The following is a 57671-nucleotide window of genomic DNA, read 5'->3' as shown; positions in this document are numbered from 1 at the left end:
ATAAGGAAAAAGGGTATGAATTCGGGGTATACAATGAAGCGGATCATTTTCAACTAAATTTCCAGAAAGATCAACGTCTATAGTATCAAATAAATAAATTAAGAGCATGTTCTGATTTATCTTTCTTCAGGACATGCTTTTTTTGCTCGCTGCTATAAGCTTATTACTACCAATTTAACAAAGCAGCATTTACAAGTTACTTTATGGATACCTCATTTTAGAATAACTAACTTATAGAAAAAATTGAATAATTTTCATGTGTAAGGAGATTTTAAGAAGGATATAGAGGGGATATTTTCCTTTTGTTTTCTAGATAAATGATTACTTACAAAAAACATTTAGTGGAACGGTTTTTTAAAGCTATTCTGTCAAGAAATTACTAAAAATTGGGTTCAAAACATAAACCACTCGATAAATGGGGTAGTATGATGAAAAAACTTAGTAGAAAGCGTTTGAGAAAAGATATTCAGGAACTTGAGAGTGCAAGTATGCTGCTCCAAAATGATCAAGAGTGCGAACTCAAGCAGAGTGTATCTGCGAATGAAGAAGTTTTGAGAAAAGTTTTTGAAAATTGTTCCGATATTGTTTTTCGTCCAATAATCATAGAAAGTCAAAATAAAATTCTTTTTATTTATATAGATGGATTAACTGACACTAAAGTTGTGGAACAAGTTGTTTTGAAACCAATGATGTTCGAAGGTCTGCCTAGTGGAGTAAAGAGTGTGGATTCGGTAGGAGAAATTATACAAAATCAGCTAATTGCGGTTTCTCAAGTAAAGACAATCTCTAAAGTTCGTGAGGTTATAGAAGCAGTATTGAAAGCGAATATCGTCATTTTAACAGAAGGAGAGAGTCAAGCTCTAGTCGCTGATTTAAAAGGTTTTGAAAAACGAGGTATTGAAGAGCCTGCTGCGGAGATCTCTGTTCGTGGCCCTCGGGACGGGTTTACGGAAACGATAAGGGTCAATACGAGCCTGATTCGCCGAAGAATTCGAAGCCAAAAACTAAAAATGGAACCTTATTCGATTGGGGAATTGTCACAGACAGATGTGGTAATTGCCTATATTGAGGGAATTGCACCTGATTCGGTTTTGGATGAAGTTCGCCAAAGGGTAAAGCGAATTCAAATTGATGGAGTGTTGGAGTCAGCTTTCATTGAAGAGTTTATTGAGGACCAACCCTTTTCGCCCTTTCCACAAATTCAAAATACTGAGCGGCCAGATGCGGTTTGTGCAAGTTTATTAGAGGGGAAAGTCGCCATTTTAGTAGATAACACACCTTTCGTTTTGATTGTTCCTATGACATTTTGGACTGGTCTACAAGCAGCGGAGGATTATTATGAACGCTCCATCTACACAACTTTTGTTCGATGGATACGTTTAATATTAATTAATATTTCATTATTTCTTCCTTCTCTCTATGTTGCTATTACAACCTTTCATCCTAAATTAATTCCGACAAATTTGCTTATTAGTATTGCAGCTGCGCGAGAAGGCATTCCGTTCCCGGCTGTCATAGAAGCGCTAATGATGGAGTTTTTATTTGAAGGCTTGAGGGAAGCGGGGGTTCGGTTACCAAAACCTGTTGGATCAGCAGTTAGTATTGTCGGAGCACTTGTTATCGGGCAAGCTGCTGTGCAAGCAGGTATTATTTCCGCACCTTTGGTCATTGTTGTGGCGACGACGGGTATTGCGTCATTTGCGTTCCCGCGCTACAACTTAGGAACAGCTTACCGGATGTTACGCTTTCCGATGCTGTTATTGGCAGGGATGCTCGGGCTATACGGTGTTGCAATAAGTACCCTTACGATTTTGATTCATTTAACTAACATTCGTTCTTTTGGCATTCCGTATTTAAGTCCAGTTGCACCTCAGACTCCTCGTGATTTAAAGGATGTTTTTCTCCGAACACCTCGTTGGAATATGACCCACCGCCCAATAATGGTATCTGGTGAAGAGAAAGTCCGTTTTCCAGGTGGACAAAAGCCAGATGAGAAACGGGGAGGGGAAACAGAATGAGCCTGCACAAGGCACTCTGTATGATACTGGTCATTTCTTTATGCTTCTTGACGGGATGTTGGGATCGGACAGAATTAAATGATTTGGCAATAGAATTAGGATGGGGACTTGATCAAGCGAAGAATAATAAGATTGAAATTAGTGCTCAGTTTATTATTCCATCAAAAATGGGAATGGGACAGAGCGGAAGAAGTAATGCAGGAAAAGCGTTTTTTACAGAATCGGGAACGGGAAGGGATACACATGAAGCTATACAAATGATGCAAACAAAAATGTCGAGAGAAATTTTTCGAGGGCACCAGCGTGTAATATTGATTGGAGAAAAAATGGCTAAAAGTGGTCTTGCTCCAGTTTTAGATGCATATAGCCGCGATCCTGATATTCGATTACGAGCAGGTGTGTTTGTCATAAAAGGGAATACTGCAAAAGATTTTCTGAAAGCATCCATCCCTTTAGAGTCTATCCCGGCACTTGGGGCACTTAAAGAGCATATGCAAATAGAGGCAGCGGGAGATATGTCTTTATTAAATTTTCTCATTGCTGGTACGAGTGATGGAATCACCCCGATTTTGCCCGTTATTAAACTAAATGTGTCTCATGAAAAAGGTAAAACCGTGGTCAAAGGGTTTCAAATTGTAGGCGGTGCTATATTTAACAACGATTTCAAATTGGTAGGATACTTGAACATGCAGGAATGGTTAACTACTCTTTGGGTAGTGAATCGTTTAAGTAAACAGACAGTTACAGCAACGGCCTCTAAAGGAAATGGTAGTGCAAGTTTATATATGACAAAGATCAATAGAAAAATCATGCCTACTATACAAGGGGACACAATTAAGTGTGACATTGTTTTTTCTGGTGAAGGAACAATTCAGGAGAACAATACGAATTTAGATCTTTCGCAGCCAAAAAATCTTACTCTTTTAGAACAAGTATTGGAAAAACAGTCCGAAAAGGAAGCTCTCCAAACTATTAAAAAGGTTCAAAAACAATACGGAACCGATATCTTTGGATTTGGAGAAGCCATTCATCAAAAATATCCATCCGAATGGAAAGGGTTAAAAAAGAATTGGAGTAAACAATTTCGAAAAGTGGAGGTTTCTGTTCGTACAAAGCTTACTATTCGGCGAGTAGGACTGACTGGACCACCGTTGCAGTTGAAGAAAAATGAAATGAAAAAATAAGGAGGGATATAGAGTGTGAGAAATTCGATGAAAATCTCTGGGAGGCAAATCTTTTGGATGATGTTCACATTTGAAGTGGGACAATCCCTTCTTCTAGTTATTCCAGCGACGATTCGTACGGTCAAACAAGATGCGTGGATCTCGATTTTGATTGCAGGAGCGATAGGGGTTGCTCTTACTTTTTTGGCAACTACACTTGGTTCGCTTTATCCGAAACAAACTCTCATTGAATTTAGTCAAACTATTCTTGGTAAATGGCTAGGAAAGCTGCTGATGATTCCTTACTTCTTTGGGTGGTACATGATAATTTGGATAACCGTCCGTGAATTTGGTGAGTTCATTATTATCGCTTTGTTTCATAATACACCTTTGTGGGTCATTGTCTTTACTGCGATATTATTGCTCATTTTTATCATTTACCAAGGAGGGGTGGAAGGTGTTGGACGTTTAAGTGAAATCATAGGGCCAATTGTACTTTTAATGATAACGTTTGTAATCATTTTGAATGTTGGCAATATGAATTGGGATTATATGCAGCCTATTTATCACGATTCTGGTTGGCTTCCCATACTTAAAGGTTCCTATACTCCTGTAGCCGCATTTTTTGGAGAGGCTGTTATGATGATGATGTTCGTTTTCTTTATGGATAAACCAGAGCAAGCGTCATCAAGGGCGATGTTGGGGGTAGGATTAGCCGTTTTCATGGTAACGATCGGAACATTAGCGGTCATTTTAACATTCGGTCCGAATTTATCTTCAAGTTTTTTGTATCCGGTTTACGATTTGAGCCGATACATATCTGTCATGGAGTTCATTCAAAATGTGGATATTTTGATAGTTATTATTTGGTTTTTTAGTATTTTTGTGAAATTGGCGTTATACATGTTCATCGCTTGTTATGGAACAGCGCAAATATTTCATTTGAAGGATTGGCGAAAAGTAGCGTTAGTTCTTGCTCCTATTTCGTTCATCATAGCTGTGTCAGTTAAAAATATCCAAACATTTACCCATTATTACTACATATTTTTCGTAATTCCAATTGCATTTCCCGTTTATGAGCTAGGGATTCCTTTACTGTTATTGGTGGTTGGCAAAATTCGAAGGAAATATGCATAAACCCAATCGTTAATATGTTTGGAGGACAGGTATACTTTTAGTTTTTTGACTAATATAAAAAGAGAAAAATCCTACTTATAAGTGTAGGATTTTTTGTTTGTATATTACGTTACAAGAGTTTCCTTGTTTTCTCCGGAATGTCCTTTTTAGAAATGTATGCAACAGAGTCTTTATAGTAAGAGTATTTTGTTGGGGATAATTAAAAAACATATATCGCAATATAAAAATTCACTTTAATACTAAAGGATACCTGACAACGATCCCTATAAATTCTTCTCAATAATTGAAAATAAAATCAATCCGGATTATTATATTGTTATTGTAAATTTATTTTATTGAAGGAGGATACATAGATGAAAAGCTCAAAAGGCTCTATTGAATCAGAGATAAGCAAAGCAATTACTCACTGGGAAAAGGACTACCTAGGACGCGGGTCTATATCCGTTAAGACAGATATATTACGGGATATGATTATCGTAAATTTACAAGGTGTTTTAACACCGGCTGAATACAGTGTTTGCGAAACAAAAGACGGTATGCTAACGATAAAGAAAAATCGTTCGGAGCTAGTTGAATCTGGAATTGATGATCTGAAAGAGATTATACTAGAATTAACTGGAGAGGAAGTGAAAAGCTTTCATACGGATATAAGCTCCCGTACAGGCGAACGAGTAATGATTTTTAAATTGCTTCATAATCTTGAGGAGAAATTTTAAAAATACCTTAAGGTTAGTGGAAGGATTAAGAAACCTACAAGTTTTGCACTTTATTAACAGGCTAATAATTAAAAACTTGAAGTTATTTAGGTATAATAAATCTTAATTCTAATAACTCTTAAAAAACGGATAAAGAAATTGACAAACTGCTTAATATGGTTTATCTTATAATTGTTTTAAAAAATTGATAGATGCTCATTTTAACAGTTTGCTATAATTAAGGCTTTAGCATTTTTTTAATATGTAATATTGACTAAATGAAAAAGTTTCTTAATTAAAAGATAGCGTATAACATAAATTGATATATTGATTGCATAATCTAGGAGATCAGAAATATACATTTCTTTTTAATAGGAGTAATACATACATTACTATCCTCTATAAAATGGGAGCTCTTCAAAAAACTTTATTGAAGTTAGTTGAAGTGAAACCGACAATCTCCATAATTCAATGATGATATAAAATCATTGAATTATGGAAGTTGTCGGTTTTTTTTATGGGAAAAAACGATGTACTAAAAAGAGTGAATGAAAATTGAAATTAAAAAAACTATCGTAATGAAAAGGAATTTTTATAGGCTATTTTCGCTTAGAAGGGAGTATTTAACATGTTAATTTCGCTGAGTTCATCAACACTGTTAACATTATTTTTTATGGCGCTTAGTGCTTCTTGGCTAAGTGGATTATTGTTTTTACATGCAAGGATGCCTTTACGTTTTGTTCATATCCATATTGGTATCGCTGCTTTGCCTTCATTGATTTCTTTACTCGCACTTGTTAATAACAATGGAGATAGAGTTGTGGGGCCTTGGCATCTAGATACTTTAGCTTGGTTAATGGCTTTCTTTGTTCTTACAATTGGTTTAATCATTCAGCGTTTCTCTGTACGTTATTTAATGGGGGATCACTCATATCGAAAATACTTTGCACTTTTTACATGTACTACAGGTGTATCTTCGGTTGCATGGTTAAGTGATGATCTTCGCTTAATGCTCATTTGTTGGGGAGCAACGCTTATAGGATTGGTTCTACTTATAGGGCTAAATAAAGGGTGGAAAGTAGTTAGTGAAGCAACTAAAATCTCTGGCTACCTATTTACAATAAGTTGGATTGCCTTACTATCAGCTATCATTTGGCTTTTTCAAGTAACAGGACAGTGGCAGTTAACATCAGTTTTAACGAATGAAAATGTAGCTCAATTTGGAACATTGGAGAAAACAGGAATTAACTTATTGATTATAGTAGCTGTGATGATTCCAGCAGCACAATGGCCTTTTCACAGATGGTTAATTGAATCAGCTGTTGCTCCAACTCCTGTTTCTGCTATTATGCATGCGGGTTTAGTAAATGCTGGAGGTATCATATTAACTAGATTTTCGCCACTTTTTCATGATGATATTGCACAAATCATTTTACTAATTTTCTCTAGTATTTCTGTCTTAATCGGAACAGGAATTAGTTTAGTTCAAGTTGATTATAAACGTCAGCTAGTAGGTTCAACTATTGCACAAATGGGATTTATGCTTATTCAATGTGCATTAGGCGCCTATTTAGCAGCTATTATTCATTTAATTTTACATGGTTTGTTTAAAGCTACACTATTTTTACAAGCTGGTTCTTCCGTGCAACGTTTTGGGGTAGTGAATCAGTCTAATGAAAAGATGTCTAATTTATGGATGATAGTTGGGCGTGTTTTAGGATTATTTATAGCAATTACTTTCTGGTTTATGACTTCTGGAGAGGGGTATCAACTAGTTAGTGCGTTAATCTTAGGCTGGTCACTATACTTTTCATGGAAACAGCTTGTTGTTTTTGGAGAGGGAAGAATGGGACGAATTGCTGGCGTAATTGTTTTGATTGGATTTTCTCTCATTTACTTTACCGTTCATAATTCTCTTTATAAATGGTTGCATACTGATATTTATCAAAGTGTTCAACCTTCAGCTCCAGCCGTTATCTTTGTTATATGTATTTTACTATTTAGTAGTGTTACTAGTACTTTCGTTACTCGTCATCAATCTTCTACTTTATTCGCTGTACTTTATCTTTGGTTAGTTCGAGTAGGTGAGGCGAGAAGAAAATCAGTAGAAAGTCACCCAAGCTATCTGAAACATTATGTATCAAAGGGAGGTAATTCGTGATGAGCATATCGTCAATATTAAAGAAAGATACAAACATTGATATGCAAGAAAATAATATAAATGATTTAGTTGCATCTGCTAGCCGAGTTATTGCACCACTTTGGCCTATCTCTACGTTTGCAGCTCACCACCCTTGGATGGGACTTGAAAAGCAATCATTTGAACAAGTCGCAAATTGGCTAAAAGAAGCTCGTAATGTGGATATGTATCCTAGTACTTCCATGATTCATTCGGCAAAAGCGAAAGGTGAGATTGAGGAATCATTTTTACAAAGTAGTTTGTCTCGTTGGCTGGATTCACAATCTTTTCATATTCCGCGAGAGAAAGTAGAGGGATTTTGCCAAGCGGCTTTAAAGTTAGAAAAATTACCTTCTAGTCTATTATCATCGCCAGAATTAAATAAACTGGCAGACGAAATGAGTTATATAAATACAGGGAGTATGAAAGCCTCTGTTATGCAGCCAATAAGTTCGCTTATAGAGAATCAAAATAGTGAAAACCTATCTGATATTCTTAATTATCATATCATTAAATGGTGTAAATTATATCTTGATGACTCCGGATCAAGTTGGACGATGCCAAATCGAGAGAAAGGTTTTTATCGTGCATGGCAACACCTTATTACATTTGATCCAGCGCTCAGTAAAAATGAGCGTAAAGTTTTAAAAGATTGGCCACAAGATGCCGAAGTAGCTTTAGCGAGAGCGTTATTTGAACTAGGAATTTCTGAATCTAACATACAAGCTTATCTTGAAGGGCACTTACTTTCTTTACCTGGGTGGGCAGGAATGATACGATGGCGCTCACAACAATCAATTCAGGAACAGGGGCTTTTAATAGAATATTTAGCAGTTCGAATTTCTATGGAGCTGGCTATTGCAAAACCTTATTTACCTTTAAAAAATCAAAAGGTTGAGAAAAAAGTTTCGATCGTCCCACTTATAGCTTCTTGGATCTATTGGGGGAATATTTCAACACGGGAATGGTCACAAATGTCTGCAGCTGAACAAAGCGAATTGTTAGCATTTGCATATCGTTTTGATGAAAATATTCGCAGGAAACTTTGGCTGGAAGCTTGGGAACAAACGCATGCAGAGCAATTAAGAGAGAAGATTGCTTCTAAACAATGTGCAACCAATGATAAAAAGCGTGTATTAGCTCAATTAGCATTTTGTATTGATGTACGTTCAGAACCGTTTCGTCGCCACTTAGAAAAACTAGGTCCGTTTGAAACGTTTGGAATAGCTGGTTTCTTTGGGTTACCAATTGCGACTAGTGAACTAGGTAGTAATGACAGCCATCCTTCTTTGCCAGTTATACTGAAACCGAAGCATCAAATAAAAGAGCTTACAGATGAAAATGAATTTAAATCTTATGAGCAACGTAAGAGGGTAGGCAGTTCGGTGCGTTATACATTTAAAACGATGAAACAGAACGTACTGACAAGTATGGCGCTACCTGAGTTAAGTGGTCCTTTACTTGGTCTACAGATGGTGACAAGAAGCTTTGTCCCAAGAGGAGTTGGTGGTTTCATTCGTAAACTTCGTAAAACTATGTTACAAAAACCTGATACAACATTCTCGCTTAATTATGTTCATGACACAAAAGGTGAGATACCTATCGGTTTTACGAAAGAAGAAAAAGTGAACTATGTGCGTCAAACTTTAAAAATGGTGGGACTGACAGAAAAATTTGCTCCTTTAGTTGTAATGTGTGGACATAGTAGTCAAAGTACGAACAATCCTTATGCGGCAGCACTTGAGTGTGGTGCTTGTGGAGGCGCAGCAGGGGGATTCAATGCAAGAGTTTTCGCTACTTTATGTAATCTTCCAGAAGTAAGAGAGGCGTTGTCTGCTGAAGGCATTAACATTCCTGAGGATACCATTTTTGCAGCAGCTGAACATAAAACAACAGTGGACGAATTGGAATGGATTTACGTCCCAGAACTTTCGAAAACTGCGCAAGAAGCGTTTGATTGTATCGAGACGATTATGCCAAATGTGAGCCAACATGCAAATAGAGAACGTTTAACGCAATTACCTAATTTTAAAACGAAAATAAAAAATCCGAGTAAAGAGGCGCATCGATTTGCAGAAGATTGGAGTGAAATACGTCCAGAATGGGGATTAGCGCGTAATGCATCTTTTATTATCGGAAAGCGTGAATTAACTCAAGATTGTGACTTAGAAGGTAGGGCTTTCCTTCATAATTATGATTGGAAACAGGATGAAAGTGGAGATATATTAGCTAATATTATTGCAGGACCAGGAACAGTTGCGCAGTGGATAAATCTACAATATTACGCATCAACTGTAGCTCCTCACTATTATGGTAGTGGAAATAAAACAACCCAAACCGTAACGGCGGGTCTCGGTGTTATGCAAGGGAATGCTAGTGACCTGTTGCCAGGCTTACCTTGGCAATCCGTTATGCAGTCAGATAGTGAGACGTATCATTCACCACTTCGTTTACTAATTGTCATTCAAGCACCTATTGAATATATAGAACGTTTGTTAAATAATGATTTCACATTTCGAGAAAAAGTTCAAAATGGATGGGTTAGACTTGCAAGTGTTGATCCAGAGGGAAGCTGGAAAAACTGGTAACAATTATTATTGTTACTAGCTTAAAAGTTTCATAAATACAATAATGAAGAAAGGGTGCTCCATATGAATTCAAAGAATAAAAAAGTTTTATTATTAACAGACATTGAACACGGAATAGAGCCTAGTATCCAACAAGTAACTAACATTCAACAAGAAAACATGTTGACTATACACAGCTATGATTCTGTAATTGTACATCCTTATGGAGATATAATGAGATCTATTATTATTGCTATTTATCAAGAAAATGTTAAAGAAATTTTTGTTGTCGGAATAGAGGATAAAAAAACTTCTTCAGTTAATCTACAAACTCAACGTGATTTCATAAAAGATAATATAGAATTAGACTATCTCTTTAAAAATTGCATGCCTGAATTTTCAAGTGGTAGCCTTAATCAATGGCTGAGTGGACAAAAAAATGTTAGTGAAAATATTGAAAAGAGTATAGATATGATCCGTCATCATCCATTAGTACCTTCTGATATTGAAGTTCATGGTTTCATAATTGATAGAACGGGTGAAAAAGAAACGGTTGTTAAAGTTTCTGCTAATAAAGTACTGAAACAAATGGATTTTTATGTGTAAGTTATCGATAGATAAGCAACTTTTATTTGGACTTGTGTCCTTTACAAAGAGCAAAAGAAATCTTCTATAAATGGGGATCTTTTGCTCTTTTTGTTTGAATTTTTAATGTGTTTTATAGGAGATACCTAATATGTACATAATAAAAATATATAACTTTTTGCATAAAATTTTAAGGACGGATTAGCAGGCGGAAAATAAAAATTTATGTTGTGATTTATTTCAAGATTATTACTAAAAAGAATGGAGATTCTTTAATTATGAGAATAAAACAGTTAAAACCTAAAGTGATATGGAAAAAAAGAATGTTGCTAACTCTTTTTATTGTTTTCGGATTGATTATTGCGGGGGTTGTTTTTTGGAATGTTTCACCTATTCCGAAAGCGTTTCTCATAAAAAAAGCATTTGAAGGTGGAATGTTTGTTCAATCTAATAATTATAAAAACGCTCTAAAAGAGACACGAATTGTTAAAGATATCAATTATAATTCTAAATTTCCTGATGGTACATTAGACATTATTTATCCCAAAAATTTTATAGGGAAAACACCTGTTATTTTTTGGGTGCACGGGGGTGGATTTGTAGGTGGAGATAAATCAGACATTACTGGTTATGCAGTAGAATTAGCTGCTCGTGGTTATACAGTGATAAATATAAATTACGCTCTTGCTCCTAAAAGAAAGTATCCTACACCAGTACTACAACTTGGTGAGGCTTATGAATATATAAAAGCAAATGCAAAGAAATATAATGTAAAACTAGATGACCTATATTTTGCAGGAGATTCTGCGGGAGCGCAAATATCTGGACAATTTGTTACTATTCAAACATCTCCAGATTATGCGAAATTAACCGGGATTGACGCTGTTGTTGCTCCTTCTACAATTAAAGGTATATTGCTATTTTGCGGCCCGTATAATATGCCTGCATTAGCTAAAATGGAAACATCCAAAGAAGTGCAAGACTTTATGCGTACTACTGGCTGGGCTTACTTTGGGAAAAAGAAATTTGAAACATTACCTGAAATGGAAATCGCCTCTATTTATAAACACGTTACAAAAGATTACCCACCAACGTTCATCACAGATGGAAATACTGCATCATTTGAAGAGCAAGGTAAAGCATTAGCTTCTACTTTACAAAATAAAGGAGTATCTGTAGATACACTTTTCTTTGATAAAAATATCTCTGGCGAGTTAGCACATGAATTTCAATTTAAAATGAACACTCCAGCAGGTGAAGAAGCTTTTAACCAAGTTCTTAAATTTCTAAATGAAAATAAATAATATATATACTATTAACTTTTTATAAGCTTAGTTTAATACCATATATGGGTGAACAAAATATTGCATTAATAATCTAATGGTAGCAAAAATAAATTTGATAAGAAGTATATAGTAAGAATGATTTGGAGATACAGATGGGGATATAACTATTTTATTTAGGACGGTGCACTTTAAATGGATTTACAGAAAGGGAAATTATATTGGAACACAACTTTTTCTAATACACCTTCTTATCCTCGGTTGGAAGAAGATATAAAATGTGACGTACTAATAATAGGAGCAGGAAGTTCAGGTGCTCAATCAGCATACTATTTGAGTGAATCAGATTTAAATATTGTTGTCGTTGATAAAAGAAAGGTAGGACACGGGAGTAACCTTACAAATACAGCACTTATTCAATATTTAGGTGACAAGATGTTTTTTGAACTTGTAAATACATTTGGAGAAGAGTATGCAGTTAAGCATATGAAATTATGTGAACAAGCTATTAATGATATTGAATATGCTGATCAAAACTTGCCTTATGGCTCTGATTTTAAACGACGTGACAGTTTATATTATGCAAGTTATGAAGAGGATATAAAGAAATTAGAAAAAGAACTGTATTATTTACATAAGCATGATTTTAAAGCGACTTGGCTATCAGAGGAACAAATTGGACAGAGATATCCATTTAAAAAACGTGCAGCTATTTATACGTATAATGATGGTGAAATAAATCCTTATAAATTTACACATAGTTTATTAGAACAAGCTTCTAATAAAGGAGTTCAAATTTATGAAGATACAGAGATTGTTGGCAAAAAGTTAGAGAAAGAATGTGCTATCTTTTATACAAAGGGGGGCAATTCTATTACTGCCAATAAAGTAATTGTGGCTGCAGGATATGAAGGGTTAGAATTTAAAAAGGAAAAGAACGCTACACTGATTAGCTCATATGCAGTTGTTACTAATCCTATAGAAGATTTATCTTCTTGGTATAAACGTACTCTCATTTGGGAAACTGCGAGACCATATATTTATATGAGAACTACTGCAGATAACAGGATTATTATAGGTGGGTTAGATGAAGATACAAACATTGCTCAAGAAAGAGATTCAAAATTAATCCATAAAAAAGAGAAATTAGTAAATGAATTTAATAAGCTCTTTCCCAATATAACAGTTGAACCTGAATTTTATTTAAGTGCTTTTTATGGTGGTACTCATGATGGTTTACCTATAATTGGAATGTATGAAGAGTTTCCAAATTGTCACTTTATCTATGCGTATGGAGATAATGGATTAGTATATAGTATGGTGTTTTCTAAAATTGTTCGAGATATAATTATTAACGGTTCAAGTCCGGATTTGAATTTATATTTACAAACTAGACCAAAACTAAATGAGTAAGCTACATGTATGCAAAATCAAGGTAGTATAAAAAAGTAATAGTTTTTACGGTTTTAATTACTTTATATAGGAAGCAATTCTACAATTATAATCTCTCCAATATATTTGGGGGGATTTATTTTTTTTTTAATGATTTATTGAAAAATAGTCTAATTAGACTATAATGAGTATATAGTTTAATTAGACTATTTATTTTGTTGAGTGTGAAAAAAGGAGGAAAGAGGTATGGTTGCAAAAGAGAGCAACTTACGCTTAGTGATAGCTGGGTTAATGCTAGGTATTTTAATGGCTGCAATGGATAATACAATTGTTGCCACTTCAATTGGTACAATTGTCTCAGATTTGGGTGGATTGGATAAATTCATCTGGGTTACTTCTGCTTATATGGTTGCAGTTATGGCGGGTATGCCTATTTTCGGGAAATTATCTGATATGTATGGTAGAAAGAGGTTTTATATTTTTGGTTTATTAATCTTCTTAATTGGTTCTGCATTATGTGGTACTGCGCAAAGTATTGTTCAGCTAAGTATTTATCGTGCAATTCAAGGTATAGGTGGGGGGGCACTGATGCCAATCGCCTTTACCATTGTATTTGATATTTTTCCTATTGAAAAAAGAGGGAAAATGACTGGGTTATTAGGGGCCGTATTTGGTTCTTCAAGTGTATTAGGGCCTTTATTAGGTGCGTATATAACAGAAAATATAAGTTGGCATTGGATTTTTTACGTCAATATTCCAATTGGTCTAATGTCATTAATTTTTATTTTAAAAGCTTATAAAGAAAATAATCCACCTACTAAGCAAAATATTGATTGGTGGGGGGCGATAACACTCGTCATAGCAGTAATTAGCTTAATGTTCGCTTTAGAATTGGGAGGAAAAGAATTTAAGTGGGATTCGATACAAATCATTGGGTTATTTGCATCGTTTATTGTATTTTTTGTTGGCTTCCTATTGGTAGAAAGAAAAGTGAAAGATCCGATAATATCATTTTGGATGTTTAAGCGTAAGGAGTTTGCAATATCACAAATTATTACGTTTTTCTATGGAGCAACATTTGTTATTTTAACAGTATTTATTCCTATTTTTGTTCAGGCTGTATATGGTGGAACAGCAACTAATGCTGGATTAATTTTAACCCCAATGATGTTAGGTTCTGTAGTAGGTAGTGCAATTGGTGGAATATTTCAAACGAAAATTAGTTACCGCAACTTGATGTTATTATCTATAATATCCTTTGGGATAGGTATGTATTTGTTAGGAACGATGGATCCACAAACAAGCCGTGTACTTTTAACGATATACATGATTATAACGGGGTTTGGAGTTGGATTTTCGTTCTCTTTGCTTCCCACAGTTTCTATTCATAATATGGAACCGAGATTCCGTGGTTCAGCTACTTCAACAAATTCATTCTTTCGTTCACTAGGTATGACAATTGGAGTAACGATTTTTGGCTCCATTCAAAATAGTACCTTTACAGCTAACTTAAAGGATGCTTTTAAGGGAATAGAACATGGTTCCAGCATGTTAAATAATCTAGGTGATCCGAGTGCAATATTTCGCTCAGATGTAAGGTCCAGTATACCTACTTTTATTCTTGAAAAGGTTATAGCTGCTATGTCATCTTCCATTACTACTGTTTTTCTATTAGCTTTAATTCCAATTATCGTTTCGTTTATGGCAATATTATTTATGGGGAATGTCAAAGCTGGTACAAAGGATAATAAAGTGAATTTGAAGTTATAAATTTTATAAAACAAAAAGATTCTTTACTTATTTTTAGCTTATACTATTGGTATAGGTTATTAAGGAGTGGAGAGTTATGAATACAAAGCTTTTTATGCTGGGTCTTCTTATGGAGAAAAATAGGCATCCGTATGAAGTCCAGCAACTTTTAAAAAATAGTGAAATGAAATATTATATAAAAATTACTAAAGGCTCTTTATATTATACATTTGAGCAACTTGAAAAGAAGGGTTTTATAGAGGTTGTTGATATTATTCGTAATGAACAACGTCCTGAACGGACTATTTACGGTATTACTAAAAGTGGTAAACAAGAATTTGAACATTTATTATTAGAGCAAATGATAAAGAAAGAGGATATGCATCGTCCTATATATGAAGCGCTACTTTTTGCACAATATGGGGAAGAAGAATTAATTCTAGAACAGCTAAAAACTAAAATTTCTCAACTGACGTTATATCTTACTACCCTTCAAAAAGTATATGAAGAGAAGTGTGGAAAAGAGAGTGTAGCTAAGTTATATATATTATCTAGTGTCATTTTACATTTAAGAACAGAGTTAAAAGTTTTACAGAGTTTATATAACACTATAAAAAATGAAAAGATAGATAATATTGGAAATGATGTACTTAGAGAGATAGAAAATCAATGTTTATAGTGACAGATATTATAAAATAAAGAAAAGTATAATATTTTAATTCATAAATTAAAAACGTTAATTTGGACAGGTCTAATAGTATAGGGAACTGTCCATTTTTAATATGTAAATTCTCCATTCAATGTTAAGAAATCTTAATATTTTTGTAGGGTGAAAATTAAGATTTTTTCAGTAGATTGATTGTATGTTCTAAATTAACATTGGAGAGGAATTTATGAATGTTATTTGTTTTATGTAAGAGTATGTGAAGCGGCCTCGGATCGTAGGGGGCTATTTTACCCAGTTCAAATCAACTTGCAAAACAGATGGTTTCTTCAATATGTTTAAAAAAGCAAAGTGTATTATCACGCATTAACGGGTAGTAAGACCCACATCTCAAAATTAAGTGGAAGCAAAGAAGTTAGGTGGGGGGCGGGATTCCCGTAAAAGACCGATTGGTGAGGGCTGATTAAAGTTTCACTTTATACGTGTAAGGTAAAACTAAATGTATAATACTACAGCATAGAACGAGATGTCAGAGAGGAAGAAAATATGATGCAGAAAGAAAAAATTTTGATTGTAGATGATGATATAGAGATAAGAAAAATCGTATCCATTTATTTAAAAAATGAAGGGTATGAAATTATAGATGCATCGGATGCTATAGAAGCTTTAGAAACTTTAAGAAATACAACAATTGATTTAATCATTTTAGATATTATGTTACCGAAAATGGATGGCATAGAGGCTTGTTTAAAAATAAGAGAACAGTATCAAATGCCTATAATTTTTTTGTCAGCTAAAGATGAGGATATAGATAAGATCCAGGGATTAATGAGTGGGGCAGAAGACTACATTACCAAACCGTTTAATCCACTTGAATTAATGGCAAGAATTAAATCTCAATTACGAAGATATCGTGTTTATCAAACAGAAGAAGTAAAACAATTTATTCATGAAATAGGCCATCTTAAGGTAGACGAGGAGACAAGACAAGTTTTCATTAGAAATGAAGAAGTAAGGTTAACTCCAAAGGAATTTGACATACTTTCTTTATTAGTGAGAAATAAAGGAAAGGTTTTTAGTGTAGAAAAAATATACGAGATGGTCTGGGAAGATTCATTTTATAAATCAGATAATACAGTCATGGTTCATATTACTAAAATACGGGAAAAAATTGAAGAAAACCCTCGTCAGCCTGTTTATTTAAAAACAGTATGGGGAGTTGGCTATAGAGTATGATCGATCGTACGAAATTAAGGGATAATATATTCTTTTCTACACGCTTAAATATAAAGCTTATTTTAATTTTTTTGCTCTGTTTCATCGTTGCGGTTGTTACTTTTTTTCTCATAGCAATGAAAAGTGCAAATCTACTTTCTTATAATCAACAGATTGAAAAAGAAGCCGAAATAAGGGAAATAGCGATAGGGATAACTAATGATATACAAAAGCGTAATTTGGAATCTGGGCATATAGAACAAGTTATACCGATGATTCAATCTATCCAAAAGAAGAATGAAAATTTAAGGTTTTTAGTATTAGATTATAAAGGCCATATTATCTATCGTTCACATAATTTTCAATTGCAGGATAATCTCCCACAGGAATTATTACAGGAGAAATTAAATGTTACACCAAACGTCAGAAATCCTTTGTTTGAGAAGTTCATATTGTTTGTTTCACCAGTTTCATTTCAAGATGGAATTGGATATGTAATGGTACAATCTCCAAATTCGAATAAAACAATCTCACCAACTCAATATAATCAAAATTTATTACTTGCTTTGGTGAGCAGTATATTAATTTTCATCCTTTTATTTTTGCTGTTTATGATCCCTATTACAAGATACATTAAAGAAATTGAACGAGGTATTCAAAAGATTGTAAAAAAAGATTGGAAACATTCCATACGTGTTAAAGGAAAAGATGAATTATCTTCTTTAGCTTATAATATTAATTGGATGGCTAGTCAATTAAGGGAGCGTTTTGAGAAAGAGAGAGCAATTGAGAAAGGTAAAAGTGAATTTATTACCAATATTTCTCATGATTTGCGTACCCCTTTAACGTCTATTATTGGATATTTAGCATTAGTAAATGAAAAACAATATCGAAATAAAGAAGAATTAGAAATGTATATTCAAAATACGTATAATTTAACATTAAAATTAAAAACTCTCATTAATGAATTGTTTGAATACACAAAATTATCTTTACCTGATGTTAAGTTGAGAAAAGAAAAAGTAGAATTGGGCAATTTGTTAGGTCAGCTAGTAGGAGAGTATATCCCGATTTTTGAAAAACAGCAATTAATTGTTAAACTAAATATCATTAATAAGGATATTTGGGTATGGGCAGATATAGAAAAACTGGTGCGTGTATTTGATAATTTACTATCTAATACTGAAAAATATAGTTTTTCAAATTCAACAGTAATAGTGGAACTAAAAAAAGAAGAAGATAAGGCATTTATTTGTATTACAAATAAAACAGATCATCTTGAAGCACAAGAATTAAGCAAGATGTTTGAGAAGTTTTATCGAGTTGATAAATCACGGTCGAGTCAAATACATGGATCCGGAATTGGTTTAGCAATTGTAAAGCGCACAATTGAATTGCATGAGGGTAAAGTATGGGCTGAAAGTCATGGAAATAGTCTTACGATACATGTAGAATTACAACTTTTAAAAAATGTTTAAAAACTATTTAAGAATTTTCATTATGTAACTAATATAAATGCTTAAATAAAGCATTTATAAATAATAGTAGGCTTCTTTTGGTAACCATTGCATGAATGCCATGCCCAAATGGGGAAATCTATAGTAAAGTCAATACCTTTCTGTTTCATGTGTCTTACAATGTATTTATATGCTTTGCAATCTTCTTTACTAACAAAAATAGGATTGGCTATAAGCTTACCTTCATTCAAAAGTGTATTTATAGCATTTTGGTTTTGAAAAGTCCATAGGATTGTTGAATCAATAAATGTATTTAAGTTTGATTGTTTATCAAATTGTTTTTTCATCTTTCGCTCCATTTTCTTTTTTATTTTGCAGAATTAAGAATAAATATGACTAATCGGACAATAAGAAATACCTATGCTAGATACAATTGTAAATGCTTATTTAAAGTAACAGCAAGGAATAACCTTTGTATATAGAGTGTACAATACATGCAAAACAGGATTAAAGAAGATTTTAAATATAATATGAAATAGTACAAAATAAGAATTTGATATATCTTTTATATATAAACTATTAATTGAAGTTTGTAATTACACATTATAGTTAGTATACTAACTATATAATTAGTGTGCTAACTATATTGGGGGTTATATGAATAATTTAGGCTATTTATTACACAAGGTAAGTATAATGACGAAAACAGAATTATCAAATCAATTAAAAGAATATAAAATAACAGCTCAGCAATGGTCTGTGTTAAAGGATATATCTCTTTATCCAAATGGAACCACCCCAGCTATGATTGCTGAAAGGCTCTTAGCAGACCGTCCAACAGTAACCGGGATTATACAAAGATTATTGCAAAAAGAATGGATTCTTATAAAACATAATCCTAAAGATAAACGGTCACATTTAATATTTTTAACAGATGAAGCTAAGACATTAATACAGGAGATAGAAAATGTAAGCGATGAAGTTATAAAAAATGCTACAGCTAGTATTCCTAAAGAGGAAGTAGAAAATACAGTTCGAGTTTTGCAAAGTATGATTCAAAATTTACAAAAAAATAAAGGGTGATTAAAATGATTTTAGTAACAGGTGCTACAGGGAATGTAGGAAAAGAGGTTGTAAAATGCCTAATAAAAAGAAATGCTACTTTCAAAGTCACAACGCGCAGTAGAGAAACTGAAGGAGTGTATTTTGATTTTGAAAATCCTTCATCTGTAAAGGCGGCTTTAACAGGTGTTACTAAAATCTTTCTAATAAGACCACCACATCTAGCTGATGCAAAAAAGTATTTCCAGCCTGTTGTAGATGCCGCAAAAGAAATAGGTATAAAACACATTGTATTTTTATCTTTATTAGGTGTAGAAAAAAATCCGATAGTACCTCATGCTAAAATTGAAGCTATGATAAAGGCTTCTGGGATCCCTTACACATTCCTAAGACCGAGTTTTTTTATGCAAAATTTATTATCACAACATGGTGATGAATTAAGAAATAAAAAAATAATTGAAGTACCTGCTGGTAAAGGGGAAACAAGTTTTATAGATGTACGGGATATTGGAGAAGTTGCAGCTAAAATATTAACCGAAGAGGGACATGAATTTAAAGCTTATTCTTTAACGGGAAATGAGGCATTAACATATTATGAAGTTGCTGCTATTATTTCAAAAATAATAAATAAAGATATTACTTATACAAATCCAAGTATATTTAAATTTAGAAAAAGAATGATTCAAAAGGGACTTAACAGTGACTTTATTTGGGTTATGATTGGAATATATACAACTGCAAAATTAGGGTTAGCTAAAAAAGTCACATCAGATTTATCGAATTTACTAGATAGAAGTCCAATAACTATGGAAACGTTTGTTTACGATTACAAAGAATTATTAATATAATAATGCAAAAGTAAAAAAGAGGATTATTCACATAAAGAATCTATTATGTTTTAAGAGTAAGAGGGGATAGCCATGCAAAACAAAATTATCGTTATGTTTCAAAAAGATTTTCGTTTATATGATAACCCAGCTCTATTTGAGGCTGTTCAGTCCGGGGAGGTTCTTCCGGTATATGTACAAGATGAAACTTTTTCAATAGGAAGTGCGGCAAAGTGGTGGTTACGCCATGCTATAATGGATGTCCAAAAGCAACTTAAGGCATTGGGCTCTACTTTAATAATCCGCAAAGGAAATACACAGGAAGAAATACTTTCTCTCATAAAACAATTAGATATAACGGCTGTATATTGGAATAGTTGTTATGATCCAGACAGGTTAAAATCTAATCAAAAAATGAAAATGATATTAGAAGATAAAGGTATTATTTGTAAGGAATTTAATTCGCATTTATTATTAGAACCGTGGATTATAAAAAAGAAGGATAACACTGAATATAAGGTGTTTACGCCTTTTTACAATGCATTTCAAAAGCAGGTAATACCTAAACCTATTAGCAGAGTGCAGAGTATAAAGTGGGGAAACTCTTTACCAGCAAGCTTATCTGTTTCAGAATTACACTTGTTGCCGACTATACCGTGGACATCTCATATGGAAGCAATATGGGATCCGACAGAAGAAGGGGCATATAAAACATTCAAGAAATTTTTCTCTAGCAAATTAGCCTCTTATAGTGAAGGAAGAGATTTTCCAGATCAAAATGTCCATTCGATGTTGGCACCGTATCTTTCATTTGGTCAAATATCAGTAAAGCTAATGTTTCATTACTTAATAAATAAAAGTACCGAAAGACAATGTAGTCTTTTTGAAAAACAAGTTAATAGCTTTATACGTCAATTAATTTGGCGAGAGTTTTCTTATTATTTACTATATCATTATCCATTTACAGTATCTAAACCTCTTAATAAGAGCTTTGAAAATTTCCCGTGGGATAAGGAAGAGGAGTTATTAAGCGTATGGCAGAAGGGTGAAACTGGTTATCCGTTTATTGATGCGGGAATGCGGGAGCTTTGGCAAACAGGTTTTATGCATAATCGGGCAAGAATGGCTGTAGCCTCTTTTCTTGTAAAGCATTTGTTAATTCCATGGCAAGAAGGAGCAAAAATTGCCAATGCGCTGTACTTAATATTTTTTAAAGCTTGAACAGATAGCTCTGAGAATGCGTTATTTTTATCAATATAGTTTAAAAGCTTAAATGTTTGGTACAGTGCGAAGTAATAAGGTATTGCTGTTGCGTATAAATTGATAAATACAAGATATTTAATATATGCAATATCTGGATATAATTCTGCGGCGAAATTTCCTATTTTAGGGACTAAAAAAATGCACATAGCAAGAACGGGGATTCCGATCAGAATTACAACGGTCTTTAAAAAGAGTGTGGATCCTTGTTTCATAAAAAGCACCTCATTTATTTAATATCTTATTAATTTAACATGAAATTTATTGTTTAACAATAAATTTTTATTTCTTTTAATCGAGGATTTATTGTTAAACAAGTAATTAATGAAAAGGATGTTAAATCTTTTTTATAAGATAAATGATACATATCGATATTTAATTAAAGAAAGAGAAAGTAACTATTGTTAGCTTTATGAGAATTGGGAACTAATAAAACATATGTAGGTTTTGGTATGGAAAAGGAAATAAGGTGTATTGAAATGAATGCAAAGTTTATGGAGGAACAATCATGTTGAATTATGGTGTGAAGATGAAAAAGTTACTATTAGTGGGAGCTATAATAGTAAGCGTATTAAGTACGGAAAGTATGATGAATTATCATTCGGCCAAAGCTAAGGTGAAAAAAGTAGAACACCAGCCTAAAAATATAATTATGATGGTTATGGACGGAACGAGTTCAACGGCGACAACATTGGCTCGCTGGTATAAAGGGGCACCGCTTACGTTAGATCAAATTGTAACAGGAGGTGTTCGTACGTTTTCGGCGGAATCAGCTATTACAGACTCAGCGCCAGCAGCAACAGCTTTAGCAACTGGAAATAAATCGAATTCAGGATATGTAGGTATATTACCTTCTATTGTAAGTTCGCCTAGCTTACAGCCAATAAAAGAAGAAGAAAAGTTACGGCCGGTCGCAAACGTATTAGAAGGCGCAAAATGTACTGGTCGTGCAACTGGCATTGTTGCTACATCTGAAATTCAGCATGCTACTCCGGCCGGATTCTCCGCTCACCATGTCAATCGCAAACATTTTGACGTAATTGCGAAGCAGCAAGTATATCAAAATATAGATGTCGTATTAGGCGGGGGAAAAGCGGCGCTGTTACCTATGAAAAGTAATGGAATCCGAAAAGATGGTGAAAATTTAGTAAAGGTGATTCAAGACAAAGGATACGATTTCGTTGAAACGAAAGATGCGTTATTGAACTCCAAATCTAATAAAATTTGGGGCTCTTTCTCACATCATGCTCTTGCGTTTGATATGGATCGTATAGCAACAAATCCAGAACAACCAACACTTTCTCAAATGACAGAAAAAGCAATTCAAACATTATCAAAAGATAAAGATGGCTTCTTTTTATTCGTAGAAGGTAGTAAGCCTGATTGGGCAGCCCATGCTAATGATCCAATTGGGATGATTAGTGATGTATTGGCATTTGATGAAGCGGTAGCAAAGGCGTTACAATTTGCGAAGAAAGATGGGGATACGATGCTCATCGCTTTAACTGATCATGGTAACAGCGGCATCTCTATAGGGAATAGGAATACGACAAAAGGATACAATACTACACCGGTTTCTGCATACATTGATCCATTGAAAAAGGCGAAAATGACACTTGAAGGAACTATAAATAAACTGAAATCTGATTTATCAAATGTAGAAGATGTAGCTAAACTATACGGTTTGGATAATCTAACTCATGATGAAAAAGAAAAATTAAAAGTGGCAAAAAAGAAAATGGATGTAGGACGAATTCTTACTACATTATTGGCTAATCGTGCAAATATCGGCTTTACGACAGGAGGACATACAGGTGAGGATGTATTCTTACATTCTTATGGACCTCAAAAACCAGAAGGCTTAATCCAAAATACAGACATTGCGAAGACGATGGCGAAAGCGATGGGCTTTAACTTAGAAGAAGTAACGAATAAAATATTTTTAGAGAGTGAACAAGCCTTTAAGAAAATCGGTGCAACTGTAACAGCCAACAAAACCGAAGGAGCAAACCCGTTACTCGTAGTAAAACATAATAAAGTAGAAGCACAATTATTTGGTAACAAAAATATAATTCGTATCAATGGTAAAGGGTATGAATTAAGAAGTATTATTGTAGAGAGTAATGGAAAGTGCTATGTATCAGAAGAAGCAATTCAACTATTTGTAAAGCATTCTCGTTAAAAAATTGCCAACCAGTTAAGCTAACTGGTGGCAATTTTTTGTGTTTATTCTAAATATAAGTGTTCGAATTGTTTTGTAAAGTTTTCCATATGAGACTTGTATAAATGTTAAAGGGAAATTATATTTTTTCTTACATTAAAAAATTTCATTTTGTAGAATAAGAAGTTATACATATAGAAAGTCTAATGTGTTATCAATTAATATTTACGAAAAATATATTAATACTTTAGAATTTCTTTAATGTTCATTATTTTTTATTTAAGGTTATCCGTTATATTTATAATATGTTTATTTCAATTTATTGTATTGAAGCTCAGTTTTATATAATTATAAAGCAATCATCAAAATAAAATCTCCACTAGAGTAAATTTATTGTTTTTTTGCGGAAATTATTATGCAGCTAAGAAAACTGTAGTTTATTGAATTAGAAATATATTAGAATTTACTTGAAGAAAGAGAGAGGGAATAAAATGAATATAGTGCACTTACGTCCTAAACAGCGGTCTAAGTATCGCATTATGCTAGGGAAGTGGTATTACTCTACAAAGAGGTACATTCAGTGGTTGGCAGACGGAAAAACATATGCAAAAAGGTTCCAACAAGAAAAGCTACCTTGTACAGCAATTCAGCACCGAACGATATTACTTCGTAAGCTAAAAGATGTAGATATGTGGTATCAACAGAATAAGGTTGTTAATTTGAAAATTGCTGTTAAAAAACTAAATGGTATCGTCATTAGACCGGGAGAAACATTTTCTTACTGGCGTTTAATAGGTAAGCCAACGAGGAAAAAAGGGTATGTAGAAGGTATGGTATTACATTACGGATCTTTTCAAACAGGTATTGGAGGAGGTCTTTGTCACCTTTCGAATTTAATATATTGGATGACTTTACATACACCACTGACAGTAACAGAACGATATCGTCATAGCTTTGATGTCTTTCCTGACTCTAGGCGCACTCAACCGTTTGGGAGTGGGGCGACTTGTTCCTATAACTATTTGGATTTACAAATTAAAAATGAAACGGACCAACTGTATCAACTTCACCTTTATATGACAGATGAACATTTAGTTGGTGAATGGAGAACAGTCTATCCGCAACTTTATCAATATGAAGTGTATGAGAAAGAACACTCAATTCAACCTGCATACTGGGGCGGTTATATACGACATAATGTGATTCAACGTAAAGTATATAATCAACAGAAACAGTTAATAGAAGATCAATATGTAACAGAGAATCACGCTATAATGATGTACGAACCACTATTAGCTTGTAATAATGAGAATAGTGAGTAATATGGTAATCCATAGATTAAATAGTATAGAAAATATTTAATTCTTATTTTTATTAAAAAAGTATGAATCCCAGATTTACTGGATTTTGATTGTAACTAAGAACATATAAAAGTTCACTGTTATTTATAGAAGAGTCTGTTTGTTTTTATATCTTATGTATTTCACCCTGCATAAAAAATATTTCTCAACATTTTATTTGTTGAAAAAGATTGAATATTCGTATTATAACGAATATTATGTTGTTATCGGCAAAAAACGATAATTTGCAGACACTGGGGAGGAAATACATTGAAAAAGAAAAAGAAAAAGAAATTAAAACCATTAGCGGTATTAACAACAGCAGCAGTACTAAGTAGTACGTTTGCTTTTGGAGGTCACGCAGCGTATGCTGAGACACCAACATCATCTCTACCAATAGATGAGCACTTAATACCGGAGGAGCGTTTGGCTGAAGCGCTAAAACAACGGGGGGTAATTGATCAATCTGCATCACAAGCTGAGACTTCAAAGGCTGTCGAAAAATATGTTGAGAAAAAGAAAGGGGAAAACCCTGGGAAAGAAATCTTAACAGGAGATAGTCTTACGCAAGAAGCCTCTGACTTTATGAAAAAAGTAAAAGATGCAAAAATGAGGGAAAATGAACAGGCGCAGCAGCCTGAAGTAGGCCCAGTAGCTGGACAAGGTGCAGCATTGAACCCTGGGAAATTAAATGGAAAAGTACCTACTACATCAGCGAAGCAAGAAGAATACAATGGAGCTGTTCGAAAAGATAAAGTACTTGTTTTACTTGTAGAATTTAGCGATTTTAAGCATAACAATATTGATCAAGAGCCAGGATACATGTATTCTAAGGACTTTAATCGTGAACATTATCAAAAAATGTTATTTGGTGATGAACCATTTACTTTATTTGATGGATCGAAAATTAACACATTTAAGCAATATTATGAAGAACAATCTGGTGGTAGCTATACAGTTGATGGGACTGTAACAGAATGGCTTACTGTTCCAGGAAAAGCATCAGATTATGGTGCTGATGCGGGTACTGGGCATGATAACAAGGGGCCTTTAGGACCAAAAGATTTTGTGAAAGAAGCATTAAAAGCAGCGGTAGCAAAAGGAATCAATTTAGCAGACTATGACCAATTTGATCAATACGATCAAGATGGTGATGGAAATAAAAATGAGCCAGATGGCATTATTGATCATTTAATGGTTGTACATGCTGGCGTTGGTCAAGAAGCTGGCGGCGGTAAATTGAAAGATGATGCGATTTGGTCACATCGTTCAAAACTAGGTTCAAAACCATATGCAATTGATGGCACGAAATCTTCTGTTTCGAACTGGGGCGGAAAGATGGCTGCATATGATTATACAATCGAGCCTGAAGACGGAGCAGTTGGTGTGTTTGCACATGAGTATGGCCATGATTTAGGCTTACCAGATGAATATGATACAAAGTACTCAGGACAAGGTGAACCTGTTGAGTCATGGTCTATTATGAGTGGTGGTAGCTGGGCTGGAAAAATTGCAGGAACAGAGCCAACGAGTTTCTCGCCACAAAATAAAGAGTTTTTCCAAAAGAATATGAAGGGGAACTGGGCGAATATTCTTGAAGTAGATTATGACAAACTTAGCAAAGGAATCGGTGTTGCAACATATGTAGATCAAAGTACTACAAAATCTAAACGACCTGGAATTGTTCGTGTTAACTTGCCGGACAAAGATATAAAAAATATCGAATCAGCGTTTGGTAAGAAGTTCTATTACAGTACAAAAGGAAATGACATTCATACAACACTTGAGACACCAGTATTTGACTTAACAAATGCAAAGGATGCTAAGTTCGATTATAAGGCATTTTACGAACTTGAAGCGAAGTATGATTTCCTTGACGTATATGCGATTGCAGAAGATGGAACGAAGACACGCATTGATAGAATGGGCGAAAAAGATATAAAAGGCGGCGCGGATACAACTGATGGTAAGTGGGTTGATAAATCATACGATTTAAGCCAATTCAAAGGAAAAAAAGTAAAACTGCAATTTGAGTACTTAACAGATATTGCAGTAGCTTATAAAGGATTTGCGTTAGATAATGCAGCCTTAACTGTAGATGGAAAAGTTGTTTTCTCTGATGATGCAGAAGGTCAGCCTGCAATGACGTTAAAAGGCTTTACTGTGTCTAACGGATTTGAACAGAAAAAACATAATTACTATGTAGAGTGGAGAAATTACGCTGGTTCTGACACTGCGTTACAATATGCACGTGGCCCAGTATTTAATACAGGAATGGTTGTATGGTATGCGGATCAAAGCTTTACAGATAACTGGGTAGGCGTTCATCCAGGTGAAGGGTTCTTAGGAGTAGTAGATTCTCATCCAGAGGCAATTGTAGGGACATTAAACGGACAACCTACTGTGAAGAGCAGTACGCGTTATCAAATTGCCGATGCGGCATTCTCATTTGATCAAACACCAGCATGGAAAGTAAATTCACCAACACGCGGTATCTTTGATTATAAAGGATTACCAGGAGTGGCAAAATTTGATGATTCTAAGCAATACATCAACAGCGTTATTCCTGATGCAGGACGTAAGTTACCGAAGCTAGGACTGAAGTTTGAAGTGGTAGGCCAAGCTGAAGACAAGTCTGCAGGTGCAGTTTGGCTTCATCGATAAAATAAGGTAAAAAGAAGAGAAGCTGCGATAAGTCGGTGAAACTGACTGATTGCAGCTTTTTTCTTCTTGTGAAAAAACTCGCTGTTTTTTATGTACTTATTGGAAAAATATGAAGTTTCTTTGATACATAAAATGCTCCGTCTGTCCAATTATAGAAGCTATTTTGGACGTAAGAAATTTGTAAGTAATGAGTAAGAAAAAAGAGATTTTCATAGTATAAAATATTTATTATAGCTACTTTTAACACCTGATACTAATAGTGTGCTATAATATGAATTAGCAACAAAAAGGAAAGGAATTAGAACAATGACCTTAGAAAATACTAAAAATTTAAAAAAACAAGTTGCTCCTTTTGAAAAATCAACGATTAAAAAAAGTGTTTGGCAACTGATCAACACAATCGTGCCATTTATTATTTTATGGTACCTTGCTTATAAAAGTTTGTCAGTTTCTTATTGGTTAACATTAGTTCCAGCACTGTTAGCCGCTGGATTTATGACAAGGATTTTCATTATTTTTCATGATTGTACCCATTATTCATTCTTTAAAAGTCGACGTGCAAATAGAATAGTTGGAACGTGTATGGGTGTTTTAACATTATTCCCATTTGATCAGTGGGGGCATGAGCATTCTATTCACCACGCTACGAGTGGTAATTTGGATAAGAGGGGTACAGGGGATATTTGGACGCTTACAGTAGATGAATATGTAGCAGCACCATTTAGACTCCGTTTAGCATATCGTTTATATCGCAATCCATTCGTTATGTTTGGGTTAGGCCCGATTTATGTTTTCTTGCTTAAAAATAGATTTAACCGAAAAGGTGCTAGAAAAAAAGAACGTATGAACACTTATTTAACAAATATTTTAATCGTTGCTATTGTAGGAATGCTTTGCTGGGCAATTGGATGGCAATCGTTTCTTTTAGTACATGGTTCTATATTTTTAATAGCAGGTTCAATAGGGATTTGGCTGTTTTACGTACAGCACACATTCGAGGATTCTTATTTTGAAGAAGATAAAGAATGGGAATATGTGAAAGCGGCAGTGGAGGGAAGTTCTTTTTATAAACTTCCAAAAATTTTGCAATTTCTAACGGGTAATATTGGATTTCATCATGTTCACCATTTAAGTCCAAGAGTACCTAACTATAAACTAGAAGAGGCACACAACAATACCCTTCCTTTAAAAAATGTACCAACAATTACGCTTGCTACAAGCTTGCGTTCACTCCGTTTCCGTCTTTGGGATGAGAAAAGTAACAATTTTGTTAGCTTTAAAGATGTCAAAAATATAATTAAAAATAATGTTTCTGTTCGGGTGAAATCTGAACTATAATTGCATCGTATATAAAATTCCCCTTAATCATTTTCGATTTAAGGGGAGTTTTTGTTTAAAGATTAGATGCCAGATAAGAAGAAAAATTAAATGTTTCAAATTGTAATGGAAGCAGATTAGGAATTGCTAGTACGTAAGTACAAATACAAGGTGACGATAAATGCATTATGTTAACAATTGGAGTTATCATGAATTTTCCATTACGATAACTGTTCATAAATCCGACGAAAATTAATAGCAAAAGGGGGATCGTACAACAGTATATCTAAAAAATTAGAAAAGACTTGAACGGAAATTTCATTCATTTTTCTTGGTGTTCCGCATTCCATACACTTAAATAGGATGCATATTCTAATTCATCTGGATTGTCATGTAACATAGAAATGAATTCTAATTTATTTCTATCACAATCTAGAAAGTATACACTTGCAGCGGGCATCCACCTTTGGACAATTGGCTCTTGATTTCCTTTTCCTTGACTTCCTATCACTTCTATTCCACGCTCCTCTAACCACGCTTTAGAAGTCATTAAAAACTCTAAATTTACACCAAAAGCAAAATGTCTCAGCTCAAAGTCTTCGATATAATTTACTTCCCATAGTCCAAGCATTTGTTTTTTATTTTCTCCGACCCAAAAGAAAGCCACTCTTCTTTTGGAGAGTTTTCTTGCTAAGGTTAATCCTAGCTTGTTTTGATAGAAATTTATCGCTTTTTCTAAATTTCTTACATGTAAATGAGTTTCGTATATGTTCTGTATCATTATGATCATTCCTTTCTTTCTTGATAACTACCAGTTGAGTAATGAATGTAGTTCTAATAATGTACAGCTATATCTGATATACCTATTTATTATTATATCGAAATTGAAATACGATAAATCCAACTGAGGTAGCAAGTTCAAATGAAAATTTTACTACTTTTGTAGGAGAAGAGAAAAATCCATTAAATTCAGGTGAACTCATATTTAAATAATAAAAAAAGACAACACATGAAGTGAAACGCCACGTGTTGTCTTTTTTGTATCGTACAATATTACGAAGTTTCGCTAATTTTAGTTTCACTTTGAGTGTTAGTTGCAATTCTTTTCTTAACTTTAAAGTGATAGTAAGTATAGCAAAAGATGATAAATGGTACAGTACAATAAATGCCTAGTCTTTGATCTGGGATAAAGATAAGACTTACTAATATAATGCCATACAATCCAAAACCAAGAATTGGTACAAGGGGATAGAGTGGAGTTCTGAACTTCAAGTCGTCTAATTTTCCACCTTCAGCTAAATAGTGTTTGCGGAAAAAGAATTGAGAAACACAAATTGACATCCAAACAATAATTGTTATGACTCCAGAAATGGAAATTAACCATAAGTAAACCGTTTCAGCAGCTACGACGCTTGTTAAAAGAGAAAAAGCAGAAATAGCTATTGTCATGATTAAAGCGTTGAGAGGAATCCCACGTGATGATAATTTCTTTAAAAATGCTGGAGCCATTTCGTTTTTTGATAAAGACCAAAGCATGCGAGTAGCAGCGTATAGTCCTGAGTTTGCAACAGAAAGAACAGCAGTAAGAATAACAAAGTTCATAATATCAGCTGCATATGGAATACCGATATTATCAAAAACAGCAACGAATGGGCTCTTTGTGAGTCCTGCTTCTTCCCAAGGAATTAAAGCAACAAGAACAAAGATTGCTAAGACGAAGAAAAACATTGTGCGCCATATAATATTTCTAATAGAACGAGGTAAAGTTTTTGCTGGATCTTCGCTTTCACCTGCTGCGATTCCGACAAGCTCTGTACCTTGGAAGGAATAATTGACTGTAACCATTGTTAATAGAATAGCTGCAAGTCCATTCGGAAATAAACCACCATGATTTACGAAATTTGAAAGAAGTGGAGCTGGTTCGTCGCCTTTTAAATCAATAAAGCCGAACATAGCGGCGCCACCAAGAATTATAAAAGCTATAATGGCAGATACTTTTATACTTGAAAACCAAAATTCTGTTTCTGCATAACTACGAGCAGATAATGCGTTAATAGTAAAGATTGTAACGCCAAATATTAAACACCAAACCCAAACAGGAATATCAGGAAACCAGCGCTGCATTGTAATACCGGCAGTTGTAAATTCAAGACCGGTCGTATTCGCCCAGCTTAACCAATACAACCATCCGATTGTAAAGCCAGTTGCAGGATTGATGAATTTAGTGGCATATTCCTGGAAAGAACCCGAAACAGGCATGGCTACAGCGAGTTCACCAAGACATAGCATAACGAAATACATTAATAATCCACCGGCCATAAAGGCAAGTACGGATCCACCAGGTCCAGCTTGACTTATAATAAAGCCAGATCCGTTAAATAACCCCGTTCCAATCACACCACCGAGTGCAATCATGAATAAGTGTCTACTTTTCATCGTACGTTTTAATTCATTGTTTGTATTGTTTACGTGCGCCATTGTTTTCCTCACTTTCGTAGTTGATAGAATAAAGTTTGATGTTTTTCCGTATTATGGAATGTATTCCGTGATGTGAAATCTTGTTATAATTTTCAGATAATTAAAAAGAAAAGTCAATATTTTTTTGTTTGCGTTTTCAATTCGTTGTTAGTGATATGTTTTTATTGTTAGAAAATTAAATAAATAGATTGATTTCATTTCGAATGTTTGCTAAATTGATAGTTAATTAAGCGTACTAACATATTACGAGTAAAGTTGAGGCGAGTTATGGTACAGTCCATTGATCGAGCGATAAGTATTATTAAATTATTGAATTCTACAAATGAAAAAGAGTATTGGGCTATTTCTGATATAGCTGATGGAACACATCTCCCGGTTAGTACAGTACATAGATTACTTAACTCTCTAATGGAGCATGGGTTAGTTACACAAATTTCAGAGACAAAACAGTACAAAATTGGACCAATGTGGATGGAAATAGGGTTGCGTCAATTGGAGAAGGTAGACTATAGATCTGTTGCAAGAGAAGTGATGAAACGTTTGGCTGCTGAAGTGGAAGAAAGTGTCTATTTGAATATTCCAAACGGAACACATTCTATTATCATTGAAAGAATTGATAGTCCTTTAAAAATTCGAGTTATTGATAATCTAGGAGAACAAATTCCACTTTCAATTGGTGCTGCAAATAAAACGATGCTTGCCAATATGAAAACGAATGAAATGGAACATATTGTAGAGTATTTACTTCCTTCATTACCAGAACAAAAGCAAATTCTTCTTAATCAAATAAAGCAAATAAAAAATGAAGGATATGCTGTCAGTTATGGTGAAAAAACAGAAGGGACAGCTTCAGTAGCTGCACCTATTATCGGATTTAATCATAAAGTAGTAGGAGCATTAAGTGTTGGGTTAATTAGTCATCGTATTAATGATGATCGACTATCTTTTCTTATTAGCAAGGTAAAACAAGCAGCTCATGAAATATCAATAAAAATCGGCAGTACATCAGAACTATAATTTTGATAGCTGTCGTCATTTTTTATTCATATATTGGAATTCGTTTTCATAATGCGGAAAAATAGGGGGATTTATATGTCAAAGTGGCAATCAAAAGAACAATTGATTCAATTATTAAGCAGTCTTGTTGAAATTCCTAGTATTACAGGTACAGAGGCTGAAGTGATATTGCCAGACTTTGTTGTGGAGCAATTATCTGATTTACAGTACTTCAAAGAAAACCCGCACCATGTGCAAAAAAATCCGACAGGGGACGGACGATATTTTGTTACAGCACTAGTAAAGAAAAAAGATAGTACAAAAAATACTGTAATTCTAGTAAGTCACTTTGATGTTGTAGATGTACAAGATTACGGAGTGTGGAAAGAAGATGCATTTAATCCTAAAAAGTTAACATCTATGTTTTATTCTCATAAAGATGAACTTCCAGACCATGTGCGTGAAGATATAGAACATGGGGAATGGCTGTTTGGTAGAGGAACAATGGATATGAAATGCGGTCTAGCATTACAAATGGCAATGATTGAACAAGCATGTGAAGGAAGATTCGATGGGAATGTTCTTTTATTGGCTGTACCAGATGAAGAAGTGAATTCTGTAGGGATGAGGGCCGCTGTTCCGAGACTGTTAGATTTAGCTAGAGAGCATAATTTAGATTATAAAACGGTCTTAAACTCAGAGCCTATGTTTTCAAGACATCCTGGTGACCAAAATAAGTATATTTACACTGGCTCTATTGGTAAAGTGTTACCTGGTTTTCTTTGCTATGGAAAAGAGACACATGTAGGTGAACCTTTTGCAGGCTTAAATGGGAGTTATATGGCTTCATTAATAACAGCAGAATTAGAGTTAAACACAGACCTTTGTGATATTGTAGAAGGGGAAGCGAGTCCTCCGCCAACTAACTTACTTCAAAGGGACTTAAAGGAGGATTATTCTGTACAAATTCCGCATCGTGCAGTTACATTATTTAATTTGTTTTTATTAGAAAAATCAATGACAGATGTAGTTTTATTGTTACGTCAAAAAGTAACGAAAGTAGCAGAGAAAATAGAAGAGTCGTATGAAAAACATGCATATCGTTTTTCTAAATATAATCCATTTATACCACCTAATCTCAAAGTAAATGTATTAACTTATGAAGAGCTTATCACATATGCAATTGAGCAACATGGACGAGAAAAAATAGATCATATTCAATCTAATATTATAAAAAATAGAGGAGATAAAGATGATCGTGCGGTAACGATTGATTTAGTAGATAAATTAGCGATTTTATGTAAAGAAAAGGCACCGATGATTGTACTTTTCTTCGCTCCGCCGTACTATCCAGCTGTGAGTTCACGCAACAATCCTTTAATAAAAGAGGTAGTTGTAGAAATGGAAAAGTATGCACACTACAATCATAAAATTACATTTGAAAACCAAAATTATTTTGGGGGGATTTCAGATTTAAGTTATGTAGGCTTGCAGTATCCACTGGATTCAATGAGTTCGCTTGTAGACAATATGCCATTATGGGATAAAGGTTATTCAATTCCGCTTCAGCAATTAGAAGAGTTTGATGTTCCAGTATTAAATATGGGGCCGGTAGGAAAAGATGCACATCAATGGACAGAACGTCTAGATGTAAACTACGCATTTGAAACGCTATTAGATATGTTACCGAAATGCATTGAAAAATTATTAGTTTCTAATAAAATTACACAATCATAGTAGGGAATAGGTAAGGGATAAAACAGAACCTGTAAAGAAGATTTGAATTAAATTATTTTAATATAATTAAAACTGAAACGGCCAAACTCAAGTATATATGAGTTTGGCCGTTTATCATGTAGTGAATTTCTAATTAAATTCATATGAATTCATAGCTAACGCGATCTCTTTTACAGTTTTACTTTTTAGTTTGACCAGATAGTTCAACAGACTTTTGCGTACAACGCTGCATAGCTGAAATAATCGCTGTTCTCAGTCCTTTTTCCTCTAATGTTGCTACAGCTTCTATTGTCGTTCCGCCAGGAGAACAAACCATATCTTTCAATTCACCTGGATGTATTCCTGTTTCTAGTACCATTTTTGCAGAGCCTAACACAGCTTGAGCAGCGAATTTATATGCTTGATTTCTTGGCATACCATCTAGTACAGCAGCATCTGCCATCGCTTCTATAATCATATATACATAAGCTGGTGAAGAACCACTTACAGATGTTACAACATCCATTAATTTTTCACTTACGATCTCTGTTTGACCAAAACTATTGAAAATGTTTAGTACATCTTCTAAATCTTTTTCTGTCACCATTTCATTAGGGCATAATGCAGACATTCCCTCTCCAACAAGAGCAGGAGTATTAGGCATTACTCTTACAACCTTTACTTTTTTATTAAAGGCATTTTCAGTACTTTCAATACTTTTCCCAGCAGCGATCGTTACGATGATAGCATCGTTTTTGATTACTTCTTTTATTTCATTAATTATTGACGCGTATAGGTCTGGTTTGATTGATAAAATTAAAATATCAGCATTTTTAGCTACTTCATTGTTGTCGGTAGTTGTAGTTAGTCCATATTTTTCACTAGCATTTTTTAAATTAGCAGTGTTTAAATCTGAACAAATAATTTGATTTGAAGACACTATATTTTTGTTTATCATTCCGCCAATCATAGCCATTCCCATATTTCCGCAACCGATGAATCCAATTTGTTTATCCATAATAACTCAATTTTGCTCCTTTTATAATCAATTATATCGGTTTGATATTATTTTCTTAGAATAAGAATAACATCCCTGTGCAATATAAAGAAACATTCTAAGAGAATATATTCCTTTTTGCAACACTAAAAGATAAAAATTAATTATATTCGACATTATGTAAATATATACACTATAATGTAAGGTTTTATGTTTATGAATATGAGTTAAACTTATATCATTTTGTATTTTCATTCAGTAGGGAGATAATTTCATACAAATAACTTGCGGCTCTATTTATTTTTAAAAATACCTCTTGACACCGAATCGAACTATATCGCATAATATAAAAAAATTAGATTGAAAATCGTTGAAGGGAACTAGTACATATGTCTTCTTGCGAAAGAGAGTGGAATTCACCGGCTGAAAGATTCCTCGTATAGAATATATCGAACCTATCCCTGAGTCTTAAATGAAAGTTTAGGCGTTCGCCTGCGTTATAGGCACCAAGTGGATATCTATGTATATCAATTAAGGTGGTACCGCGGAACAATGACCGTTTCGTCCTTTTTATTTTATTAAGGGCGAAGCGGTCATTTTTATTTTGCTCTTAAATACTTCATTGCAGCATTGATGAGAATAGATATAGTTACAAAGTGAATGAAGTGTAATTTATAAAAAACTTTGATTTTAGACTTGGGGGATAAAAAAGTGAAAAAACAACGAGTTGTTGTAAAGATTGGGAGTAGTTCCTTGGCAGATAGTCACGGAGGCATCTCTACAGAACAGCTTTCAGATCACGTTGCCGCATTGGCTCGGTTGAAAGAAGATGGGCACGAGGTTGTGTTAATTACATCTGGAGCCGTCGCTGCAGGTTTTTCAGCGCTAGGATATCCTAGCAGACCTGTAACGATTAAAGGGAAACAGGCTGCAGCAGCTGTCGGACAAAGTTTGTTAATGCAGGCGTACACCGAGGAATTCCGTAAATATGGCATCGTTACTGCGCAACTTTTGCTGACGAGAAGTGATTTTTCTAGAAAAGAACAATATAGTAATGCTTACGCTACGTTAGGAGAATTATTAAACCGCTCCGCTCTTCCAATTATTAATGAAAATGATTCCATCTCCTTAGAGGAGCTGACGTTCGGTGATAATGATATGCTGTCAGCTTTAGTAAGCGGGCTTGTTTCGGCGGATATGCTCATGATCTTTACGGATGTGAACGGGTTATATGACAAAAATCCTCAGAAAAATGCGGATGCAAAAAAATATTATTTTCTTCCTGAAGTTACGGAAGAAATTTCTTCTCTTGCAGGAGATGCTGGCTCAAAACTTGGGACTGGCGGTATGAAATCAAAAATCGATGCTGCAAAGACAGCGCTCTCTCTTGGTGTGAGTGTATTTATCGGAACAGGACGTGGACAGGAAAAGCTTGTAGATGTTTTGAAGGGTAAGGGTGATGGAACGTATGTTGGTAATGCTCCTCAAAAAGAAATGAAGATGAACAAGCAATGGATTGCCTTACATTCGCTTGTTAGCGGACAAATTGAAGTAGATGCTGGGGCAGCTACTGCCATCATTCAGCATGGTAAGAGTTTACTTCCAGCTGGTGTTACGAATGTATCAGGATTTTTCCAAGTGGGTGAAGTTGTAGAGGTTGTAACGCAACAAGGGCGCGTAATAGGAAAAGGACAATGCACATATAGTGCAGAGGAACTAAGAGATGTAAAAGGTATGCAAAGCCAAGATATTCAAGTAAGAGGCGAGAGACATAGTTATGAAGTCATCCATAGGGATCATTGGGTTTCACTTTAAAAAGGAGGAAATAAAAATGAATGAAGTGTTGGCAAAGGGGATAAAAGCAAAAGAGGTTGCTAGAGAGCTTGTGCTTAAATCTACAGAGCAAAAAAACGAAGCACTTTCCGCAATAGCTGATCAGTTAATATTAGAAACAGCTTATATTTTAGAAGAAAACAAGAGGGATATTGAAGAAGGTAAGGCAAAAGGATTTTCTGATTCACTCCTTGATCGTCTTCTGCTAACTGAAAATCGTATTATTGATATGACAGAGGGGATTAAGCAGCTAATTGAATTACGTGATCCTGTAGGAGAATGTGTAAGTGCATGGGAAAGGCCAAATGGACTATCTATTCAGGAGATGCGCGTACCACTTGGTGTTGTTGGGATGATTTATGAGGCAAGACCGAATGTAACAGTGGATGCTGCTACAATTTGTTTGAAAACAGGAAACGCAGTCATATTACGTGGTAGTTCTTCTGCTATTCATTCTAATAAAGCGATCGTTGCCGTTATTCACAGGGCGCTCAAACAAACAAGCTTACCTCAAGAAAGCGTCCAGCTTATAGAAGATACAACGCGAGATAGCGCAAAGCAGTTGTTTACAATGAAGGATTATCTAGACGTTCTTATTCCAAGAGGTGGCAAACAATTAATCGATACTGTTGTGAGAGAAGCGTCTGTTCCAGTACTTGAAACAGGTGCGGGAAATTGTCATATTTTCATTGATGAAACAGCGGATAAACAAATGGCATTGGATATTATTATAAATGCAAAAACGCAGCGTCCATCTGTATGTAATGCGATTGAAACGATTGTTCTTCATGAGAAGTGGGCAGAGAAATATGGTAGCGAGTTGTTTTCTTCTTTGAAGGATAGAGGCGTGGAGCTACGTGGTGATCAAAAAGCATTTGCAATGGATTCTTCAATTGTACTTGCTTCAGAAGAAGACTGGGGGACAGAATTTTTATCTCTTACACTAGCAGTGAAAGTGGTTTCCACTGTTGAAGAAGCGATTCATCATATAAATACGTATGGATCTATGCATTCTGAAGCAATTATTACTGAAAACGAGGAAAACGTCAGCAAGTTTTTTACTTCTGTAGATGCCGCGGCACTTTATCATAATGCATCGACTCGTTTTACAGATGGATCCGAATTTGGATTCGGAGCGGAAATTGGTATCAGTACACAAAAGTTACACGTAAGAGGCCCAATGGGGCTTCCAGCATTAACTTCTACAAAATATGTGATTCGTGGAAATGGGCAAATTCGAAAATAATAATAAAAGACACTCAATTGGCTTGGGTGTCTTTTATTATAAAAATTAATTACCATACAAATAGCCCAACGAGCATAGCACTTAATAAAGAAACAGCCATCCCGCTAACAAGAAGCTTCCAAACATTTTTACCGATGACTGATGATTTTTCTCCACCAAATAATGAATTGTAAGTTCCGTAAATCATACCTACTGTACTAAAGTTAGCAAAAGAAGCTAGAAATGTCGTTGCAACCGCAACCGTATGCGGTTGTAGCGACTTTAAGTTTGATTTTAAATCCATCATTGCAACAAATTCATTCGTCGTTATTTTGATCCCCATTAATTCAGCTACATACATAGCATCACTGCCTGATAAACCGAGTAAAAATGCAAAAGGACTAAAGATAATGGAGAAGATTTTTTGAATTGTTAACCCCGTTACAAAAAATCCTAAAATCCCATTTAAACATGCTGTTAAAGCTACATAACCAATTACCATAGCTAAAATAACGATAACCATATTCATCCCAACTAACATACTGTTTGAAATAGTAGAAAAGAAATCCTTTTTTTCATGTTTTGAAGGTGTGTAAACAACGTCTTCTTCTTTCGAAACTTCCACAGGATTTAATACATTGGCTAAAATTAATGCGTTAATACAGTTTAATGGGATTGCGCTGAAAATATATGTTGCTGGAACCATTGATAAATAAGCACCAAGAATGGATCCGCTAACGCTACTCATACTCATAATTCCAAAAGTTAATAATCGATTTTCTTTTAAAACAGATAATTGATCCCGAACAACCGCAAGTGCTTCGGTGTTTCCTAAAAACATCATTTGAATCGAAAAGAAACTTTCTAACTTTGGTAAATGAGAAATCTTTGAAATAACTGCACCTACTTTATCAATAATCCAAGTTAAGATTCCGAAATAAGAAAGAATATCGAAAAAAGTAATAACAAAAATGATAGGAAGTAACGCACTAAAGAAGAAATCAATGTGCTGACTTTCCATAGCTGAAGGAAATGCAAATCGAATACCTTCATTCGCACATGCTAGTAGCCAACTGAAAAATGACGCAATTTTATTAATGATAATACTGCCGAGCTTTGTGCCTAACATAAACCACGTAATAAAAAGCTCCAATAGGATGAGAATTACAATTGGTCTCCATTTTATATGTTTTTTATTAGGCGAACATAAGAAAATGATTAATATGACAACGAAAATCCCTAACATATTCAATATGAAATACATGTCAACAACTCCTTGAGAGTTATTATTTGTATATAAAAAAGCATCTATTCTTCCAAATTTGGATTATGATTAGAAGTTATGAAGCATGTAAGTTATGTTAGGAATCAATGTATTTTAATTTGCTTTATTTTGAGCAATCGTAGTAATTATCGAACAATTAGCTGTTTTCAATTGTTTTGTTGGATATTAAACGTATGCGATTTTAAACATCGTTTATTCCGGATTAACGGGCAGTAAGATTTTTACCTCAAAATTCAAGGAAAGCAAAGAAGTGAGGTGGGGGTGGGCTGCCCGCAAAATCCCGATTGGTAAGAGCTGATTAAAATTTCACTTTATAAATAAGAACGGTGAGTTGGCCATGAACCTTGAAGTTTCCGAAGCTGTATAATTTGTCCTGTATGATAAGCATCATGCAAAAGGATATTCATATATTGTTGCCAAACTGGTAGAGAAGGACTTAGTTGATCTAGTTCTGCTTCTTGAAGGGCGGTTAATGAAGATTGTAAGGCATCATGTACTTGAAGCGTTCGCTTTACGGTTTGCTGCCAAGCGGCATCATCATTAGGTCCACCTTGGATAAATGTCTCATCATTATTTTGTGGAGCAACAAATGTGTCGTCTTCATGTAAGCGGGAAAGTAGGCGTTCTTTAAAGATTAATAAATGGTTCACATTTTCCCAAATCGTATTACTGGCAGCACCTTCTGGTTGCCAACATGCTTGTTCAACCGTAAGATTCTTTAACGCTTCTGATATTGGTGGGTACCATTCTTCTTCGTAAAAAACTTGTTGGACTCCATTTTGCAACATTTCTTTTCTTCCCATTCGTATAGCCTCCTGTTCATTTTTCTTAATAAAACCAATTCTCTTTTCTCTTCAATAAACCTTTTCTATAGTTGCACAAGAGGGTGAAAGACAACTTATAACAGAGCCATTAAAAAACTTCTTTTTAATATGATACTTAATAATCAAGGCTTTAATTAAGTCAGAATGAAAAAGAGTATAAACCTTTCTCTATTTGCTCATTGATTAGAGTTTTTTTGAAGTCGCAAAATAATTCTAAAAATATAGAAGGTTAAATTCGATAAAAATAGAATTAAATATATAGCAAACAAGGAGGGGATAAAAATGGAGGTCTATCACATAACGAGTAGAAAGAGGGAAACTTATAACGTTCAAGTGAAATATTCGATACTTTTCGAATGTGCGCTTGGCATTGCAGCAATTACTCATAAGCGGTTAATTGATACTCTTGAAAAGAGTCAAAATGAATGGGAAGAAATTAAGAAATCATTAACAGAAGAAATGAGAGAGCACTTACAATTTGTCGAAGAACATAATACGTGGAAAGCATTACTTCAGGTGTTGTATGAAGAAGACATGCAGGATGTATCGCAGTTTCATGCTAAAATCGATTCACTTTCAGAAGAAGATTTGAAGTATACATGTTTACCGTTTTTAGGGGAGAAATATGAGAAAAAAAGACGTTTAGCCGCAAGTAGAGATGTAACTGCAATACATGAATTAAAGGAATTAACACATGATCATCAGTTTTTCTCTACGTACATTCGCTTTATATGTGATGTAGATGTACAAGTGCTGAAATCTCATTTAATCGCTGTAATGACAGGGTGGTATGAGAGTGTAATTAAGAGTGAGGAAGAAGAAATACTTTCTATATTAAAACGAGATTATGAAGCAAAAAATGAAATGAATAAAAAGATGAAGCCGGAAGAGTTTGTCGAGTGGGCGACTGGCGGAGTGAACTATATGCCAGAGCCAAGTGTTCATCACGTACTTCTTATTCCGCAAATGACGTACAGACCGTGGAATATTGAAGCAGATATTGATGATACGAAAGTATTTCATTATCCAGTTGCGAATGAAAGTATTCATCCTGAAGATCCGTATGAACCGAATTATTTTTTAGTTCAAAAACATAAGGCTCTTGGAGATGAAGCGAGATTGCGAATTGTAAAAATGTTGTTTGAAAAAGAACGTACATTACAGGAAATAACGGAAAGATTGCAACTCGGTAAATCGACTGTACACCATCATTTGAAATTGTTACGTGCAGCGAAGTTAGTTGATATACATGGCGGAAAATATGTATTAAGAAAGAAAGCAGTACAGTCTTTAGCGAAAGAATTAGATATGTTTTTGAATAGATAATTAACAACGAGAATGTACATAAAGGGAGGAATATAAAAGAAAAGTTGGTGTGTGAAATTGAAAAATATATTGAAAAATCGTTCGTTCTTTTTTATGTGGATTGGTAGTGCAATCTCAGAATTAGGAGGGGCTTTCGGAACGTTATGTAATTCAATTCTAGTATATGAGTTAACAGGATCAGAAATGGCTTTAAGTAGTATGTGGTTATTATATTTCATCCCATCACTCATACTGCAATTAATCAGCGGCCCATTTATTGATAAATGGAGCCGGAAGTGGATTATGATTTTTTCACAATGGATACGAGCGTCCGTATTTTTATTACCTTTAGTGATGCTAGTTTCAGGTAGTATAGAAGTTTGGCACATTTATGTTGTTCAAATTGTAGTGGGACTTATTACACCACTTTATACACCTGCAAGTCAAGCCATTACACCGAGCATTGTAAGGAAAGAACAACTTCAAGATGCGAATGCGTACATTGATGGAATGACTCGCCTTATGATGTTTCTTGCGCCAGTATTAGGTGGAGTAGTCATTCATTTCATTGGAACAGAACTTACATTATCTTTCGTATGCATTTGTTTATTTGTTAGTGGTGCTTTCTTACTTTATATAAAAGAAAATAGAACGTCGCAACCTATTCGGAAAACGTGGCTTGGACAGTTTCTTCACGGTTTTACATATTTTTTTACAAAACCAATCATCGTTTGGCTCGGTATATTTCTTACTTTCGTGCAATTTGGAGTTGGGGTAACGATGGTTACAAATCTTCCTTATATAAAAGACGAGCTGTCAGCGGGATATGCGGAATTTGGTTATTTTATGGCCGGATTCCCACTTGGCTATGTAGTTGGATCTATACTAGTCGGAAAAGTAACATATAAAAGCAGGCGTATACTTATGCTTGGAGGATTGTTTATCGGGGGACTCACATACATTTCGCTAGGTTTTAACCACAGTATTGTAATGGCGGTAATAATTGAAATAGTTGCAGGTGTTTGTATTGCATTTTTCAATGTTTATAACACAACGATATGCCAACAATCAGTTCCGAACAATATGATAGGACAAATATTTTCGGTGCGATTATTTTTCATACGATCCGCTATGCCGTTAGGTGTGTTAGTAGGGGGCATATTGAGTGAAATGTGGGGAGTAAGAGCACTATACTTTATTATCGGTTCAATTATATGTGTCACTTCTTTAATCGGAATCTTACTCCCATATTTCAAATTTTTAGATGAGGCGATAGAAGAGAAAACAGCATAATTCGAAAAATTTAAACTTTATAATTGAAAATAATTATCATAATCAACTATAATAGTAGTATTCGTATTACAATGAAGGAGTGGGATATATGTTTATCGAAACGAAAACATTTACAGTAAAAGAAGGTACATCAAATATAGTTGTAGAACGTTTTACTGGAGAAGGTATTATTGAAAAATTTGAAGGCTTTATTGACTTAAGTGTTCTTGTGAAAAAAGTAAGACGCGGCGACGAAGAAGTAGTCGTTATGATTCGCTGGGAATCTGAAGAAGCATGGAAAAACTGGGAAACAAGTGAAGAACACTTAGCTGGACATAGAGCGGGCCGTGGTAAACCAAAACCAGATCATATCATTAATGTGGATCACGCAGTTTATTATGTGAAATCATCAAAAGCGGCTTATCAGCAGTCGTAATATACAAGCAGAGGATACATGTTGTAGAAGCAATCATGTATCCTCTTTTTTATTACTGGGGGGATGGGAATGATAGAAAAACTTGCATTCATTACATATGAACAACATAAAAAATTAGTGCAAACAATAGTAGCGGAAGTCTTATCTATGGAAAAGGTAAATGGATTCATGCTAATTGGATCTGTTGCAAGAGGCGATGCATATCCTGAATCTGATTTAGACTTCTATATTCTTTTAGAAGACGGACAAAAGAAGAAATTTCATTCTGAAATGAGAGAAGATATTTTAGTTGAATATAAGGGTGCAGATTTTAATCAAATTCAAGTAAACTTTAAAAACAATCCGATGGAACTATACTCATTTCTAGAAGGGAAAATTTTGTTTGATAAAAGCGGTGAGTTAAAAAAGTTAAAGGAAATAGCTACATATGAATTTGAAAACTATCGTGTTTCAAGTGACAAAATGAAGGGCATTTCTCATTGGTTGCATAGTTCGCTTATTAAAATTCAATCTGCTTTAAAAGCAAATGATGAGTTAAAAGCTTCATACTTAGTTCATACGTCAACTTGGACATTGTTAGAAGGGATATGGGCTATTAATAATAAGCCAGTACCGCCAGCGGGATCTGCTTTAAGGTATATTCAAACGTTGCCGAATAAGCCAATTCATTTAGATGAGTTACTTAATAAGCTATTTTTAGGTGATACAACAGAGCGCATCCCTTCAGCAATTTTCCTGGTTGAGTGGGTTCTACACAATCTGGAAAATAAATAATGAGACTATTTTATATAGGTACATTAATATTTCACGTCGAACGGTTTATATAATTGCAGTCATAAAAAACGTTCTAGGCTATGGAGAAAAGTATTAGACTTATAAAGCATAGTCTTAGACGGAACGCTTGAATATCTTACCTTGCATATTTAAGTGTTATGAAAATGAGTCTACATACCCTCTTCTTAAAAGGAGATGAGTGAATGAAGTTAAATCATTTGAATTTATGTGTTGATGATTTATCAGAAGCGAGACATTTCTTTGAAACATTTTTTGATTTTCAATTTTTGGAGCAAAAGGGAAAGGCACTAGTAGTGATGAGTGATGAAAGTGGATTTATACTTGTGCTGAGCGATCCAAAAGCATTTAAGGGAAATAAGGAAGTTATGTATCCTGAAGCTTTTCATATTGGTTTTTTAGTGGATACTTCAAATGAAGTTGATCAAGCGTATAATCGTTTAGTAGCCGGCGGCATTGAAATAGACAAGGAACCTTATTTGATGCGAGGTAGTAGTTATGGTTTTTATTTTACAGTATTTAATGGCTTATTAATTGAAGTGTCTTGTCTTGATTATAGAGAAGGTAAGAAAGTTTCAAAGCTTAATAGTAATCATCTAGAGTAATCATTTGAAGGTGTATAGAATTTAAGTATGTATCATATTAGAAGACGGATTAAGAAAGTTTCACTGTAAAGTAAAAAAGACAGACTAATAAATAGTCTGTCTTTTCACATTAATTCTTCACATCATCATAAAGTTCAAGTGCCTCTTTCACATTCAATCCATTTTTCACAATGCCATGTATCGCTTGAATCATCGCAGCTGGGTGCTCGGATTGCCATATGTTTCGGCCCATGTCTACTCCAATTGCGCCTTCTTGCAGCGCATTGTACGTAATGTTTAATGCGTCTTCAATTGAATCTAGTTTTGGGCCACCTGCGATGACGACTGGGGCAGGGCATGTGCTCGTTATTTTTTCGAATCCTTCGCAGTAATACGTTTTAATAATATCAGCACCCATTTCAACACATACGCGGGAAGCAAGTGCTAGAAAGCGAGCTTCACGTTTTTGTAATTCTTTTGCGACTGCGGTAATGCCGAGTACAGGTAGGCCGTAATCGTGAGCTTCAGAGACTACATTTGCGAGATTCGAAACAGTTTGTGTTTCATAGTCTGATCCGACAAAAACAGAAACGCCAACGCCAATTGCGTTTTGCTTCACTGCTTCTTTTACAGGTGTAACAATTGTTTCATTCGCTAAATCTTTACCGACGACAGTAGCGCCGCCAGATACACGCATAACCATCGGTGTGCTGCAGTTTTCAGGAATACAGGAGCTAAGTACACCACGCGTTAAAAAGAGGGAGTCTGTATAAGGAAGTAAGTTTTTTACTGTTTCAAGTGGTTGTTCTAGTCCGTGAATTGGTCCTAAGAAATAACCGTGATCTATTGCTAACATAACCGCTCTACCATCAGGTAAAATTGTATTTAATCGATTTTTAAATCCCCAAGTCATTCCAAATCACTCCTTCGTTAATGTTGGATTTTCCGTTTGTACAGTATCTTTATTTGGTAAATGTGGTGACTTAATAAAAACAGCTTTAAAAGGTTTGTCAGAATGGTTAATAAGATAGTGAGATTCATGAGGACGAACTTGCAGGACATCACCTTGTTTAATTGGAACTCTTTCATTATTCACATAGAAATCTATTTCACCTTCTAATGCATAAAAGACCTCTTCGCACGTCGTATGATAATGGTTTTGAAACTCCTGGCCCGGTTGAATGACAACAAGGCCAAGATCAATATTTGGACCTTGTATTAAATATTTCGGCCCGTTATCACCGAAGCGATAGGAGAAGTCATTTTCATTCGCTTTTAACATACAGTTCACTCCTTTATGTAATGTGTTACAGTGCACCAGGCGCAATCCACATATGTGAGGTGAGCCCTTTATCAGCTAAAGCGAGCTGACTGTCATATACAGTTTTCCATGTTTCATAGAACTCTTTATATAGTTCGTGATTTTCAGTAACTGGTTCGAATGTTTGCTCCCACTGTACAAACTCTTCGGCAGTTTCTTCCATAGATGAATATATGCCAGCACCAACTCCAGCAGCAATCGCAGTTCCTAAAGCAGCTGCTTCTTTCACAACAGGTACTTTTACAGGAATACCGAGTACGTCTGATAGAATTTGTGGCCATAGTTTTCCTTTAGCGGCACCGCCAGCAAAAATAACTTCAGAAGGGAATGTGCCAGTTAGATTTTTTATTAATTTTAAGTTTCCAAGTGTAATGAAGGCTGCATTTTCTTCAATAGCACGGAACATTTCCTTTTTTCCGCATTTGTCAGCGTCTAAACTTAAATTTAAGAATGAAGGTGCGGCATGACGCCAAGAAATGTAGTTCATAACGTTTGAAAAAGTAGGGATAATACCATATGAACCGACAGGTACGTCTTTCGCTTGTTCTTCTAATAATTCATAAGCGTCTACACCGAGTTTTTCAGCGAGCTTTTTTTCTTCTTGGCAAAAAGCGTCTCGAAACCAACGCATAACGAGGCCAGGGAAAAAGGCAATCGTTTCATATTGCCATAGGTTCGGAACGACGTGACAATTTACTCGAATCGCAGCATGTGGATCTGTTATTGGCTCAGTAACATTCACTTCTTGTTGCCAAAAGCTACCCCCGCATATTAACGTTTGATTCGGTTTCACGATTCCTGTTCCGAGCGATGCCATTTGAGCATCTCCACCCCCGGCGACGACAGGAATCCCTTCACGTAATCCAGTTAATGCTGCACACTCTTTTGTAACGTTGCCAATTACTGTACCAGCTTCATTTACTGTTGGTGAAAATGGCAAAGATAGGCCGCACTCCTTAGCGACATCGTTATCCCACACTCTATTTTGTAAGTCAAAAATACCTGACGTGCATCCGTTTGAGGGATCGATTTGTAGTACGCCGCTTAGTTTATATAAAATCCAATCGTTTAACATTGTAAAAGAGTGAATATTATTATAGACGTCGGGTTCATGTTTTTTTATCCAGAGTAGGCGTGGTAAAGCACCTAATGAAAAAGTTTGACCAGACTTTGTATATAAATCTTTTTCAAGATGTGACCGAATTTCTTTTAATTCACTAACTTCGACGGATGCGCGCCCATCAACATTTGCACACGCCCATATTTCTTGCCCATCTTGATCATATAAAACAAATCCTTCTCGCATACTTGTAGCGCTAATAGCAAGAATAGAAGAGGCAGGAGTGTTGCTTTTTTGAAGCACCTCTTTCGTACATTCTTGTACTAGCTTCCAATTTTCTACTACATCAAAGTTCATAGAGCCTGGATAACGAAGGTCAGATTTGTGAATCCATTCTTTTTGACTTACTGCAATTTGATTACCATGTAAATCAAAAAGAACTGCTCGAATGCTCCCTGTACCAGCATCGAAAGCTAATAAATGGGACATTAACAATCACCATCCTTTCGTAATAAGGAGAGGGCAGTTTCCTCATCGGTAATTAATGAATGAATAAACTTTCCTTTTAAGGCACCATAAATTGCATCTATCTTTTCAGTACCTCCAGCAACACCGACGACATGCTTCATATTGCGCAAAATAGAGAGGGGCGTGCCAATTAGACGATTGTGATGCGAGAGCTCTAATAAATCGCCATTTGTATTATAAAACTGTCCTAAAATATCGCCAGCACCGTTTTGACTACGAATATATGTCATCTCACGTAGTGTTAATTTTTCTTCTTTTACAATCGTAGCGTCTTGAGATAATCCCCCAATACCGACAACAGCCGTATGAGCAAGTGAAGCGACTTGAAGCATATCTTTTACACTCGGTTCTGATAGAATACTTTGTGCCATTTCGGTTGTAGACGCTAGAAACGGCGTAGGGATAATGTGAAGCTCGCCTTGCATGTAGTGTAAATAGTTTTGTTTTCTCGGGAGATAGTGATTTACCCCGCCTGTGAGCGTTACGATTGAAAGGTTGATAGAACTTTCAAAATGAATGTTTTCTAGCATTTTGCTAATTGTTTCTCCCCAGCCAATACCGAGTAAATCGCCTTGCTGGAGATGAGTTTCTAAATATTGTGCAGCAGCTTTTCCGAGAGAAGCGTGATAATTGTTTACTGGGGTAGGGATAATAAAAGCATCTTTTAAGTGGAATTTTTTCATTAGGTCACGCTCAATACTTAAACAGTGCAAACCAGTCCCTTTTACGTGAAATGTAACGATACCTTCACTCCGCGCTTTATCTAATAACCGGACGACTTTATTTCTTGAAATATGAAGAAGTGACGCGATCTCCTGTTGTGTTAATTGGTCTTTATAATAGTACCAAGCTACTTTAGTTAATAAATTTTCTTCAAAGTTCAGCTGAGTCATACTCTTCATCCCTTTCAACAATTGACCACAGCTTAAACATATGTACCATATATTTTGTTTATTCCAGTTGAAACGATTAATAGTACGTAGAAAAAAGTGTTCTAGATATAAAAAAAGGAATATACAATGCTACAAAACAAGTAGAACAAATAATCATTTTCTCAAAAAATGTTCTGGATAAAGGCAGGTGACATCATGTGGAGAACGTACCTTTATTACAAGTAAAGAAAATGAGTAAGGCGTTTTTAAATCAACTTGTATTAAAAGAAGTGAACTTACAAGTAGAGCGCGGAGATATATACGCTTTAGTGGGGGGAAATGGCGCCGGGAAATCAACATTAATGAAAATATTAACGGGGTTATATTCGTATGATGATGGAGAGATGTATGTAAAAGGAATGAAGCAACAGTTTTCAAATCCATCAGAAGCACACCGAAAAGGTATTTATTTAATACCGCAAGAACCACTCATTTTTCCGCATATGACTATTGAAGAAAATATGTGTATCGGGTTAAAAGAAAAGAAAAAGAAACTAAAAGTACAGATTCAGCAATTGATTAGCAGCTTAGGATGGGATATTGACCTTAATAAACTAGGAGGAACATTATCGATTGCGCAACAACAGTTAGTAGAAATCGTTAGAGGATTAATAAGAGAAGCTGAGATTCTTATTCTAGATGAGCCAACATCGACATTAACAACACACGAAATTAAGAGTCTTTTTGTGTTGATGAAAAGTTTACAAGAAAAAGGAATCGGGATGATTTATATTACACATCGTTTTCCAGAAATCTTTGAAATTGCCAACAAAGTAGCAATACTACGTGATGGAATGGTTGTAAGCCAAGGTGATGTATGTGACTATACATATGACATGCTGATGGAGGGACTATTGCCAAAAGGATATAAACAGAAAGAGAAAATAGAAGTAGTTCAAGAGACAGTAAAGACGAAAAAAATATTAGAAGTGGTTGATATAAATGGTCACGCATTCGAAAATATATCATTCACTGTACATGCCGGTGAGGTTGTAGGTGTTGCTGGCATTATAGGATCTGGCAGAACGGAATTAGCAGAAGCGATATTTGGATTGAAAACTATAAAATCAGGGTCTATCTTATTGGGTGGAAAATCAATTGATACGTGTTCTTTGCATAAAAGGCTAGACGAAGGACTAGTTTATGTGCCAGAGGATAGAGCGAGGAATGGAATTTTCTCAATTGCTTCTGTTAAAGAAAATATTGCAGCAGCAAGTTTATATCAAAATAATCGCTTTTTTATAAATCAAGAAAAAGAAAGCGCTTTAGTTAATTCGTTTATAGAACAGTTCCGAATTGTTGTACAGAATATGAATAAAGAACTGGCATCTTTATCAGGAGGTAATCAGCAGAAGGTCGTGCTTGCGAAGTATCTTGCATGTAATCCTAAAATTATTATTCTTGATGAGCCGACTCGCGGAATTGATGCGAAAGCAAGGCTTGAAGTGTATGAGACGATAAAAAAAATGAAAAGGGAAGGACTCGCAATTTTATTAATCTCTTCAGATGTTGAAGAAATTGTCCAATTAGTAAACCGTGTATATGTAATGAGAAATGGGCGATTTGTTTCTCATATGGAAAAAGAACAACTGAGTGTGAATGAAGTTACACGCCTTGCATACGGAGGTGTAGCGGAATGAAACGTATGTTAAAAATGCATGAAACGTCTATCATACTGTTACTACTAATTTATATAGCTATTGTAGGAATGATAAACCCTAGTTTTATTCAATTTAACTCGTTATCTTTACTGATGAAATCAAGCGTTATTTTAGTCGTGCTAGCAATCGGTCAATCGTTCGTCTTATTTACGAAAAATATAGATGTATCAGTTGGTTCAAGCATGGGGTTAAGTGCAGCAGTTTGCGGAATGATGTTAACGAATGGGTATAGTGCATTCTTGTCGATATTTGTAGCTATTATACTTGGGGCCATTATTGGTTTCGTAAATGGTATTGGAGTTGCGAAGTTTCGGGTACCAGCCATTATTATGACATTAGGCATGTTAGGAATTATTAGAGGTACAATGTTAATTTTCACAGGCGGGAAGTGGATTGAAGATATTCCAAACGATTTTAAGCAGCTGCCATCTATCATCATTCTTGGTTTACCTATAACTGTATGGTTCGTTCTTATTATTTTACTACTACTATACTTCTTTTTAAGAAAAGTGCCATTGGGAAGATACTTTTATGCGGTAGGTGATAATGAAGATGGCGCGAGGCTTATTGGTATACCTGTTAATAAAGTGAAGATATATGCGTTTATGATTTCAGGCATAAGCGCTGCGATCGCTGGTTGCATATTTGTTATGAATATCGGTTTCGTGCCAAATCAAACGGGTACAGGATTAGAATTACAAGTAATCGCAGCCGCTGTACTAGGAGGAATTCACTTAAAAGGAGGAACAGGATCTTTATTTGGAGCTGCATTAGGAGCGTTATTTTTAGAAACAATAAGTAGCTCACTCGTCTTTTTAAAAATACCAGCATTTTGGAATAATGCTATTTCAGGTTTTTTATTATTACTTATCATCATATTAGATAGTGTTATGAAAAAGTGGAAGGCAGAAAGGAGGATGAATCTATGAAGTATGTATATAGATGGGAAGGGGTTCTAATTGTATTACTTCTTGTAGAATTCATCCTTTTTAGTTTAATAAATAGTGATTTCTTAAATATTAGTAATCTCCTTTTTAGTACAAATGATTTCTTATTTATCGCAATTGCGGCGATACCAATGACTTTTGTTATAGTAACAGGAGGAATTGATGTATCGATCGGCTCAATAATGGGGCTCACTTCGATCTTAATCGGTGTACTTTGGATGAACGGAATACCTATTTTGTTTGCTGTTATAATCGCCCTAATAATTAGTTGTTTAGCAGGCGCTTTAAACGGACTCATTATAAAAATGACGGATGTAGAACCACTCGTCGTTACACTCGGAACGATGTTTTTATACGGGGGAATTGCCCTCGTCATTTCAGGAGGGGCAGGTGCTTCTGGGTATGAAGGAATAAGCGGTTTACCAGACGTATTTGTACAACTGGCAAATGGTAGTTTTATAGGAATACCGAATTTATTATGGCTACTGATCGTATTAACAGTTTTATGTACTGTATTATTTCATCGAACTATATACGGGCGCCATGTAAAATTAACAGGTGCGAACGAAAATGCAGCAAAATACACTGGGATTAAAACGAAAAAAGTAGTCATTATTGCTTACATACTTTCAGGGTTAGGAGGTGGATTAGGAGGCGCTTTCTTAACTGCCTACTTCGGTTCCGCACGTGCTGATATGGGAAGTGAAACAATTTTACCAATCATTACAGCAGTCGTCTTAGGCGGTACACTTATTACAGGCGGAAAAGGAAGCATTATTGGTACTGTACTGGCGAGTATTTTCATTGGGCTCATGCAGTATGGCTTGCAAATGACGGGTTTAACAAATGAACAATCCAATGTAGTAATAGGTATTATCCTTATTCTTTCAGTTATTATGAGACATTTCAAATTACATCAATTCTTAGCGGAGAAAAGAAAGAATTTGCATAAGGGGGAAATGTCATGAAGAGAAAACTGGGGATTGTATTGATTGTATGTATTTGTTTAATCGGTTTAATTGCGTGTTCTAGTCAAACGGCAGATAAGAAAAAGGTTGATGATGTGAAATTTGCATTTATTCCGAAATTAACAGGGGTTGGTTTCTTCACATCGGGTGGTGAAGGGGCAAAAGAGATGGGAGATAAGTTAGGCGTGCAAGTGAAGTATGATGGACCGTCTGAAGCGAGTGTTTCAGGGCAAGTTAAATATATAAACAATTTCATTAATCAAAACTATGATGCGATTATGGTTTCATCTACGTCAGTGGATGGGTTATCGCAATCACTGCAACGTGCTAAGAAAAAAGGGATGACGGTGTTAACATGGGATTCTGATGTGAATCCGAAAGATCGTTCTTTTTATATAAGCCAAGGAACACCAGACCAACTTGCTAATTTATTAATAGAAATGACTTCAAAGCAAATTGGAGATAAAGGAAAAGTAGCCTTCTTTTATTCTAGCCCGACAGTAACGGATCAAAACCAATGGGTAACGAAAGCGAAAGAAATTATTAAAAAGAAATATCCGAACTGGGAAATTGTAACGACGCAGTACGGTGAAAATAATGCGCAAAAGTCTTTGTCAGTAGGAGAGAATATTTTAAAAACGTATCCTGATATTAACGCAGTCATTTGTCCAGATGCAACGGCACTTCCGGCAATGGCACAAGCAGCTGAAAATTTAAAAATGGATAAAAAGGTTGTCGTAACTGGCTTCTCTACACCAAACGTTATGCGTGATTACGTAAAACGAGGAACAGTAGCACAATTTGGTTTATGGGATGTAAAACAACAAGGTGCTCTCGCAACGTATGTAGCAAATGAAATTGTTGTAAAAGGGAAGAAGTTAAAAGTAGGGGATAGCTTCGAAGTAAAAGGAATTGGAAAAGTGAAGGTAGAGCCAAACTCCATTCAAGGATATGATTATGAGGCAGAAGGGAATGGAATTATCGTATTACCAGAACGAGTTGTATTTACGAAAGATAATATTGATAAGTATAATTTTTAGTAGACAAAAAAACGTCCGAATATATCGGACGTTTTTTTATTTCTTCATTAATTATGAACAGTTTCTTTTTCGTTTAATCCAAGTGTACGACCAGTAGAAGTGTGAAGATCTTGGAACAATCTTGGATTTTCAGTTAGTGAAATGCCATATGAAGGAATCATTTCTTTTATTTTTTCTTCCCATTCTACCATGCGGCTTGGGAAACATTTTTCTAATACTTCAAGCATGACGTGAACAGCAGTAGAAGCACCTGGTGATGCGCCTAGTAATGCGGCGATTGAGCCGTCAGCTGCACTTACTACTTCTGTACCAAATTGAAGTGTTCCTTTACCGCCAGCATCAGTATCTTTAATTACTTGTACACGTTGTCCAGCAACTACAATATCCCAATCTTCACTTTTCGCGTTCGGAATGAATTCGCGTAATTCTTCCATACGTTTTTCATGTGATAACATAACTTGCTGAATTAAGTATTTTGTAAGTCCCATTTCTTTTACACCAGCGGCTAACATCGTTAAGACGTTATTCGGTTTTACAGAACCGATTAAGTCAAGATTTGAGCCAGTTTTTAAGAATTTAGGTGAGAAGCCTGCGAATGGTCCAAACAGTAAAGCTTTTTTATTGTCTATATATCTCGTATCTAGATGAGGTACAGACATTGGCGGAGCGCCAACTTTAGCTTTACCGTACACTTTCGCATGATGCTGCTCTACAACTTTTTGGTTTTTACATACCATAAATAGTCCACTTACTGGGAAGCCACCGATATGCTTTGATTCAGGGATACCAGTCTTTTGAAGTAGAGGTAGGCTACCGCCACCGCCGCCAATAAAGACGAATTTAGCAGTATGATGCTCAATTTTACCACTATTCATATCGTGTACTTTTACTTCCCACAAACCATTTTTCGTGCGCTTAATATTTTCGACACTATGCTTGTAGTTTAGCTCGACATTTTTTGTTTTTAAGTAATCAAACAACATACGTGTTAATGCACCGAAGTTAACATCTGTTCCAGAGTCAATCTTCGTTGCCGCCATCGGTTCATTAGATGTGCGACCTTCCATAATGAGTGGAAGCCATCTTTTTAATGTTTCAGGAGCATCAGAAAATTCCATTCCTTGAAACAGTGGATTTTTTGAAAGCGCTTCAAAACGGTTTTTTAGAAACTCAACATTTTTTTCCCCTTGTACTAAACTCATATGAGGTAGTGGCATAATAAAATCTTGTGGATTACGAATTAATTTGCTCTTTACAAGATATGCCCAAAATTGTCTTGAAAGCTGGAATTGCTCATTCACTTTTACAGCCTTACTAATATCTATAGATCCGTCAGCTTTTTCGGAAGTATAGTTCAGTTCGCATAGCGCAGAATGCCCTGTACCTGCATTATTCCATTCGTTAGAGCTTTCTTCCCCGGCACTTGCGAGTTTTTCAAAAACTTTAATTTCCCATTCTGGTGCTAATTCTTTTAGTAATGAGCCTAACGTTGCACTCATAATTCCTGCACCAATTAAGATAACGTCTGTTTTTTGCTGCATGTTGCTCATGATAATCTCTCCATCCCCTATATTGGCAAAAAAGTGTAGGTGTTTTCTATGTCTAAGCCGTAAAAGAGAAACACCGCCTAGGCCCCACCTAGGTGTATACCTTTTTTGTCTCAATTATATAACCATCTCATACTCTATTATAATAATTAATAGACTAAAATATCTAGTGTTATCTGATAATTTTAAACTATTTAACGTTTTATTCGCTAAAAATCTTATTTAACAAGCTCTTTTAAGGTGATAAATAGAAAAAAATTACAGTTTGAAATTATCTCGAAAAAGCTTACGTATCCTTAAGTGACTAAATCGAGTACCTTTTTATAGGATTATTCTTTCTGTAATGGTAAGATTATTCTGAAAAATAAAAAAGAGGGACTCTAATGTGTACAAAAGAACAAATTTCAAACTTATTTCGAAACTTTTCAATAAAGGAATGTAAAGAGTCAAGTGATTTATATGAATATTTATCAATGAAAATTGCTGAAGATGAGGAAGTACTTACACTATCGTCCTATGCTCAGGTAGGTCAACCAGTCCCAAACTTACTATTAGGTGCAGTACATTATTTATTGCTAGCAGGGAAAGAACATCATTTAAAAACGTATTATAGTAGTTTAGTTGAAAATACTGATACAAATTTAGATAAAGCTTTTAATCATTTTAAAGATTTCTGTAAAGAGTACCGAGAAGAAATCATTACTTTGTTACAAACAAAACTTGTTCAAACAAATGAAGTAAGACGGTGCGCATACTTATACCCAAGTTTCTGCTACATATTTAACAAAGTGAAGAAGCCGTTAGCGTTAATTGAAATTGGGACAAGTTCTGGGTTGCAACTGTTCTGGGACCAATATAGTTATTCGTACGGGACGGATGAAATGTACGGAAATATAAATTCAAATGTGCATGTAACTTCTGAAATAAGAGGGACGAATGTGCCGCATTTTCTAAAAGAAAGCCCATCTGTCGTAGAAAGAATCGGACTGGACTTACATGTGAATGATTTACATAATGAGGAAGATTATTTATGGTTACGTGCTTTAATTTGGCCAGAACATAAAGAAAGGCTTGAGATGTTTGATCAAGCTGCATCTTTAGTGAAAAATGAATCTGTCCAATTAATAGAAGGAGACGGTGTAGAGCTATTATCATCTATTATTGAACAAATAAGTGAAGAAGCTGTTATTTGTATTTTCCATACACATGTTGCAAATCAAATACCAGAACAAGTAAAACATAAGTTAGAAAAACAAATACAAGAAATTGGCGCAAAACGTGATGTATTCCACCTGTATAACAACATGTGGGATCGTGACCTTCATATTGATTATTATATTAACGGAAACGAATATCGTGAAACGGTTGGAGAAACAGAAGGGCATGGGAGATGGTTTAGCTGGAAGATTGGAAATGAGACGCTTATTTAGATTAATAGGGGCGCCCTCACTTGTAAAAGATGGGGCCATAGGCTCAAGCATTGACTAAATGGTTAAGGAATAAATGTATTAGTAACATACAAAAAATGCTTCGGAGAAATCCTAAGCATTTTTTGAATTACATTTAAACCCCATAATGGATCATGTACTTCTGTTCTGCTGCAGCTTGTACAATTTTTGAAGCTAACTCATTCAGCTCATCAGATTTTCTGAAGAACTTTGAGGATGTAACTGTTTCATAGAAAATTGCTAATGATTCAGGCGGGATAATTGTAATACCACAATAAGCTAAACCGTATTTCTGATTTTTGACTGTATGGAAGTAGGTTTTCATAATTGATAAATTTTGATTTAAACTACTGATAATATCATCATCAACAGATATACAATGATATTTCTCTGGTGTATAATCTTCGTAATTTTTTTGAGAAGTAAAATCGTCAATTATTCCAAAATCATGGACACATGCCATCATTATCATCCTTTCAACTTTAATAAAGTGAGTTCTATTAAAGTAAAATCGTCATTTTGTTTACGTGTAATAGAAATGATTATGTAGTTCATTAGTATAGTACTTCATAAAATATCTTCGTTTCTTCTTCGTGAAGACAGTTTACTTATCGGTAAACTCATCGGGAGCCCAAGTGGCGATTTCATTCCCAGGTGCAGCGACTACAAGCCATTGCTTACATAGGACACCAGCTTGCCAACATTCATAATAATCATGAAAACCATTTAAAAAAATAATTTGTCCACTCTCTAATGTAATAATTAAATGAGGGCTTTCTAAGCCAAGTTGTATATCGGTAACTTTTTGTCTTCTTATCTTACATATTCTTTCATATTCTTCTTTCTCAGAATAAACTTCAAATTCATCTTCATTTAATGGGTAGCTTTTTTGAGGTTTATTAAATAAACACCATTTGGATTCGATATTGATATATAATTGTCCGTCATAATCAACTGAGTCGTGAAAGTTTGTGAAATGAATCTTTATAGCGCCTGGAGAAATACCAAATTGTAATCCATCAACTTGTGATCCGATGAATAGATTTTTTAACACTTTTTCAGCGTGAATTTTATCCTCTGTATTCATTATTGAATTCCTCCTTTTCATAAAAATATACCTTATATTTTTATTGTAATAAATAAATTTTCATGTAAAATGAACCTTTTGTGAAAAACGAGCGAATATAGTGTGAAGGATTATGAGAGGGAAACGGAGCTTTGGATGAAGTACAATTAAAAGAATGGCTATATAAAGTGGGGTCTGGGGACCAAGAAGCCTTTCAAATTATTTATGAATATACATGTAAAGATATTTATAGAACAGTAGTATTTTTAGTAGGAAGTCAAAACCAAGATGTAGACGATATAGTTAATGAAGTGTACATCAATATGTGGAAGTCCATAACAAACTATGATATGAATCGTTCATTTCGTTTTTGGTTACATGGACTAGTTGTCAAGGAAGTACAGGATTGTCGTCGTAAATCGTGGCGACGATTTCGAATCTTTGAAAAGAAGAAAATGTATGAACAAGATCGGTCTTACATAATGGATGAAGTTATTTTACATAAAGAAACACGAAGTGAATTAGTAGAAATTGTACAAAATTTATCTTATAAACATCGTGAAGTAGTCATTATGCGTTACTTCCATGAATATAGCTTGGATGAAATTGCTGCACTTCTTCAAGTCCCTATTGGTACAGTGAAATCTCGACTACACACAGCACTAAAACGATTAA

At 34.8% G+C, this 57671-nt stretch carries 47 protein-coding genes, 3 pseudogenes and 1 other annotated feature (2 of these 51 running past the window's edge); of the genes and pseudogenes, 36 read left to right on the top strand and 14 right to left on the bottom strand.

Going from position 1 to position 57671, the window contains the following annotated elements; genetic code table 11:
- From NST90_RS14640 to NST90_RS14575, 14 genes are all read left to right on the top strand, one after another.
- A protein-coding gene (locus NST90_RS14640; RefSeq protein ID WP_000665179.1) for a polysaccharide deacetylase family protein crosses the window boundary here: on the top strand, positions 1–83 show its end. Its footprint begins 760 nt before the window's first position; only the last 83 of its 843 coding nucleotides appear in the window; the start codon falls outside the window, past its left edge; its stop codon occupies positions 81–83.
- A 342-nt stretch (positions 84–425) separates the two neighbouring features.
- Positions 426–2018 (top strand): spore germination protein, encoded by a 1593-nt coding sequence (locus tag NST90_RS14635; RefSeq protein ID WP_001986345.1) that lies wholly within the window; start codon positions 426–428, stop codon positions 2016–2018.
- A complete protein-coding gene (locus NST90_RS14630) occupies positions 2015–3202 on the top strand; it encodes a Ger(x)C family spore germination protein (protein ID WP_000052111.1) in 1188 nt (395 codons plus the stop codon). Before NST90_RS14635 ends, NST90_RS14630 begins: the two co-directional genes overlap by 4 nt.
- A gap of 27 nt (positions 3203–3229) precedes the next feature.
- Entirely contained in the window at positions 3230–4318 is a 1089-nt protein-coding gene (locus NST90_RS14625) for an endospore germination permease (RefSeq protein ID WP_033689334.1), read from the top strand.
- 353 nt (positions 4319–4671) lie between these two features.
- A complete protein-coding gene (locus NST90_RS14620; RefSeq protein WP_000842547.1) occupies positions 4672–5034 on the top strand; it encodes a DUF2294 domain-containing protein in 363 nt (120 codons plus the stop codon).
- Positions 5035–5641: 607 nt separating this feature from the next.
- Positions 5642–7174 carry an NADH dehydrogenase subunit 5 gene (locus NST90_RS14615; protein ID WP_000908922.1) on the top strand — a complete coding sequence of 511 codons (1533 nt, stop codon included), beginning with the start codon at positions 5642–5644 and terminating at the stop codon, positions 7172–7174.
- The gene (locus NST90_RS14610) at positions 7174–9780 is read left to right on the top strand and encodes a putative inorganic carbon transporter subunit DabA (protein ID WP_000028355.1); all 2607 of its coding nucleotides are present in this window, start codon (positions 7174–7176) and stop codon (positions 9778–9780) included. Before NST90_RS14615 ends, NST90_RS14610 begins: the two co-directional genes overlap by 1 nt.
- 63 nt (positions 9781–9843) lie before the next feature.
- On the top strand, positions 9844–10365 hold the full coding sequence (locus NST90_RS14605) for a hypothetical protein (RefSeq protein WP_001086250.1): 522 nt from the start codon (positions 9844–9846) through the stop codon (positions 10363–10365).
- Positions 10366–10622: 257 nt separating this feature from the next.
- Complete coding sequence (locus NST90_RS14600) at positions 10623–11648, top strand: alpha/beta hydrolase (protein ID WP_001220685.1); 1026 nt, start codon at positions 10623–10625, stop codon at positions 11646–11648.
- A gap of 174 nt (positions 11649–11822) precedes the next feature.
- Positions 11823–13040, top strand: coding sequence for an FAD-dependent oxidoreductase (locus NST90_RS14595; protein WP_283748155.1), 1218 nt, complete (start codon positions 11823–11825; stop codon positions 13038–13040).
- A gap of 225 nt (positions 13041–13265) precedes the next feature.
- Positions 13266–14789, top strand: coding sequence for an MDR family MFS transporter (locus NST90_RS14590; RefSeq protein ID WP_000225814.1), 1524 nt, complete (start codon positions 13266–13268; stop codon positions 14787–14789).
- 76 nt (positions 14790–14865) lie between these two features.
- Positions 14866–15447, top strand: a complete 582-nt coding sequence (locus tag NST90_RS14585) for a PadR family transcriptional regulator (RefSeq protein ID WP_001093176.1) — start codon at positions 14866–14868, stop codon at positions 15445–15447.
- A 531-nt stretch (positions 15448–15978) separates the two neighbouring features.
- Entirely contained in the window at positions 15979–16668 is a 690-nt protein-coding gene (locus NST90_RS14580) for a response regulator transcription factor (RefSeq protein ID WP_000983275.1), read from the top strand.
- Positions 16665–18125, top strand: coding sequence for a HAMP domain-containing sensor histidine kinase (locus NST90_RS14575; protein ID WP_000567229.1), 1461 nt, complete (start codon positions 16665–16667; stop codon positions 18123–18125). The genes NST90_RS14580 and NST90_RS14575 overlap by 4 nt, the downstream gene beginning before the upstream one ends.
- Positions 18126–18190: 65 nt before the next feature.
- Here the strand turns inward: NST90_RS14575 and NST90_RS14570 are convergent.
- A pseudogene (locus tag NST90_RS14570) lies at positions 18191–18451 on the bottom strand (DUF3841 domain-containing protein); the annotation flags it as partial.
- 310 nt (positions 18452–18761) lie between these two features.
- Between NST90_RS14570 and NST90_RS14565 the strand changes: the two are divergent.
- The 3 genes and pseudogenes from NST90_RS14565 to NST90_RS14555 form a co-directional block, all read left to right on the top strand.
- The gene (locus NST90_RS14565) at positions 18762–19187 is read left to right on the top strand and encodes a MarR family transcriptional regulator (RefSeq protein WP_001061038.1); all 426 of its coding nucleotides are present in this window, start codon (positions 18762–18764) and stop codon (positions 19185–19187) included.
- Between the two features lie 5 nt (positions 19188–19192).
- A complete protein-coding gene (locus NST90_RS14560; protein ID WP_000604771.1) occupies positions 19193–20014 on the top strand; it encodes an SDR family oxidoreductase in 822 nt (273 codons plus the stop codon).
- A gap of 72 nt (positions 20015–20086) precedes the next feature.
- Positions 20087–21175: pseudogene (locus NST90_RS14555) on the top strand (deoxyribodipyrimidine photo-lyase); the annotation flags it as partial.
- Between the two features lie 5 nt (positions 21176–21180).
- On the opposite strand, the pseudogene NST90_RS14550 reads toward NST90_RS14555, so the two are convergent.
- A pseudogene (locus tag NST90_RS14550) lies at positions 21181–21468 on the bottom strand (DUF2975 domain-containing protein); the annotation flags it as partial.
- Positions 21469–21761: 293 nt separating this feature from the next.
- Here NST90_RS14550 and NST90_RS14545 point away from each other — a divergent pair.
- The 4 genes from NST90_RS14545 to NST90_RS14530 all read left to right on the top strand — a co-directional run bounded on the left by NST90_RS14545 (position 21762) and on the right by NST90_RS14530 (position 28756).
- Positions 21762–23435 carry an alkaline phosphatase gene (locus NST90_RS14545; protein ID WP_076876200.1) on the top strand — a complete coding sequence of 558 codons (1674 nt, stop codon included), beginning with the start codon at positions 21762–21764 and terminating at the stop codon, positions 23433–23435.
- A gap of 470 nt (positions 23436–23905) precedes the next feature.
- On the top strand, positions 23906–24736 hold the full coding sequence (locus NST90_RS14540; RefSeq protein WP_283748156.1) for a VanW family protein: 831 nt from the start codon (positions 23906–23908) through the stop codon (positions 24734–24736).
- A 288-nt stretch (positions 24737–25024) separates the two neighbouring features.
- On the top strand, positions 25025–27418 hold the full coding sequence (locus NST90_RS14535; protein ID WP_000727434.1) for an immune inhibitor A domain-containing protein: 2394 nt from the start codon (positions 25025–25027) through the stop codon (positions 27416–27418).
- A 306-nt stretch (positions 27419–27724) separates the two neighbouring features.
- Complete coding sequence (locus NST90_RS14530) at positions 27725–28756, top strand: fatty acid desaturase (RefSeq protein ID WP_000171499.1); 1032 nt, start codon at positions 27725–27727, stop codon at positions 28754–28756.
- A 301-nt stretch (positions 28757–29057) separates the two neighbouring features.
- Here NST90_RS14530 and NST90_RS14525 read toward each other — a convergent pair whose 3' ends face one another.
- Positions 29058–29516: a VOC family protein gene (locus NST90_RS14525; RefSeq protein WP_242321290.1), complete on the bottom strand. Its 459-nt coding sequence runs from the start codon at positions 29514–29516 to the stop codon at positions 29058–29060.
- 272 nt (positions 29517–29788) lie between these two features.
- Positions 29789–31213: an amino acid permease gene (locus NST90_RS14520; protein ID WP_242321292.1), complete on the bottom strand. Its 1425-nt coding sequence runs from the start codon at positions 31211–31213 to the stop codon at positions 29789–29791.
- Between the two features lie 267 nt (positions 31214–31480).
- Here NST90_RS14520 and NST90_RS14515 point away from each other — a divergent pair, with 267 nt between their 5' ends.
- Both NST90_RS14515 and NST90_RS14510 read left to right on the top strand, forming a co-directional pair.
- Positions 31481–32230, top strand: coding sequence for an IclR family transcriptional regulator (locus NST90_RS14515; protein WP_000250752.1), 750 nt, complete (start codon positions 31481–31483; stop codon positions 32228–32230).
- Positions 32231–32281: 51 nt separating this feature from the next.
- On the top strand, positions 32282–33946 hold the full coding sequence (locus NST90_RS14510) for a M20 family metallopeptidase (protein WP_242321294.1): 1665 nt from the start codon (positions 32282–32284) through the stop codon (positions 33944–33946).
- A gap of 178 nt (positions 33947–34124) precedes the next feature.
- On the opposite strand, the gene proC is transcribed toward NST90_RS14510, so the two are convergent.
- On the bottom strand, positions 34125–34943 hold the full coding sequence (proC, locus tag NST90_RS14505; protein ID WP_000360725.1) for a pyrroline-5-carboxylate reductase: 819 nt from the start codon (positions 34941–34943) through the stop codon (positions 34125–34127).
- 340 nt (positions 34944–35283) lie between these two features.
- Positions 35284–35494: a binding site (T-box leader), on the top strand.
- A gap of 139 nt (positions 35495–35633) precedes the next feature.
- On the opposite strand from proC, the gene proB reads away from it, so the two are divergent.
- Entirely contained in the window at positions 35634–36737 is a 1104-nt protein-coding gene (gene proB, locus NST90_RS14500) for a glutamate 5-kinase (protein ID WP_048534748.1), read from the top strand.
- Positions 36738–36753: 16 nt separating this feature from the next.
- On the top strand, positions 36754–38001 hold the full coding sequence (gene proA, locus NST90_RS14495; protein WP_001006611.1) for a gamma-glutamyl phosphate reductase: 1248 nt from the start codon (positions 36754–36756) through the stop codon (positions 37999–38001).
- 49 nt (positions 38002–38050) lie between these two features.
- Here the strand turns inward: proA and NST90_RS14490 are convergent, their stop codons facing one another.
- Both NST90_RS14490 and NST90_RS14485 read right to left on the bottom strand, forming a co-directional pair.
- Positions 38051–39244 (bottom strand): nucleoside transporter C-terminal domain-containing protein, encoded by a 1194-nt coding sequence (locus NST90_RS14490; protein WP_242321295.1) that lies wholly within the window; start codon positions 39242–39244, stop codon positions 38051–38053.
- Positions 39245–39576: 332 nt separating this feature from the next.
- Positions 39577–40068: a DinB family protein gene (locus NST90_RS14485; protein ID WP_000532733.1), complete on the bottom strand. Its 492-nt coding sequence runs from the start codon at positions 40066–40068 to the stop codon at positions 39577–39579.
- A gap of 303 nt (positions 40069–40371) precedes the next feature.
- Between NST90_RS14485 and NST90_RS14480 the strand changes: the two genes are divergently transcribed.
- The 5 genes from NST90_RS14480 to NST90_RS14460 all read left to right on the top strand — a co-directional run bounded on the left by NST90_RS14480 (position 40372) and on the right by NST90_RS14460 (position 44499).
- On the top strand, positions 40372–41415 hold the full coding sequence (locus NST90_RS14480) for a metalloregulator ArsR/SmtB family transcription factor (RefSeq protein ID WP_242321296.1): 1044 nt from the start codon (positions 40372–40374) through the stop codon (positions 41413–41415).
- 51 nt (positions 41416–41466) lie between these two features.
- On the top strand, positions 41467–42687 hold the full coding sequence (locus NST90_RS14475; protein WP_242321298.1) for an MFS transporter: 1221 nt from the start codon (positions 41467–41469) through the stop codon (positions 42685–42687).
- 88 nt (positions 42688–42775) lie between these two features.
- The gene (gene hmoA / locus NST90_RS14470) at positions 42776–43102 is read left to right on the top strand and encodes a heme-degrading monooxygenase HmoA (RefSeq protein ID WP_000469496.1); all 327 of its coding nucleotides are present in this window, start codon (positions 42776–42778) and stop codon (positions 43100–43102) included.
- 69 nt (positions 43103–43171) lie between these two features.
- Entirely contained in the window at positions 43172–43876 is a 705-nt protein-coding gene (locus NST90_RS14465) for a nucleotidyltransferase domain-containing protein (RefSeq protein ID WP_000570640.1), read from the top strand.
- A gap of 203 nt (positions 43877–44079) precedes the next feature.
- Positions 44080–44499 carry a VOC family protein gene (locus tag NST90_RS14460; RefSeq protein ID WP_242321300.1) on the top strand — a complete coding sequence of 140 codons (420 nt, stop codon included), beginning with the start codon at positions 44080–44082 and terminating at the stop codon, positions 44497–44499.
- Positions 44500–44608: 109 nt separating this feature from the next.
- Here the strand turns inward: NST90_RS14460 and lsrF are convergent, their stop codons facing one another.
- The 4 genes from lsrF to NST90_RS14440 are packed head-to-tail and all read right to left on the bottom strand — an operon-like array spanning position 44609 to position 48280.
- Positions 44609–45391 (bottom strand): 3-hydroxy-5-phosphonooxypentane-2,4-dione thiolase, encoded by a 783-nt coding sequence (gene lsrF / locus NST90_RS14455; protein ID WP_000219772.1) that lies wholly within the window; start codon positions 45389–45391, stop codon positions 44609–44611.
- Between the two features lie 6 nt (positions 45392–45397).
- A complete protein-coding gene (locus tag NST90_RS14450) occupies positions 45398–45760 on the bottom strand; it encodes a cupin domain-containing protein (protein ID WP_000909986.1) in 363 nt (120 codons plus the stop codon).
- A 25-nt stretch (positions 45761–45785) separates the two neighbouring features.
- The gene (gene lsrK / locus NST90_RS14445) at positions 45786–47348 is read right to left on the bottom strand and encodes an autoinducer-2 kinase (RefSeq protein ID WP_137072533.1); all 1563 of its coding nucleotides are present in this window, start codon (positions 47346–47348) and stop codon (positions 45786–45788) included.
- On the bottom strand, positions 47348–48280 hold the full coding sequence (locus NST90_RS14440) for a sugar-binding transcriptional regulator (RefSeq protein ID WP_000192709.1): 933 nt from the start codon (positions 48278–48280) through the stop codon (positions 47348–47350). Before NST90_RS14440 ends, lsrK begins: the two co-directional genes overlap by 1 nt.
- Positions 48281–48477: 197 nt before the next feature.
- On the opposite strand from NST90_RS14440, the gene NST90_RS14435 reads away from it, so the two are divergent.
- The 4 genes from NST90_RS14435 to lsrB are packed head-to-tail and all read left to right on the top strand — an operon-like array spanning position 48478 to position 52935.
- The gene (locus NST90_RS14435) at positions 48478–49959 is read left to right on the top strand and encodes a sugar ABC transporter ATP-binding protein (RefSeq protein WP_044307004.1); all 1482 of its coding nucleotides are present in this window, start codon (positions 48478–48480) and stop codon (positions 49957–49959) included.
- On the top strand, positions 49956–50909 hold the full coding sequence (locus tag NST90_RS14430) for a sugar ABC transporter permease (protein ID WP_000827494.1): 954 nt from the start codon (positions 49956–49958) through the stop codon (positions 50907–50909). The genes NST90_RS14435 and NST90_RS14430 overlap by 4 nt, the downstream gene beginning before the upstream one ends.
- Positions 50906–51895, top strand: coding sequence for an ABC transporter permease (locus tag NST90_RS14425; protein WP_000878526.1), 990 nt, complete (start codon positions 50906–50908; stop codon positions 51893–51895). The genes NST90_RS14430 and NST90_RS14425 overlap by 4 nt, the downstream gene beginning before the upstream one ends.
- Entirely contained in the window at positions 51892–52935 is a 1044-nt protein-coding gene (gene lsrB / locus NST90_RS14420; RefSeq protein ID WP_000823660.1) for an autoinducer 2 ABC transporter substrate-binding protein LsrB, read from the top strand. Before NST90_RS14425 ends, lsrB begins: the two co-directional genes overlap by 4 nt.
- A gap of 47 nt (positions 52936–52982) precedes the next feature.
- On the opposite strand, the gene NST90_RS14415 is transcribed toward lsrB, so the two are convergent.
- Positions 52983–54485, bottom strand: coding sequence for a malate:quinone oxidoreductase (locus NST90_RS14415; protein ID WP_000069139.1), 1503 nt, complete (start codon positions 54483–54485; stop codon positions 52983–52985).
- Between the two features lie 380 nt (positions 54486–54865).
- Here NST90_RS14415 and NST90_RS14410 point away from each other — a divergent pair, with 380 nt between their 5' ends.
- The gene (locus NST90_RS14410) at positions 54866–55912 is read left to right on the top strand and encodes a DUF2332 domain-containing protein (RefSeq protein WP_044307006.1); all 1047 of its coding nucleotides are present in this window, start codon (positions 54866–54868) and stop codon (positions 55910–55912) included.
- A gap of 133 nt (positions 55913–56045) precedes the next feature.
- Here NST90_RS14410 and NST90_RS14405 read toward each other — a convergent pair whose 3' ends face one another.
- Both NST90_RS14405 and NST90_RS14400 read right to left on the bottom strand, forming a co-directional pair.
- A complete protein-coding gene (locus tag NST90_RS14405; RefSeq protein WP_001999997.1) occupies positions 56046–56396 on the bottom strand; it encodes a hypothetical protein in 351 nt (116 codons plus the stop codon).
- 138 nt (positions 56397–56534) lie between these two features.
- Positions 56535–57017 (bottom strand): hypothetical protein, encoded by a 483-nt coding sequence (locus NST90_RS14400; RefSeq protein ID WP_001090914.1) that lies wholly within the window; start codon positions 57015–57017, stop codon positions 56535–56537.
- A 131-nt stretch (positions 57018–57148) separates the two neighbouring features.
- Here NST90_RS14400 and NST90_RS14395 point away from each other — a divergent pair, with 131 nt between their 5' ends.
- Positions 57149–57671, top strand: the 5' portion of a protein-coding gene (locus NST90_RS14395; protein ID WP_044307007.1) for a sigma-70 family RNA polymerase sigma factor. Its footprint extends 56 nt past the window's final position; 523 of the gene's 579 nt are visible here — the first part of the coding sequence; its start codon is at positions 57149–57151; the stop codon falls past the right edge of the window.

The organism is Bacillus sp. FSL E2-8900, assembly GCF_037966225.1.
GTDB classification, from domain to species: domain Bacteria; phylum Bacillota; class Bacilli; order Bacillales; family Bacillaceae_G; genus Bacillus_A; species Bacillus_A cereus.
Note: the sequence above shows the minus strand (reverse complement) of the source record. Positions and strands in the feature narration are given on the sequence as shown.

Excerpts from the sequence above, each read along its gene's own strand:
- NST90_RS14635 (WP_001986345.1), top strand. The coding sequence starts at position 426 with ATGATGAAAAAACTTAGTAGAAAGCGTTTGAGAAAAGATATTCAGGAA.
- NST90_RS14630 (WP_000052111.1), top strand. The coding sequence starts at position 2,015 with ATGAGCCTGCACAAGGCACTCTGTATGATACTGGTCATTTCTTTATGC.
- NST90_RS14625 (WP_033689334.1), top strand. The coding sequence starts at position 3,230 with ATGAAAATCTCTGGGAGGCAAATCTTTTGGATGATGTTCACATTTGAA.
- NST90_RS14620 (WP_000842547.1), top strand. The coding sequence starts at position 4,672 with ATGAAAAGCTCAAAAGGCTCTATTGAATCAGAGATAAGCAAAGCAATT.
- NST90_RS14615 (WP_000908922.1), top strand. The coding sequence starts at position 5,642 with ATGTTAATTTCGCTGAGTTCATCAACACTGTTAACATTATTTTTTATG.
- NST90_RS14610 (WP_000028355.1), top strand. The coding sequence starts at position 7,174 with ATGAGCATATCGTCAATATTAAAGAAAGATACAAACATTGATATGCAA.
- NST90_RS14605 (WP_001086250.1), top strand. The coding sequence starts at position 9,844 with ATGAATTCAAAGAATAAAAAAGTTTTATTATTAACAGACATTGAACAC.
- NST90_RS14600 (WP_001220685.1), top strand. The coding sequence starts at position 10,623 with ATGAGAATAAAACAGTTAAAACCTAAAGTGATATGGAAAAAAAGAATG.
- NST90_RS14595 (WP_283748155.1), top strand. The coding sequence starts at position 11,823 with ATGGATTTACAGAAAGGGAAATTATATTGGAACACAACTTTTTCTAAT.
- NST90_RS14590 (WP_000225814.1), top strand. The coding sequence starts at position 13,266 with ATGGTTGCAAAAGAGAGCAACTTACGCTTAGTGATAGCTGGGTTAATG.
- NST90_RS14585 (WP_001093176.1), top strand. The coding sequence starts at position 14,866 with ATGAATACAAAGCTTTTTATGCTGGGTCTTCTTATGGAGAAAAATAGG.
- NST90_RS14580 (WP_000983275.1), top strand. The coding sequence starts at position 15,979 with ATGATGCAGAAAGAAAAAATTTTGATTGTAGATGATGATATAGAGATA.
- NST90_RS14575 (WP_000567229.1), top strand. The coding sequence starts at position 16,665 with ATGATCGATCGTACGAAATTAAGGGATAATATATTCTTTTCTACACGC.
- NST90_RS14565 (WP_001061038.1), top strand. The coding sequence starts at position 18,762 with ATGAATAATTTAGGCTATTTATTACACAAGGTAAGTATAATGACGAAA.
- NST90_RS14560 (WP_000604771.1), top strand. The coding sequence starts at position 19,193 with ATGATTTTAGTAACAGGTGCTACAGGGAATGTAGGAAAAGAGGTTGTA.
- NST90_RS14545 (WP_076876200.1), top strand. The coding sequence starts at position 21,762 with ATGTTGAATTATGGTGTGAAGATGAAAAAGTTACTATTAGTGGGAGCT.
- NST90_RS14540 (WP_283748156.1), top strand. The coding sequence starts at position 23,906 with ATGAATATAGTGCACTTACGTCCTAAACAGCGGTCTAAGTATCGCATT.
- NST90_RS14530 (WP_000171499.1), top strand. The coding sequence starts at position 27,725 with ATGACCTTAGAAAATACTAAAAATTTAAAAAAACAAGTTGCTCCTTTT.
- NST90_RS14525 (WP_242321290.1), bottom strand. The coding sequence starts at position 29,516 with ATGATACAGAACATATACGAAACTCATTTACATGTAAGAAATTTAGAA.
- NST90_RS14520 (WP_242321292.1), bottom strand. The coding sequence starts at position 31,213 with ATGGCGCACGTAAACAATACAAACAATGAATTAAAACGTACGATGAAA.
- NST90_RS14515 (WP_000250752.1), top strand. The coding sequence starts at position 31,481 with ATGGTACAGTCCATTGATCGAGCGATAAGTATTATTAAATTATTGAAT.
- NST90_RS14510 (WP_242321294.1), top strand. The coding sequence starts at position 32,282 with ATGCGGAAAAATAGGGGGATTTATATGTCAAAGTGGCAATCAAAAGAA.
- proC (WP_000360725.1), bottom strand. The coding sequence starts at position 34,943 with ATGGATAAACAAATTGGATTCATCGGTTGCGGAAATATGGGAATGGCT.
- proA (WP_001006611.1), top strand. The coding sequence starts at position 36,754 with ATGAATGAAGTGTTGGCAAAGGGGATAAAAGCAAAAGAGGTTGCTAGA.
- NST90_RS14490 (WP_242321295.1), bottom strand. The coding sequence starts at position 39,244 with ATGTATTTCATATTGAATATGTTAGGGATTTTCGTTGTCATATTAATC.
- NST90_RS14485 (WP_000532733.1), bottom strand. The coding sequence starts at position 40,068 with ATGGGAAGAAAAGAAATGTTGCAAAATGGAGTCCAACAAGTTTTTTAC.
- NST90_RS14480 (WP_242321296.1), top strand. The coding sequence starts at position 40,372 with ATGGAGGTCTATCACATAACGAGTAGAAAGAGGGAAACTTATAACGTT.
- hmoA (WP_000469496.1), top strand. The coding sequence starts at position 42,776 with ATGTTTATCGAAACGAAAACATTTACAGTAAAAGAAGGTACATCAAAT.
- NST90_RS14465 (WP_000570640.1), top strand. The coding sequence starts at position 43,172 with ATGATAGAAAAACTTGCATTCATTACATATGAACAACATAAAAAATTA.
- NST90_RS14460 (WP_242321300.1), top strand. The coding sequence starts at position 44,080 with ATGAAGTTAAATCATTTGAATTTATGTGTTGATGATTTATCAGAAGCG.
- lsrF (WP_000219772.1), bottom strand. The coding sequence starts at position 45,391 with ATGACTTGGGGATTTAAAAATCGATTAAATACAATTTTACCTGATGGT.
- NST90_RS14450 (WP_000909986.1), bottom strand. The coding sequence starts at position 45,760 with ATGTTAAAAGCGAATGAAAATGACTTCTCCTATCGCTTCGGTGATAAC.
- lsrK (WP_137072533.1), bottom strand. The coding sequence starts at position 47,348 with ATGTCCCATTTATTAGCTTTCGATGCTGGTACAGGGAGCATTCGAGCA.
- NST90_RS14440 (WP_000192709.1), bottom strand. The coding sequence starts at position 48,280 with ATGACTCAGCTGAACTTTGAAGAAAATTTATTAACTAAAGTAGCTTGG.
- NST90_RS14430 (WP_000827494.1), top strand. The coding sequence starts at position 49,956 with ATGAAACGTATGTTAAAAATGCATGAAACGTCTATCATACTGTTACTA.
- NST90_RS14425 (WP_000878526.1), top strand. The coding sequence starts at position 50,906 with ATGAAGTATGTATATAGATGGGAAGGGGTTCTAATTGTATTACTTCTT.
- lsrB (WP_000823660.1), top strand. The coding sequence starts at position 51,892 with ATGAAGAGAAAACTGGGGATTGTATTGATTGTATGTATTTGTTTAATC.
- NST90_RS14415 (WP_000069139.1), bottom strand. The coding sequence starts at position 54,485 with ATGAGCAACATGCAGCAAAAAACAGACGTTATCTTAATTGGTGCAGGA.
- NST90_RS14410 (WP_044307006.1), top strand. The coding sequence starts at position 54,866 with ATGTGTACAAAAGAACAAATTTCAAACTTATTTCGAAACTTTTCAATA.
- NST90_RS14405 (WP_001999997.1), bottom strand. The coding sequence starts at position 56,396 with ATGATGGCATGTGTCCATGATTTTGGAATAATTGACGATTTTACTTCT.
- NST90_RS14400 (WP_001090914.1), bottom strand. The coding sequence starts at position 57,017 with ATGAATACAGAGGATAAAATTCACGCTGAAAAAGTGTTAAAAAATCTA.